At 41.9% G+C, this 47719-nt stretch carries 51 protein-coding genes and 1 pseudogene; 17 read left to right on the top strand and 35 right to left on the bottom strand.

The window, feature by feature from the left end; genetic code table 11:
• The first annotated feature begins 232 nt into the window (after window positions 1-232).
• Both ACN6OV_RS08760 and ACN6OV_RS08755 read left to right on the top strand, forming a co-directional pair.
• Window positions 233-1486 carry an MFS transporter gene (locus tag ACN6OV_RS08760; protein WP_427952055.1) on the top strand — a complete coding sequence of 418 codons (1254 nt, stop codon included), beginning with the start codon at window positions 233-235 and terminating at the stop codon, window positions 1484-1486.
• Between the two features lie 104 nt (window positions 1487-1590).
• Window positions 1591-2325: a TonB family protein gene (locus ACN6OV_RS08755; protein ID WP_427952053.1), complete on the top strand. Its 735-nt coding sequence runs from the start codon at window positions 1591-1593 to the stop codon at window positions 2323-2325.
• Between the two features lie 60 nt (window positions 2326-2385).
• Here ACN6OV_RS08755 and ACN6OV_RS08750 read toward each other — a convergent pair whose 3' ends face one another.
• Together ACN6OV_RS08750 and ACN6OV_RS08745 are read right to left on the bottom strand one after the other, a co-directional pair.
• Window positions 2386-2811, bottom strand: a complete 426-nt coding sequence (locus tag ACN6OV_RS08750; protein WP_427952051.1) for a YqaA family protein — start codon at window positions 2809-2811, stop codon at window positions 2386-2388.
• Between the two features lie 10 nt (window positions 2812-2821).
• Complete coding sequence (locus ACN6OV_RS08745; protein ID WP_180058209.1) at window positions 2822-3106, bottom strand: hypothetical protein; 285 nt, start codon at window positions 3104-3106, stop codon at window positions 2822-2824.
• A gap of 184 nt (window positions 3107-3290) precedes the next feature.
• On the opposite strand from ACN6OV_RS08745, the gene ACN6OV_RS08740 reads away from it, so the two are divergent.
• Window positions 3291-3704 carry an energy transducer TonB gene (locus tag ACN6OV_RS08740; protein ID WP_427952049.1) on the top strand — a complete coding sequence of 138 codons (414 nt, stop codon included), beginning with the start codon at window positions 3291-3293 and terminating at the stop codon, window positions 3702-3704.
• 27 nt (window positions 3705-3731) lie between these two features.
• Here the strand turns inward: ACN6OV_RS08740 and ACN6OV_RS08735 are convergent, their stop codons facing one another.
• The 5 genes from ACN6OV_RS08735 to ACN6OV_RS08715 all read right to left on the bottom strand — a co-directional run bounded on the left by ACN6OV_RS08735 (window position 3732) and on the right by ACN6OV_RS08715 (window position 9849).
• Window positions 3732-4349 carry a glutathione S-transferase N-terminal domain-containing protein gene (locus tag ACN6OV_RS08735; protein WP_427952047.1) on the bottom strand — a complete coding sequence of 206 codons (618 nt, stop codon included), beginning with the start codon at window positions 4347-4349 and terminating at the stop codon, window positions 3732-3734.
• Window positions 4350-4522: 173 nt separating this feature from the next.
• Window positions 4523-5074: a translation initiation factor IF-3 gene (gene infC / locus ACN6OV_RS08730; RefSeq protein ID WP_427952063.1), complete on the bottom strand. Its 552-nt coding sequence runs from the start codon at window positions 5072-5074 to the stop codon at window positions 4523-4525.
• Window positions 5075-5079: 5 nt separating this feature from the next.
• Window positions 5080-7002, bottom strand: a complete 1923-nt coding sequence (gene thrS / locus ACN6OV_RS08725; protein ID WP_427952045.1) for a threonine--tRNA ligase — start codon at window positions 7000-7002, stop codon at window positions 5080-5082.
• 310 nt (window positions 7003-7312) lie between these two features.
• Window positions 7313-8467, bottom strand: coding sequence for an alanine racemase (locus tag ACN6OV_RS08720; RefSeq protein ID WP_427952043.1), 1155 nt, complete (start codon window positions 8465-8467; stop codon window positions 7313-7315).
• Window positions 8468-8523: 56 nt separating this feature from the next.
• Window positions 8524-9849 carry a D-arabinono-1,4-lactone oxidase gene (locus tag ACN6OV_RS08715; protein ID WP_427952040.1) on the bottom strand — a complete coding sequence of 442 codons (1326 nt, stop codon included), beginning with the start codon at window positions 9847-9849 and terminating at the stop codon, window positions 8524-8526.
• A 529-nt stretch (window positions 9850-10378) separates the two neighbouring features.
• On the opposite strand from ACN6OV_RS08715, the gene ACN6OV_RS08710 reads away from it, so the two are divergent.
• Window positions 10379-12019 (top strand): acyl-CoA synthetase, encoded by a 1641-nt coding sequence (locus ACN6OV_RS08710; protein ID WP_427952038.1) that lies wholly within the window; start codon window positions 10379-10381, stop codon window positions 12017-12019.
• A gap of 106 nt (window positions 12020-12125) precedes the next feature.
• On the opposite strand, the gene yjgA is transcribed toward ACN6OV_RS08710, so the two are convergent.
• The 9 genes from yjgA to mazG all read right to left on the bottom strand — a co-directional run bounded on the left by yjgA (window position 12126) and on the right by mazG (window position 18794).
• The gene (yjgA, locus tag ACN6OV_RS08705) at window positions 12126-12659 is read right to left on the bottom strand and encodes a ribosome biogenesis factor YjgA (protein ID WP_427952034.1); all 534 of its coding nucleotides are present in this window, start codon (window positions 12657-12659) and stop codon (window positions 12126-12128) included.
• A gap of 2 nt (window positions 12660-12661) precedes the next feature.
• The gene (locus tag ACN6OV_RS08700; RefSeq protein ID WP_180105449.1) at window positions 12662-12931 is read right to left on the bottom strand and encodes an HPr family phosphocarrier protein; all 270 of its coding nucleotides are present in this window, start codon (window positions 12929-12931) and stop codon (window positions 12662-12664) included.
• A complete protein-coding gene (gene rapZ, locus ACN6OV_RS08695; protein ID WP_427952030.1) occupies window positions 12928-13779 on the bottom strand; it encodes an RNase adapter RapZ in 852 nt (283 codons plus the stop codon). The genes ACN6OV_RS08700 and rapZ overlap by 4 nt, the downstream gene beginning before the upstream one ends.
• A 24-nt stretch (window positions 13780-13803) precedes the next feature.
• A complete protein-coding gene (gene panC / locus ACN6OV_RS08690) occupies window positions 13804-14652 on the bottom strand; it encodes a pantoate--beta-alanine ligase (protein WP_427952027.1) in 849 nt (282 codons plus the stop codon).
• Between the two features lie 3 nt (window positions 14653-14655).
• Window positions 14656-15465 (bottom strand): 3-methyl-2-oxobutanoate hydroxymethyltransferase, encoded by an 810-nt coding sequence (gene panB / locus ACN6OV_RS08685; protein WP_427952025.1) that lies wholly within the window; start codon window positions 15463-15465, stop codon window positions 14656-14658.
• A gap of 45 nt (window positions 15466-15510) precedes the next feature.
• The gene (folK, locus tag ACN6OV_RS08680) at window positions 15511-15996 is read right to left on the bottom strand and encodes a 2-amino-4-hydroxy-6-hydroxymethyldihydropteridine diphosphokinase (RefSeq protein WP_427952022.1); all 486 of its coding nucleotides are present in this window, start codon (window positions 15994-15996) and stop codon (window positions 15511-15513) included.
• Window positions 15993-17459: a polynucleotide adenylyltransferase PcnB gene (gene pcnB, locus ACN6OV_RS08675; RefSeq protein WP_427952019.1), complete on the bottom strand. Its 1467-nt coding sequence runs from the start codon at window positions 17457-17459 to the stop codon at window positions 15993-15995. Before pcnB ends, folK begins: the two co-directional genes overlap by 4 nt.
• A 134-nt stretch (window positions 17460-17593) precedes the next feature.
• Entirely contained in the window at window positions 17594-18022 is a 429-nt protein-coding gene (locus ACN6OV_RS08670; protein WP_427952016.1) for a ComEA family DNA-binding protein, read from the bottom strand.
• Complete coding sequence (mazG, locus tag ACN6OV_RS08665; protein WP_427952060.1) at window positions 18000-18794, bottom strand: nucleoside triphosphate pyrophosphohydrolase; 795 nt, start codon at window positions 18792-18794, stop codon at window positions 18000-18002. Before mazG ends, ACN6OV_RS08670 begins: the two co-directional genes overlap by 23 nt.
• Window positions 18795-18896: 102 nt before the next feature.
• On the opposite strand from mazG, the gene ACN6OV_RS08660 reads away from it, so the two are divergent.
• On the top strand, window positions 18897-19673 hold the full coding sequence (locus tag ACN6OV_RS08660) for an SDR family oxidoreductase (protein ID WP_427952013.1): 777 nt from the start codon (window positions 18897-18899) through the stop codon (window positions 19671-19673).
• A 164-nt stretch (window positions 19674-19837) separates the two neighbouring features.
• On the top strand, window positions 19838-20257 hold the full coding sequence (locus tag ACN6OV_RS08655; RefSeq protein WP_427952010.1) for a hypothetical protein: 420 nt from the start codon (window positions 19838-19840) through the stop codon (window positions 20255-20257).
• Between the two features lie 118 nt (window positions 20258-20375).
• Here the strand turns inward: ACN6OV_RS08655 and ACN6OV_RS08650 are convergent, their stop codons facing one another.
• Window positions 20376-21023: a 4'-phosphopantetheinyl transferase family protein gene (locus tag ACN6OV_RS08650; RefSeq protein WP_427952007.1), complete on the bottom strand. Its 648-nt coding sequence runs from the start codon at window positions 21021-21023 to the stop codon at window positions 20376-20378.
• A 243-nt stretch (window positions 21024-21266) separates the two neighbouring features.
• Here ACN6OV_RS08650 and ACN6OV_RS08645 point away from each other — a divergent pair, with 243 nt between their 5' ends.
• Entirely contained in the window at window positions 21267-21836 is a 570-nt protein-coding gene (locus ACN6OV_RS08645; RefSeq protein WP_427952004.1) for a hypothetical protein, read from the top strand.
• A gap of 72 nt (window positions 21837-21908) precedes the next feature.
• On the opposite strand, the gene der is transcribed toward ACN6OV_RS08645, so the two are convergent.
• The 14 genes and pseudogenes from der to ACN6OV_RS08575 all read right to left on the bottom strand — a co-directional run bounded on the left by der (window position 21909) and on the right by ACN6OV_RS08575 (window position 34888).
• The gene (gene der, locus ACN6OV_RS08640; RefSeq protein ID WP_427952001.1) at window positions 21909-23318 is read right to left on the bottom strand and encodes a ribosome biogenesis GTPase Der; all 1410 of its coding nucleotides are present in this window, start codon (window positions 23316-23318) and stop codon (window positions 21909-21911) included.
• 174 nt (window positions 23319-23492) lie between these two features.
• Window positions 23493-24638 carry an outer membrane protein assembly factor BamB gene (gene bamB / locus ACN6OV_RS08635; RefSeq protein WP_427951998.1) on the bottom strand — a complete coding sequence of 382 codons (1146 nt, stop codon included), beginning with the start codon at window positions 24636-24638 and terminating at the stop codon, window positions 23493-23495.
• Complete coding sequence (locus ACN6OV_RS08630) at window positions 24635-25333, bottom strand: YfgM family protein (protein WP_427951995.1); 699 nt, start codon at window positions 25331-25333, stop codon at window positions 24635-24637. Before ACN6OV_RS08630 ends, bamB begins: the two co-directional genes overlap by 4 nt.
• A 30-nt stretch (window positions 25334-25363) precedes the next feature.
• On the bottom strand, window positions 25364-26659 hold the full coding sequence (hisS, locus tag ACN6OV_RS08625) for a histidine--tRNA ligase (RefSeq protein WP_427951992.1): 1296 nt from the start codon (window positions 26657-26659) through the stop codon (window positions 25364-25366).
• Window positions 26660-26662: 3 nt separating this feature from the next.
• Window positions 26663-27784, bottom strand: coding sequence for a flavodoxin-dependent (E)-4-hydroxy-3-methylbut-2-enyl-diphosphate synthase (ispG, locus tag ACN6OV_RS08620; protein WP_427951989.1), 1122 nt, complete (start codon window positions 27782-27784; stop codon window positions 26663-26665).
• Between the two features lie 23 nt (window positions 27785-27807).
• Window positions 27808-28602: a helix-turn-helix domain-containing protein gene (locus tag ACN6OV_RS08615; protein WP_427951986.1), complete on the bottom strand. Its 795-nt coding sequence runs from the start codon at window positions 28600-28602 to the stop codon at window positions 27808-27810.
• A complete protein-coding gene (gene pilW / locus ACN6OV_RS08610) occupies window positions 28593-29342 on the bottom strand; it encodes a type IV pilus biogenesis/stability protein PilW (protein ID WP_427952058.1) in 750 nt (249 codons plus the stop codon). The genes ACN6OV_RS08615 and pilW overlap by 10 nt, the downstream gene beginning before the upstream one ends.
• Window positions 29343-29411: 69 nt before the next feature.
• Entirely contained in the window at window positions 29412-30647 is a 1236-nt protein-coding gene (gene rlmN / locus ACN6OV_RS08605) for a 23S rRNA (adenine(2503)-C(2))-methyltransferase RlmN (protein WP_427951983.1), read from the bottom strand.
• A gap of 124 nt (window positions 30648-30771) precedes the next feature.
• Entirely contained in the window at window positions 30772-31203 is a 432-nt protein-coding gene (gene ndk, locus ACN6OV_RS08600; protein ID WP_004647460.1) for a nucleoside-diphosphate kinase, read from the bottom strand.
• A 108-nt stretch (window positions 31204-31311) separates the two neighbouring features.
• Window positions 31312-31512, bottom strand: a complete 201-nt coding sequence (iscX, locus tag ACN6OV_RS08595; RefSeq protein ID WP_078189615.1) for a Fe-S cluster assembly protein IscX — start codon at window positions 31510-31512, stop codon at window positions 31312-31314.
• A gap of 123 nt (window positions 31513-31635) precedes the next feature.
• On the bottom strand, window positions 31636-32187 hold the full coding sequence (locus tag ACN6OV_RS08590) for a phosphatase PAP2 family protein (RefSeq protein WP_427951979.1): 552 nt from the start codon (window positions 32185-32187) through the stop codon (window positions 31636-31638).
• Window positions 32188-32405: 218 nt separating this feature from the next.
• A complete protein-coding gene (locus tag ACN6OV_RS08585; RefSeq protein ID WP_427951976.1) occupies window positions 32406-32534 on the bottom strand; it encodes a hypothetical protein in 129 nt (42 codons plus the stop codon).
• A gap of 167 nt (window positions 32535-32701) precedes the next feature.
• A pseudogene (locus tag ACN6OV_RS08580) lies at window positions 32702-33284 on the bottom strand (transposase); the annotation flags it as partial.
• Window positions 33285-33490: 206 nt separating this feature from the next.
• Window positions 33491-34888: a methylenetetrahydrofolate reductase C-terminal domain-containing protein gene (locus ACN6OV_RS08575; RefSeq protein ID WP_427951974.1), complete on the bottom strand. Its 1398-nt coding sequence runs from the start codon at window positions 34886-34888 to the stop codon at window positions 33491-33493.
• A 286-nt stretch (window positions 34889-35174) separates the two neighbouring features.
• On the opposite strand from ACN6OV_RS08575, the gene dusA reads away from it, so the two are divergent.
• Window positions 35175-36206, top strand: coding sequence for a tRNA dihydrouridine(20/20a) synthase DusA (dusA, locus tag ACN6OV_RS08570; protein ID WP_427951971.1), 1032 nt, complete (start codon window positions 35175-35177; stop codon window positions 36204-36206).
• A 98-nt stretch (window positions 36207-36304) separates the two neighbouring features.
• Here dusA and ACN6OV_RS08565 read toward each other — a convergent pair whose 3' ends face one another.
• Both ACN6OV_RS08565 and coaBC read right to left on the bottom strand, forming a co-directional pair.
• Window positions 36305-36820: a hypothetical protein gene (locus tag ACN6OV_RS08565; RefSeq protein WP_427951968.1), complete on the bottom strand. Its 516-nt coding sequence runs from the start codon at window positions 36818-36820 to the stop codon at window positions 36305-36307.
• A gap of 382 nt (window positions 36821-37202) precedes the next feature.
• On the bottom strand, window positions 37203-38474 hold the full coding sequence (gene coaBC, locus ACN6OV_RS08560) for a bifunctional phosphopantothenoylcysteine decarboxylase/phosphopantothenate--cysteine ligase CoaBC (RefSeq protein ID WP_427951965.1): 1272 nt from the start codon (window positions 38472-38474) through the stop codon (window positions 37203-37205).
• A gap of 112 nt (window positions 38475-38586) precedes the next feature.
• Between coaBC and radC the strand changes: the two genes are divergently transcribed.
• The 3 genes from radC (at window position 38587) to ACN6OV_RS08545 (ending at window position 41409) form a co-directional block, all read left to right on the top strand.
• A complete protein-coding gene (gene radC, locus ACN6OV_RS08555; RefSeq protein ID WP_427951962.1) occupies window positions 38587-39300 on the top strand; it encodes a RadC family protein in 714 nt (237 codons plus the stop codon).
• Window positions 39301-39364: 64 nt separating this feature from the next.
• Window positions 39365-40276, top strand: coding sequence for a bestrophin family protein (locus ACN6OV_RS08550; RefSeq protein WP_427951960.1), 912 nt, complete (start codon window positions 39365-39367; stop codon window positions 40274-40276).
• A 92-nt stretch (window positions 40277-40368) separates the two neighbouring features.
• The gene (locus ACN6OV_RS08545) at window positions 40369-41409 is read left to right on the top strand and encodes a hypothetical protein (RefSeq protein ID WP_427951957.1); all 1041 of its coding nucleotides are present in this window, start codon (window positions 40369-40371) and stop codon (window positions 41407-41409) included.
• Here the strand turns inward: ACN6OV_RS08545 and ACN6OV_RS08540 are convergent.
• Complete coding sequence (locus ACN6OV_RS08540; RefSeq protein WP_427951954.1) at window positions 41387-42253, bottom strand: PHP domain-containing protein; 867 nt, start codon at window positions 42251-42253, stop codon at window positions 41387-41389. The genes ACN6OV_RS08545 and ACN6OV_RS08540 overlap by 23 nt on opposite strands.
• Before the next feature lie 42 nt (window positions 42254-42295).
• Between ACN6OV_RS08540 and ACN6OV_RS08535 the strand changes: the two genes are divergently transcribed.
• The 4 genes from ACN6OV_RS08535 to mnmC are packed head-to-tail and all read left to right on the top strand — an operon-like array spanning window position 42296 to window position 45700.
• On the top strand, window positions 42296-42907 hold the full coding sequence (locus tag ACN6OV_RS08535; protein ID WP_427951951.1) for a septation protein IspZ: 612 nt from the start codon (window positions 42296-42298) through the stop codon (window positions 42905-42907).
• A gap of 27 nt (window positions 42908-42934) precedes the next feature.
• Complete coding sequence (locus tag ACN6OV_RS08530; protein WP_427951949.1) at window positions 42935-43237, top strand: YciI family protein; 303 nt, start codon at window positions 42935-42937, stop codon at window positions 43235-43237.
• A gap of 5 nt (window positions 43238-43242) precedes the next feature.
• Window positions 43243-43755 (top strand): hypothetical protein, encoded by a 513-nt coding sequence (locus ACN6OV_RS08525; protein ID WP_427951946.1) that lies wholly within the window; start codon window positions 43243-43245, stop codon window positions 43753-43755.
• Window positions 43756-43795: 40 nt separating this feature from the next.
• Entirely contained in the window at window positions 43796-45700 is a 1905-nt protein-coding gene (gene mnmC / locus ACN6OV_RS08520; protein WP_427951944.1) for an FAD-dependent 5-carboxymethylaminomethyl-2-thiouridine(34) oxidoreductase MnmC, read from the top strand.
• 64 nt (window positions 45701-45764) lie between these two features.
• On the opposite strand, the gene ACN6OV_RS08515 is transcribed toward mnmC, so the two are convergent.
• Window positions 45765-46079 carry a rhodanese-like domain-containing protein gene (locus tag ACN6OV_RS08515; protein WP_427951940.1) on the bottom strand — a complete coding sequence of 105 codons (315 nt, stop codon included), beginning with the start codon at window positions 46077-46079 and terminating at the stop codon, window positions 45765-45767.
• A 92-nt stretch (window positions 46080-46171) separates the two neighbouring features.
• Here ACN6OV_RS08515 and ACN6OV_RS08510 point away from each other — a divergent pair, with 92 nt between their 5' ends.
• Window positions 46172-46660 (top strand): YajQ family cyclic di-GMP-binding protein, encoded by a 489-nt coding sequence (locus ACN6OV_RS08510; protein WP_427951938.1) that lies wholly within the window; start codon window positions 46172-46174, stop codon window positions 46658-46660.
• 27 nt (window positions 46661-46687) lie between these two features.
• The gene (locus ACN6OV_RS08505) at window positions 46688-47191 is read left to right on the top strand and encodes a DUF4442 domain-containing protein (RefSeq protein WP_427951935.1); all 504 of its coding nucleotides are present in this window, start codon (window positions 46688-46690) and stop codon (window positions 47189-47191) included.
• The last annotated feature ends 528 nt before the right edge of the window (window positions 47192-47719 follow it).

Genomic DNA, 47719 nt, shown 5'->3' with positions numbered 1-47719 from the left:
TTAGGCATAAGAACCTCTTTTGAACACCTGTTCGGCACGTCTGCACCATTGCAAAGACGCCCTGCAGGTAAGGGAGCAAGTATTCTAAAGCATCTCTGCTCAAAACAAAAGCGAATCTTTCTACTGAATAACGATCTTAATCAACTATCGGATCTAGATTTTTTGACGATTTTATAAGCACTGCTAAATAAGACTTATATAATGGCTGCACGTCAAACTCAAACTGCCCATTATGAAACCTGCACAGGATGCTTTTGCAGCCCTTCGCTATCGAGATTTTTCGATTGTTACGCTCAATCAATTTTGCCTCACTTTGGCTATTTTGATTCAGGAAATTATTGTTGCCTATTCGCTGTATCAAATTACCAAAGACCCGCTGACCCTCGGTCTGATCGGCTTAGCCGAAGCGATTCCTTTTATTTCGCTGTCCTTATGGGGTGGCTATTTTGCCGATCGCTTCAACAAACAAACCATCATGAAAATCTGTCTATTTTTCTCGATCCCGATGCCGCTGATTTTATGGGGGCTATTTCATAATTATGGATTAGAAAATATCTCAATCACTCAACTGTCTTGGAGCATTTATGCCGTAATTTTCGGGTTAGGCACAATTCGGGGTTTCTATAATCCGTCTGCGACCTCACTTAAACCTTTTTTGATTCCACGCGAACTGTATGCCAATGGCGCAACATGGACGACGATTGGCTGGCAAAGTGGGGTGATTATTGGGCCAATGCTCGGCGGATTTATGTTGGCATTTTTAGGTCGTGAAACCAGTTTACTTACCGTTGCCAGCTTACTGACGCTGTGTTTTGTGCTGATTAATCTTTTGAGTAAACGCAGCTTCCCTAAAATTGAATCGGATAATTTAAAAGACAGTTTAAGTGAAGGTTTTCGCTTTATTTGGAAAACTAAAATTGTTTTATGGGCAATTTCATTGGATTTAGTGTCTGTCTTATTTGGTGGCGTAATTGCCCTGCTGCCTATTTTCGCTGAAGATATTTTAAAAGTCGGACCTGAAGGTTTAGGCTATTTACGTGCTGCCCCTTCGATTGGTGCGTTGATTACCATGATTACTTTAACTAGGTTCCCACCGACACATCATGCATGGCGCAACATGCTGCTCGCGGTTGCAGGATTTGGCCTATTTACCATTCTCTTTGCCTTTTCCCAACATATGTGGCTTTCACTATTTGCGCTTGCCATGACCGGTGCTTGTGACAGTATTTCAGTAGTTGTCCGTCAGACAATTTTACAGCTCTATCCACCTGAAAATATGCGTGGTCGTGTTGCGGCGGTAAATGGCATGTTTGTCTCAAGCAGCAATGAGCTCGGCGCATTTGAATCTGGTCTGGCTGCAAAATATATGGGCACTATTATGGCAACCCTATTTGGTGGCTGCATGACCATGGCGGTGGTTGCCATCAGTTGGGCCAAAACTCGAGATTTATTTAGCGTAGATATAACCCACCAGTCGCAAAAATAACGGATTATTTTTCATTTAAACCTTGCCAGTATTTCCAATACAGGAAATACTGCGCAGCAATATCGACTCAAAATCACGCCATCACGTGCTGCAAGAATAGACTTATGAAACAAATCCTGTGCTTAACCCTTTTAGTCAGCGTTCCCTTCACCACGGCATTCAGCGCACCGACAAAAATCCATCAACTCCCTGCACAGAATATTGAAGTCGCTCCTGCACACTTAACGACACGACTTAATTGGGCTGTTTTCCCAAAACCAATCTATGCCAATGAAGATTTAAAACAACGTGACCGCGCTGCTATTCTGCGTATAAGCGCAAATACCAAAGGTAAAGTTACCGATGCCAGCGTAGAGGAAAGTACAGGAATCAATCAACTTGACCAAATTTTAATTGCCGCGGTCAAAAAAGCCGAAGTCAAACCACATCTTGAAAATGGTGATGCCAGAGCGATTATTGGTTATCAAGCCTTTAATTTACGCGTCAAAGATAATACGCCTGAATGCGATTATGCGTTTGATTCAAAAGTTTGGACAGCACAAAGTCAGCAGAAAAAAACTCCTTTTAAATATGTGACTCAGCCTAAATTGGATCTCAATAGTAGCGAGTTAAAACAGCACGATCGTAAAGTCAAATTTAGCTTCAAAGCCGACAAGTACGGCCAAATCAAAAAAGTTAAGATCAAGCAAGGTTCAGGCATTTATGCACTAGATCAAAAAGTCGTTCAAGCACTTCGAAATAGCCAGATCTCGGTCAAACGTACCGCAAGTACTTTATGGATTTATAAAAAATCGAGTTTTAAGGATGAAATTCAATTTAAGTTAAATGCTTGCCAATAAGCCTTTTCACTTAAATAACAAAACAGGGATCGAATCATTCAATTCCCTGTTTTTTTTGACTTAAAATAATCCAAGAAAAATGAAATAAACACAGAAATAACGCCCTACTTTTGCGAAACTGACGATCCATAGAAATCGCCAAAAGTTTTCTTTCATCAAGCCAGCAATTAAAGTAATTGGATCACCAATCACGGGTGTCCAACTCAGTAATAGAGACCAAAAACCATATTTTTGATAAATTTTCTCAGCTTGCAACATCTTGGCTTCAGAAACTGGAAACCACGACTTATTTTTATAATGTTCAATTTTAAGGCCGAGCCACCAGTTCACACATGAACCTAAAATATTTCCAACACTCGCCACACTAATAAGCGCCGCAGCACTCCATTGACCTTGCGCAAGTAAACCTAAGAGTACTGCTTCAGATTGAAGCGGTAATAACGTTGCAGCTCCAAACGCACTTAGAAATAAAGCAATGAGTGCCATATGTAGATGCTTAAAGCCCTAACTTTTTCTTCGACTTTAAATATTCAACGTTCGACCAAATTACTGCGGCAATAATAACCACGATTCTAGACCATTTATATTGCTGCGAAATCGGCTCAATTGCAGCCCGCATGATGCTTTGATCCTTGGTATGTAAATCTGCAAGAATATTTTGCACATGCACAATTTCAGCGACGAATAGAACCAAACAGCCTGCAATACCAAAAATAATACTCCAATAGATTCTTGGGTTATTTTCAACAATGCGGGTAAAATTTAAGAAAAAGTCTTTCATCACAAAACCATCCAACTAGACCGTCAACAAAGTGTTTATTTTGGCAGCGTCGCATTCTAACACAGCACGATAACTTTCTTTTGTTTCCAGCTTAAAACTCAACTTAAGCCTTTATGTACTTTACATTCAGGCAGGACACTTTGAATATGCAGCATATCTATTGATAAAACTTAAAACTAGATTTATGAAAAAAATTATTGCCTTGAGTATTTTAATAGTGTTGCAAAGTTTGACCGCTTTGTATGCGGAAATACCAACAAATAATGCCAAACAAGAAGTTCAAACACTTGGTGAAATTGTTTGGCTAAAAAGACCAGTGTTTGATTTTAATAATGCAGAACTTGGCAATCAAAATCGTGAGTTAGCGTTTAAATTATATGTCTTGACGACAGGCGAAATTAAAAAGGCAGAATTAGTCAAAAGCTCTGGGATCACCCAAATTGATCAACGTGTGGAACGTTCACTTTTACGAGCTAAATTTAAACCTTATATTGAAAATGGCGTTGTCTATCCATTTGTAGCAGTACAACCATTTTCTCTCACCACCACTCAAGAAACAGAAAGACCTTGGTGGAAAAAGCTACTCTTTATTCAATAAAAAAGGGCATGTTTCCATGCCCTTTTTTTAAACTTGAATGGCCAATGCTTTTTGCACGGCTGGGCGAGCCGTAAGCCGATCAACATACTCTTTGACGTATGGATAATCTTCTAACTGAATCTGCTGCCATTCATGGCGTAAAGCCCACGGTAAAATCGCCATATCAGCAATCGAATATTCACCTGCAACATACTTCTGCCCAATCAATTGATGATTGAGGACTTTATATAAGCGCTTGGTTTCATTCACATAACGCTCGGTTGCATAAGGAATACGCTCAGGCGCAAAACGACTAAAATGGTGATTTTGCCCCAGCATTGGGCCAAATCCACCCATTTGCCACATCAACCATTGCTCGACTTCTACACGTTCAAATTCATCTTCTGGGTAATACAGTCCGGTTTTACGACCGAGATACTGCAAAATCGCACCCGATTCAAATACTGAAATAGATTCACCACATGGGCCATTTTGATCGACAATGGCAGGAATTTTATTGTTGGGTGAAATTCTTAAAAAATCTGGTTGAAATTGATCATTTTCCAAAATATTGATGGGGAAAATTTGATATTCCAAACCCATTTCTTCGAGGGCAATGGTAATTTTATGGCCATTGGGTGTACCCCAATAGTACAAATCAATCATATATATTTCCTATAAAAATTCTCGTTTCTTGTTCACATTGTCAAATTTTATTAGTCTTTTATAACACGATTTTATGGCAAAAAACTGAAGTCATTTAAGGTGATTTATAGTTCTTTAAAATCTAAAGTATAAAAAAGCCCTGCATGTGCAGGGCTTTTTTCATCCAGAGATGCTTACTTTTTCTTTTTAGGACCAAGTAGCATACCCATTTGACGACCTTCCATTTTCGGGTTTTGTTCAACAACACCATATTCAACTACGTCAGCTTCAATTTTTTGTAATTGAGCCAAACCAAGTTGTTGATGTGCCATTTCACGACCACGGAAACGAAGCGTAATTTTTACCTTGTTGCCTTCTTCAAGGAACTTGATAATTGCACGTAGCTTAACGTTATAGTCACCAACATCAGTACCAGGGCGTAGCTTGATTTCTTTCACCTGTACTTGATGTTGTTTTTTCTTCGCTTCTTTTTGCTTTTGCTTTAGATCAAACAAATGCTTGTTGAAGTCCATAATTTTACAAACGGGTGGCTCAGCGTTCGCTACAATCTCAACAAGATCAAGCTCAACACTTTCTGCTGCACGTAAAGCATCGGTTAAGCTTACGATACCTTTTTGCTCGCCATTTTCGTCTACAAGACGGACTTCTTTCGCACGAATTTCATCATTCAAGGCAGGACGGTTTGATTTGTTACCGCCCTGTTGATTACGGTCAGGCTGTTTAATCGCTGTTACTCCACAATGTACCGGCCGCGTTCGGCTACGGCTGCTTTTACTAGGTCAACGAATGCATCGATTGACATAGTACCCAAATTTTTTCCAGAGCGAGTACGGACATTCACTGTCCCTTCCTCTACTTCACGATCGCCAAGAACGAGTAAGTAAGGAATACGCTCTAAAGTACGTTCACGAATCTTAAAGCCGATTTTCTCATTTCTCAAGTCTGAAATCGCGCGGATACCACTTTCTTTAAGTTTAGCGACGACTGATCCACATGCTTCCGCTTGAGAATCAGTAATATTCATTACACATGCTTGAATTGGTGACAACCATGGTGGCATGAAACCAGCATAGTGTTCAATTAGTATACCAATAAAACGTTCAAAACTGCCAAGAATTGCACGGTGCAACATTACGGGTTGATCACGGTCGTTATCTTCAGTTACATAAGACGCATCAAGGCGCTCTGGTAAGTTGAAGTCACATTGGATTGTACCGCATTGCCATACACGACCTAAGCAGTCTTTCAATGAAAATTCAATTTTTGGACCGTAGAATGCACCTTCACCCGGTTGAAGCTCCCATTCAAGACCCGCAGCATCTAAAGCATCCGCCAAAGATTTTTCTGCCATGTCCCAAAGTTTATCATCGCCCACACGTTTTTCTGGACGTGTCGACAATTTCATTTGCACTTCTTCAAAGCCAAAGTCTTTATACACATCTAAAGTCAGTTTAATAAAGTCTGCAACTTCAGTTCCGATTTGTTCTTTGGTACAGAAAATGTGCGCATCATCTTGAGTAAAACCACGTACACGCATAATACCATGCAATGAACCTGATGGCTCGTTACGGTGACATGAACCAAATTCTGCAAGACGTACAGGAAGATCACGGTAAGATTTTAAACCTTGGTTGAAAACTTGCACGTGACATGGGCAGTTCATTGGCTTCACCGCATAGTTGCGGTTTTCTGAGTGTGTCGTAAACATGTTGTCTGCATAGTTTGCAGCATGCCCAGATTTTTCCCAAAGCGTAAAATCCACTACTTGTGGGGTGCGGATTTCTTCATAACCATTGTCTTGCTGCACTTTACGCATGTACTGTTCAAGCACTTGGTAAATCGTCCAGCCATTTGGATGCCAGAACACCATACCTGGTGCTTCTTCTTGCATATGGAACAAGTCTAAAGCTTTACCGATTTTACGGTGATCGCGCTTTTCAGCTTCTTCAATACGTTTGATATACGCAGCCAGCTGTTTTTTGTCTGACCAAGCTGTACCGTAGATACGTTGTAACTGTTCGTTTTTCGCATCACCGCGCCAGTAAGCACCCGAGATTTTAGTCAACTTGAACGATTTTAAGAATTTGGTATTTGGAACGTGCGGACCACGGCACATATCCAAATAGTCTTGATGGTAGTACAAGCCCATTTCAGTTTCGTCAGGCATGTCTTCAATCAGACGTAGTTTGTATTCTTCGCCGCGTGCAGTGAACTCTTTAATCACTTCATCACGTGGCGTCATTTTTTTGATGACGTCATAATCTTGGTCGATGAGCTTTTTCATACGCTCTTCGATCGCTGCCATGTCATCTAAAGTGAATGGACGTGGCATCCAGATGTCATAGTAGAAACCTTCTTCAATGACCGGGCCAATTACCATTTTTGCTTCTGGGAACAATTGCTTAACTGCATGACCCACTAAGTGTGCGCAAGAGTGACGAATGATGTGAATACCATCTTCATCTTTCGGCGTGATAATTTGCAGGCTGGCATCTGCTGTAATTAAATCAGACGCATCAACTAAACGATCGTTTACACGACCCGCAACTGTATTTTTTGCAAGACCAGGACCGATGCTTTGAGCAACTTCCATCACAGATACGGCATGATCAAATTGTTTTTGATCACCATTTGGCAAAGTGATAATTGGCATAAAAAATCCTTAAGGAGTGATGCCCCGTACAATAGAGCATATCACCGCGAGATTATGATCGAGGGAAACCCTCAAAAGATAAAAACGGTGGATAAATAAAATTCGACCTAAATTTTACACGTCTTGACCCGTTTAATAAACCGTTAATGCGACTTAATCCGCACATATACCCAATACTGGGGAGATCTACGTGAAAAAATGAGTCGATTACAGCGCTACACTCCTACCGACTTTTAAATCAAATCTCTTCATCCCAAAGATTTTTCAACAAACTTAAATGGGTATAATTCGAAGTAATACATTCAGTGAGCTATTCACGAAAATTCTCCCAGGCCAATAAACGGCCATTTTCATAGGCATGCAATGCAGCAAATTGTGGAATAATGCTTTCACTTTGTGTCGGTCTTAAAAACACATAATCATCAACTTGGACTTGAGCTGCTTTCGGAATCTGCACCAACTCTTGATTAGTACTGCGTCCATACAGCAGATGTGGTTTACTCCCCTTAGGATAAACATAGTTTGCACGCCAATATCCGCCATAGATAAATGCAGCCTGATTTCCTTTAGAGCATCGATCCAGCCATTCCAATTGCGGCAAACTAGCATGCGGTAGCAATTTTAAAATCGGTGCGGCAATCCATAGGGCAGATTGAAAGGGCTCTAAACTGGCTAAATCAAAATCTTGCGGTTTGAGCAACATCGAGCCAAAAGACACGTCATTACAGACACTTTGCTGACAATGAAAACGAAAACTTGGACTGCCACCACCATTCCAGCATAAATTGTCATGGTACAAATCTGGAAAATCGCTGCGGATAAACTCCTTAAGTTGTTGATAACTTTGCTGCGATTGTTGATAAGTTCTATCTGCCAATTGAATGATTACAGGAATTTTCGAAACATGGGCATCGTAACCCATTAAACCGGAAAATTTTAACCGCACAGGATGCTGTTGAATCAAAGTTAATAACTCAGCGAGTTCTTCTGTCGTTTTCACCCCACCACGATGCAAACCGACATCAATTTCAACATTAATGTTCAAGCGTAGTTGATGCTGCACAGCAAAATCCAAATACTGCTGTAACCGCGCTACGCTATCAATCAGCCATTGCACTTGTGATTGCGTCCGCTTTAACTCTAATACTTCAACATTTTTCAGCGCCTGAATCGGCATCGGCTTACCGAATAAAATGTCTGCCTCAGGGAAAACACTGAACAGTGTATTTAAATGTGGCAAATGAAATAGCATAAAACGCTGCGTATTCAACTGCATACTGCAATGCTTTAATAAAGCCAAACACGCCAATGATTTCACCACAAGTCTTGCATTTAAACTTGATGGTAGCTGTTGCTGCACAAGCTGTAAATTTTGATTGAGCGCCTGAATATCCACAATCAACTGTGGCATTCCTGTGCCGGCTTGCTGCAGCACACGATTCAATTGCTGAAAATATGCATCCATATCTATGTCCTAATATACTGGCCTCATCCCTTTTCTAGCTTAAAAATTCTAAGCGTCTAAAAATGTGATGCCTGTAAAAACAGCTGCTGCAAATAAGAATTGAGCCATTTTTGCTGTGGATCGAGTTCCTGTCGGATCCGCATAAAACTATCCCATTTCGGATACAGCTCACGCAGCTGTGCCGCTTTCAAACTATGCAATTTCCCCCAATGCGGGCGGCCGCCATATTTGAGCAATATGGGCTCCACCAGCTTGAATACCGCGTGATAGTCTTGTTTATAAAATTGGTGAATCGACAAAGAAACCGAATCTTGTTGATAAAAAGGACTTAACCAAATGTCATCGCCCTTGACCAGTCGATATTCAATGGGAAAGAACATTGGAACTTTATGCTTTCTTAGTGTGTATAACACTTCCTCAAAACACGCCATCCCTTGCTGCAAAGGAATCTGATATTCCATTTCATTAAATTTGGTACTCCGCACAGAAGGAAAAATGCGGTTCGACCAACCCACCACCGTCACCGGTTTAACAAAAATTCCAAGCAACTTTTGCAACCATGGATTGAACATTGGGCACAATCGGGTCAATTCGGCACAAAAACTGAGGATCAGGTCTTCACCCAACCAGTCTTTAGGACGGTTAATACAGACTTCATCAGTTTCATCCAAGGTTTTTAAAATCACTTGATTGGCATGGCTAAAAGCCCAAAACTCAATATGACGATGCTGATGTTGCCACTGCTGCATGTTTTGCATCACATCACTGAGTGCGCATAAACGGGTATGTTCCTTAAGTTTATACATGGGACGGTTTTGCAATTGGATTTGCGTTAAAACGCCCAAACAGCCAAGTGCAACACGCCCTGCCTGAAATATCTCAGGATTTTGCTGTGCATTGCATTGAATCAGATCGCCATGCGCCGTCAGCAATTCAAAACCCTTCACTAAGGCAGATAGACATGGCAATCCTAAACCGGTTCCATGCGTTCCCGTTGCTATCGCACCTGCGAGACTTTGCCGATCAATATCTCCCTGATTGATCAGCGCCTGATTAGACTCGGCAAGCTGTTGCCCTAAGTCAAATAGGCGCGTTCCACCTTGCACCGTACTCTGACAACCATCGACATCAATCTCCGTCACACCGGTGAAATGGTCCAAATTGAGGAGTACATTATCGGTTTTAGCCAAAGCGCTAAAGGAATGACCTGCCCCGACCACCCGAAGTTTGTCATGTGATTGGACCAAGTGAATTAATTGGTCTAAGTCTTGCGGCTGCTCAAATTGTGGAGCCGACTGCTGTGAACCTGACCAGTTTTGCCATGGCTTGGTTTGCGGATTGATTGCCTGTTGATTGGTGATCTGTTGATTTGCCATGCTCATCCTTGTAAACATTCTTTTTGTTGTATTCATGCCTTGTCATATTGTTTTTAGCACGTACTGCGGCCTAAATTTAGGCGCCATATCAGTGCCGTTTTGCCGCATTTATCCTAGAGTATCGCAATCGCTCCATCTTCTCAAATCAGCTAAAACCCCTTTAAAAGCGCTCAATACACAATTATTTGTAGGTAAAGTTTAGTTTTACTTTAAAGCTGCTTTGCATAATTTCATCTGAGATCAACCAGCTTATTCAGGTTTAACCCAATGATTCAAGTTACACATTCAGTATCGAAAACGGATAAATAACACTCGAAAACGGTCTGATTTTCAGCTAATTTATTTAAGTAAATAAAGCAATCTCTAGAACCACCGCGTTCATTTTTATCGACTTAGTTGTTTTTATTAAGTTAATTATCAATGGTTTATATTTTTAGTATAAATACTCGACTAAAGCATAAATGCAGAATATAGCCGTACTGAATTATTGTTAAGCCAGATTGAAAACAAATATACATGGACTTGGAGTATCACAATGGTTAGCGCATACGATGAATTGCCACGGACCCCGGCGAATTTTGTTGCACTTTCACCTCTACGTTATTTAGAGCGTGCAGCTTATATTTATCCAAATCAGGATGCCATTATCCATGGTGAACGTCATATTTCATGGCGCCAAACTTACAACCGTTGCCGCCAGTTTGCCCATCAATTACAACAATTGGGCATTGGTAAAAATGATACGGTCTCAGTCCTTTTACCGAACGTGCCAGCCATGGTTGAAGCGCACTTTGCTGTACCAATGGCGGGCGCCGTGCTCAACACCTTAAATACACGTCTGGATGCAAAAACCATTGCATTCATGCTGGAGCATGCAGAAACCAAAGTCCTGTTAGTCGATCCAGAATTTACCCAAGTTGCAACTGAAGCTTTGGCTTTAATCGATCAAGAGATTTATGTGATTGATGTCGCAGATGCTGAGTTTGAAGGCACAGCAAACCCAATTGGTCAGATTGAATTTGAAGATTGGATTGCACAAGGTGATGCCGACTTTGAATGGCAATTACCATCGGACGAATGGGATGCGATCAGTTTAAGCTATACCTCTGGTACCACAGGCAACCCGAAAGGCGTGGTCTATCATCACCGTGGTGCTTACATCAATGCAGCCAGTAACATCATTGCCTGTGGTATGACGCCACGCGCAACTTACCTTTGGACACTCCCCCTGTTCCACTGCAATGGTTGGTGTTTTGCATGGACCATGGCAGCCAATGGCGGTACCAACGTCTGTCTGCGTAAGATTGACCCTGAACTGATTTTCAAACTCATTGCAGAGCATAAAGTTGATTACTTCTGTGGTGCGCCAATTGTCTTGTCGATGCTAATCAACACACCGGAAGAGAAAAAAACGCCGTTCGATCACCGTGTTGAAGTGATGGTAGCCGGTGCTGCGCCACCTGCGGCAATTATTGAAGGCATGCGTAATATTGGCATTAACGTCACGCATGTCTATGGTTTGACCGAAACCTATGGTCCTTCTGCGCTGTGTGCTTCACAAGCAGGTTGGTCAGACCTTTCAATTCAAGAACAAGCACAGTTGCACTCACGCCAAGGTGTGCCATACCCGCTACAAGACGGCATGAAAGTGATTGACCCTGAAACCATGCAACCTGTTCCGCATGACGGCCAGACCATGGGCGAAATCATGTTCCGCGGCAACATTGTGATGAAAGGCTATCTAAAAAACCCTGAAGCAACGGCTGAAGCTTTTGCCGGTGGTTGGTTCCATACCGGCGATCTGGCAGTGTGCCAACCCGATGGTTATGCCAAGATTACTGACCGCTCTAAAGACGTGATCATTTCCGGCGGTGAAAATATTTCGTCACTGGAAGTCGAAGAAATTCTATATCAACATCCTGCGGTACTCACTGCGGCTGTGGTCGCAAAACCTGATCCACGTTGGCAGGAAGTGCCTTGTGCCTTTATCGAGCTTAAAACCGGTAAGACGGCAACACCCGAAGAGCTGATTGAATTTTGTAAACAACATCTTGCGCGTTTTAAAGTACCAAAAGATGTGGTGATTACTGAGATTCCAAAAACATCGACAGGTAAACTTCAGAAGTTTGTACTGCGTGAATGGGCAAAAGAACGTGCGGTGGGTGAGTTTGGTTAATCATTCTAATACCCACATAATAAAAAAAGCGACTTTCATAGTCGCTTTTTTTATGCTCTTCAATCATTCAGCATTGGAGTATTCTGAAGATTAAAATATCAAAGACTTAGTTATCAGAAAGCAGCGCCACTTGCTGAATATAGTTAAATAATTTTAACTTCGATGCTGCAATTTCTTCTTCAGTCGCATTTTGAGCGATATCACGTTGAATACGTAATACATGCTGACGAATAGGATGATGTTCCGCCGCATTATGTGCTTTCATAAACTCTTTGATCACTGAGTCTCCTTGCGCCACCATACGTTCAGTCCAACGTTGTAACTGAGCCGTTTTCTTCGCACCTTGCTTCGGTGTTAGATAAGACAAGATCATGGTTTCATCTTCATTACGCAGCAACTTACCTACACGCTGAAACTGGCGACGGCGAGCTTCATGTGAAGTAATAGTTTGTGCGTCGAGTAGTGCTTCGATCAGACGCTCTTCCACAGGAAGATTTTCAATCTGTTTTGGACTCAATTTTGCAAGTTCTTCACCCAAAGCTGCCATACGTTGTACGGCTTTTTTTTGCTCGGTTTTACTCGCACGTCCTTCTAAGGATTCAAAGTCTTCTTCAGTATAGCGGTTCGGTCGACGTGCCACGTTTAATCTGCCTCGTAAAATTTTGCTGCAAATAGTGCTTGAATTTCAGACAAAGCGTTTTCTTCATCTGCACCTTCAATCACTAAGCGTAAAGTTGTGCCCTTGCCTGCGCCAAGCATCAGCAAAGACATAATATTTTTGGCATCGACTAATTTCCCACCCTTACCAATCTGTATCGACGAACGAAACTTGGTAGTGACTTCAATTAGTTTGCCAGATGCACGCGCATGTAAACCCAGTTTATTTATTACGTCAACAGTTGTGTCGATCATGACCAGTGCTTCATTTCTCTATGTAGAACCTGAATAGACCATTTTGCCTCAAGTGCTTTTTTTAGTCTATCTACGATATATACCGAACGGTGTTGCCCACCTGTGCAACCGATCGACACCGTCATGTAATGACGATGCCCTTCGGCAAATGCCGGCAGCCATTTATCCAAGAAATGATAAATATCTTGGAACATTTCATTTGTTTGCTCACTCTGTTGCAAAAACTCGCGAACCGGCTGATCCAATCCTGAATATTTACGTAGTTCCATATCCCAATGTGGATTAGGTAAATGACGCACATCAAATACATAATCAGCATCGAGTGGAATCCCATGCTTATAGCCAAAGGATTGTAAAATCACAATTAAATTATCAGCCTGCCCCAGTCTAGACAACAAGGTATGCTTTAAATCATGCACGTTCTTGTCAGTGGTATCAATATGCACCGTAGAACGCATCTGAATTGGCAACAATAAAGATTTCTCTTCCTGTATACACTCATTCAAACTTTTGAAACGACTTGCCAGTGGATGAGGACGTCGTGAAGAACCAAAACGTGCAATCAATTCCTGATCACGCGTGGTTAAATAAATAATATCAACTGAGCCATGGCGCTGCAGTTGCTGAAAAACCTGATCAAACTCTTGTAGGTCTGCACGGGTGCTTCGAACATCTACCCCCAACGCCAACTGTTCAAGATTATTTTCTGAATCCAGTTTTTCAACAATTTCGGGTAATAAAGCTAAGGGCAAATTATCAATACAGTAATATCCCAAATCTTCGAGTATCTGCAAAGCAGAGGATTTTCCCGACCCGGACTGACCTGTAACAATTAAAATGCGCTTCATCGCAATGCAACCTCATTACCATTTTTAAGCCGCAGTATATTTAACCTGCATATTATCAATTAGACGTGTTGCGCCCAGTTTTGCTGCAACAAACAATACGACATCTTGATCAAATTCTTCAACTTTTTGCAATTCAGGTGTACGTACTTCTACATAGTCCACAACAAAACCAGCAGTTGTCAATGTTGCTTTAATATTCGCTAACACATCTGCCAATTTTGTCCCTGCCTGTAATTCCGCTTCGGCAGTTTGCAGGCTCTGGTAAATGGTTGGGGCAATTGCGCGGTTTTCTGCGCTTAAATAACCATTTCTTGAACTGAGTGCCAAACCATCTTCCGCACGGGTAATGGGTACGCCAATCACTTCAAGTGGAATATTTAAGTCACGTACAAACTGACGAATCACAGCCAACTGCTGATAATCTTTTTGACCAAAGAATGCGTAGTTCGGCTGCACAATATTGAACAGTTTCGTTACCACCACAGCAACGCCATCAAAATGCCCCGGACGCTGTAAACCACATAAATCGTTAGTAATCTCACTCACCGAGATATTGGTTAAACGCGGTTTATTGCCATACATTTGTTCGACAGTCGGTGCAAAAACGATGTCACAGCCCACTTCAGCCAATAAGTGTTGGTCTTGTTCTAAAGTACGTGGGTAACTATCAAAGTCTTCATTTGGACCAAATTGAATTGGATTGACAAAAATACTGACCACCACCACATCGCATATTTTACGTGCTTCGCGCACTAAATTGAGGTGACCTTCATGTAAGTTCCCCATAGTCGGCACAAAACCGATAATTTTGCGTGCGGTACGTGCTGGGTTAAGCGATGCACTTAAACCTTGGATCGTAGTTTCAGTTTTCATCTATTACAACTCAATTTGGAAGGTATGTTCTAAAGCAGGGAATGAACCATCGAGCACTGCGGCATGATAGGCTTTAAATGCATCGACAATCGCCGTTTCCCCTGCTTGTTCTTTCATAAAATTACGCACAAATTTTGCCACGTGACTAAAAGTTAAGCCCAACATGTCTTGTTGAACCAACACTTGTGCATCAGTTTGCGCCCCTGCACCAATACCAATCACGGGCACAGCTGGGAACAGTTCGCTAATTTCCTGACCTACTTGAGCAGGCACACATTCAAGCAATAGTACTGCTGCGCCTGCATCCACGACTGCTTTACAATCCGCAATCAATTGATCGGCTGTTTCACGGGTACGTGCTTGAACTTTATAACCACCAAACACATGCACCGACTGTGGTGTTAAACCTAAATGCACACAAACAGGAATACCGTTACGAGTCAACACTTGAACCGTTTCATCCAACCATGCACCACCTTCTAGCTTGACCATCTGCGCACCAGATTGCATCACGATTTTTGAATTGATTAATGCATCATTCAATGTGGCATAGCTCATGAAAGGCAGGTCTGTCAAAATAAATGCATGTTTATTACCACGACGTACTGCCGCAGTGTGATATGCCATATCTTCAACAGTCACAGGCAAGGTCGAATCATGACCTTGAATGGTCATTCCCAATGAATCACCAATAAGAATACTATCTACTTCAGCAATTTCCATTGCCTTCGCCATGCTTGCATCGTAGCAAGTCAGGCAGGAAAATTTGCGGCCTTCCGCTTTAAATTTCTTTAAATCACTTAGACTAATCATTTCAATATTCCTCTGATGACGACTTTCTCAAGTAGCCATACAAAACTAAAGACTGGCCCAATTGCCTGCATCCAGCACAGTTAAATCTGGATTGTGCAAAATAGGTAAATCTTTTAATCGTTGTCCTTTAACGTGTAGATTTTCATCTAAATCCAACAAGGGTCTGAGCACAAAATCACGCTCTAACACGCCCACATGCGGTACGGTTAAACGTTCATTTTGAATCTGCTCTTCCCCATAGATCAGTAAATCTAAATCCAGCGTGCGCTCACCCCAATGACGTAAACGCACCCGGCCTGACTCTTTTTCAAAGCGTTGTAATTCATCCAACAAAGCCAAAGGCGCAAGATCTGTGATCAATTGCACTGCGGCATTTAAATAATTCGGTTGATCCTGCGGCCCCATCGGGGGGCTTTGGTACAGCTTAGATACTTGAACTACACCTAAACTCGCCAACTTATGCACAGCCTCAGTCAAAATCTGCTGAGAATCACCTAAATTGCTGCCCAGACCAATATATGTGATGGTCATTGTGTCGGCCCAAAAACAACCTGACTCAAGTCACGTTTCACCCGTTTCCGTTTTAAAATCGGATGGTCTGAACCTATTTCCCCACGCGCGGATGCCGCAACAATTGACACCGCTGGAATAGCTGAATGACTTTTAGGCTTACGTTGACGACGCCCACGAGGCTCAGGCTCGTTGACTAAAGGTTCAATTTCCACCTGTTGAGTCGTTGAAGCTTTTGGCTCAGTCTCATTGTGTCCCGCTTTACGACGACCTTTTGCACGTTGGCGGTTGTATTGGCTAATGGCGCGTTCTTTTTCATCAGCGCTCATTTGCTGATATTCATCCCACCACAGCCCCATGCCTTGTGTGCTGGTATCGCCTGATTTTTCACGCAACAATAAGAAGTCAAAACCGGCACGGAAACGTGCATGGCCTGACAGTGCCTCAATTTGTTGCGGTTTTGGGCTCAACAAACGGGTTTGCATTTCCCAAACTTCACGAATAAAAGTTTCGGCAAAACGCGGGATAATGGTCCGTGTCGCTTGACGTTTCAGTACGTCCAGACCAGCTTGAGCACGTGCTTCTGCAGGAGTAACCCCTTTATTTAGATAGAAGGCACAACGTTCTTGGAATGGAATCCAGAGCAGTACCGCATAGAAAAAGGCAGGGTTAATGGTTTTACCAACCGCAATACGCTGATCAGTATTTTTTGCAGCCAATTCAATAAATGGCGTCACGACAGGTTTTATATCAGCAAATAACTGATACCAAATACCGAAATCAATCAACATTGGGAGCACACGATTGAGATGCCCCATGGTAAATAATTTCTGCGACTCATCGTACAAACGGTGTGGAGAAACATCACGCAGTAATTGCGTTAATTCAGGTGTAAACACATCCAGAATTTTTTCATCAATATGAAAGTTTAACTTCGCAGCAAAACGTAATGTGCGCAGCATCCGGACAGGATCTTCTTCAAAGCGGAGTTGCGGATCACCGAGCAGACGTAAAGTTTTATGTTTAATATCATCAACTGCATGACAAAAATCCAGCACTTCGTCTTTGCGCGGTTGGTAATACATGGCATTAATTGAAAAGTCACGACGAGCAAAATCTTGCTGAATCGTCCCCCAATTATTATCACGTAAAATCATACCTGCTGCTGAGGTCACCGCCTTTTTCGGTGGTGCACGGAAGGTCGCAACTTCGATCAGCTCACGTCCTGAATAGACATGAGCCAGCTCAAAACGACGACCGATAATACGGCAACGTCGTCCGAAGACTTCTTTCACCTGAGATGGTGTCGCATTAGTAACGGCATCAAAATCTTTCGGTGTATGGCCTAACATCAGGTCGCGAACACCGCCGCCGACGATATAAGCTTCATAGCCTGCCTTTGTTAAAGCATCAATCACATCTAAAATGGAAGAAGGTAATTGTGCGGTTGATAAACCACATTTGGACGCGCGCAAAGTTTGCAAAAGACGCTGTCTCCTACGTCTGGACGTAAAATTCTTAAGATGTCGCTAATGATATCTCTAACACAATCAAAGGGCAATTTGATTCTCCCAATGCTGAACATGAGCTTAAGCTATTTCTCTGGTCTTGCCTTAACCTATAATGCCAATCTTGCCTTATTTTTTGCAAACAATGCAGGCCCCACGCCTTTCACCAATTGAATATCTTCGATGCTTTTAAACAGACCATTTTTTTGACGATAGGCCACTATGGCTTCGGCTTTTTTCTGTCCAATACCGCTTAACACTTGCAATTGTTCAACCGTTGCTGAATTTAAGCGTACACGATCTTGGCTACTTTTCGAGTCAGTTGTCGGCCTCGATAAATAGTAATTTGCTGAATTAGGTGTTTGCACATTTTGTTTTTTCGCATTTTTTGCTGTTTTCAGTTGCTGATCCTGCGCTTGTTGCATGGCTTTCCATTCAGCGTAGCCCGAAGGGCTTTGAGCATAGGTCAAATCTGCCATTAAACTCAAAACCAAGACAAGAAGTTGCGTAAAGTATTTATTCTTTAGGGTGTGGTTCATACAGCGCCTGTGGTTTTAATTGTTGTTTGGCTTGCTCCCACAACTGATCCATTTCAGCCAAGGACAAGTCTGCTATATTTTTTTGTTGTAAGTCTGCCTGTTGCTCAATATAGGCAAAACGGCTTCGAAACTTATGAATGGTACTTAAAAGTGCCATTTCACTTGAAAGGCCTATCTTACGGCCAACATTGACCAGAGAAAATAAACAATCACCAAATTCGTCAAATATTTCGTCGGAATTTTGCCCTGCAACTGCTGCACGGAACTCGGCTAACTCTTCTTCTAATTTGCCATACGCCCCTTGTACATCTGGAAAATCAAAACCGATTTTCGCCACATTTTTTTGAATTTCATCGGCTTGCGCTAAAGCAGGTGCATGCTTAATATCCGCTAAGCGCGACTGTGGCTTACCTTGTTTTTCTTGCTGCTTAATTTGCTGCCATAATTCGGCTACTTCCTCTGCATTTAAAGCAGCAAATTGATCTGCTTGAAACACATGTGGATGACGGCGAATCAATTTATCGGTAATCGCTTGAACCACATCAGAGAAATCAAAAGCACCTTGTTCACTGTACATTTGCGCTTGAAACACCACTTGCAAAAGCAAGTCACCCAATTCATCACGCACTTCATCAGTATTGCCTGAACGTACCGCCGCTTCAACCTCATAGGCTTCTTCAATCGCATAGCGCGTTAAGCTTTGTGGTGTCTGCTTTTGATCCCATGGACATTTGTTGCGAAGTTCTTGCATCACCGCCAATAATTGTTCCATGTTGACACCTTTACTCATGAGTAATTTATTCCATCAAATAAAAATAATTTGCTATGCTCAGAGGACTCAAGGATAGAGCATAAAAATAAAAGGAAGCATAACATGCAAAGTATTTTTATCAGTGGCGCTGCTCAGGGAATTGGTGCAGCAATTGCGCGTTTGTTTATTCAACACGGCTATAAAGTCGGGTTGTATGACATTAACCATGCTCAAGTAGAAAATTTGGCAGTACAATTGGGTGAAAATGCCAAAACTGGACTGTTAGATGTCACTGATCCGGCACAATGGCAGACCGCATTGCAAGATTTTTCTGCGTGGGCTGGGCAATTGAATATTTTAGTGAATAATGCGGGAATTTTATATTCTGGTCCTTTTGAACATACCGATTTAGCTGCGCATCATCGAACGATCGATATTAATATCAAAGGCGTGATCAATGGTTGTTATGCTGCGCTTCCCTATTTAAAACAAGCTGATTTTGCGCGCGTCATTAATTTGTCTTCCGCTTCCGCTATCTATGGGCAAGCCGATTTAGCCACCTATTCCACTTCAAAATTTGCAGTTCGTGGCTTGACTGAAAGCCTCGACATTGAATGGCAAAAATATGGCATTCGCGTTTTAGATGTCATGCCTTTATTTGTACAAACGGCGATGGTCAAAGACATGAATGCACAAAGTATCAAAAAAATGGGCGTCAATCTTCAGCCTGAAGATGTTGCTCAACAAATCCTCAAATTAGCTCAAATCAAAGATCATCCATGGATACCGACTCATACACTTGTCGGGATAAAAGCGAAATTTTTATTTAATGTATCGAAACTCAGCCCACAGTTTGTGAACCGTTTAAGCAATTTATTCATTGCACACAAACCGCAATAACACGAATGACTTTTCACTTAATATTGCAATAACGCCGATACTTAAATTACATAACTTTACACAAAAGTTACATTTTGACAGGACAAAATACATTTTTTTGCATAATATTCACCCGCCCACAACATTCGGGTTTTTATTTTCTAACAATAAAAGTGAAATTATTCATGAAAAAATTACTTGTTCTTGCAACTGCTACAACGATTTCTATTTCTGCTTTTGCAACCACTCAATTTGCAACGTCTGAATTAAAAGCGATGGACTGTGCAACACTTGCAGTAGAAAAAGCAAACGCTAAGCGCTCGCTTGAAGCTGCTGACAAAAACCTTGCAAACATCCAAGCTTCTGCTCAAGCACCAGGTAAATCTTTAAGTAAATTTGCTGGTTTAGCGGGTGGCGCACTTTCTGCTTTCGGTGGTAACTCTGAAAAAGCGGCTCGTGCAAGCAACATCGCAAACAGCCTAGCAGGTGAGCAAGATACTTCTGACGCAAACAACTTAGAAGTTCAACAAGCAAACAAAACTGCTGCTCAAGCAAACATTGACAACATTGGTATCTACCAAGGTTCTAAAAAATGCAAAATCTAATCTAAATTTGCTTTAGATCTGATTCAAAAAAACCTTGTTCAGCCAGAGCAAGGTTTTTTTATGTTGAAAACAAATCAATTCGCTCAGCTACACCCCTGTCCACACACGTTGAACATCATCACGCATATTGCTTTAATTCAACTTGAGGAAAGTTAAATCCTTTACAGGATTGTTCACTCTGCCAAGCCACAGTCAACATCACATGCGGCAGTTGAATATTTTGATAAGCCAATACACCTAACTTGGGATGTTCACACATTCCCCCATTTTGATCGGCCAAACACTGGGTATTTAAGTCTTTTAAATCCAGCCGAATACCTAAACCAGAGGCCTTTAATACCGCTTCTTTGGTGGTCCAAATCTTAAACCAATAAGCAGAATCTTGATTTTCTAACTGCCAATTTTTCAACTCTTCCGGATGAAAGGCATGTAATGCCAATGACTCAAATCGAACTCGACGTTGCAAATCCTCAATATCCACCCCCAAATGGGCAATTTTTTCACTCGTTGCCAATACATAATGTTGTTGACTATGACTATGATTAAAATGAAAATTAGGATAATCAATTAAATACGGTTTCCCATACTCTGTTTTGGCAAAATCGGTATTTTGTAGATTTACCTTTAACTGCTGCCCAAGCAACTGATTCCGAAATTGATAGATCAAGGCCCTTTTTTCTGCAACCTGCGCTGTGCGACTTAAAGTCGTGGATGGCTCAGGGATAATTTTAGACAATGCCGCCAATTCTAGTTGTATCTTTGCCATCGTTGGCCATCTCCGCACTGTTTACGACATCTATATATTTACATTTGAGTTTACTACAGCGCATCTTAATTTGTTTTTATCGCACTTAATTTGTCGTTAAATTCAAGTTGAGGATTATGCACCATTATTTAGAATTATTTAATATTTAATTAATTTTCAAATAGTTATTTTTAAAATAATAAATTTTAGATAAAATACTCTAATTGTTTTTTGCTTGTTTAATTTATATAGGGGAATTTTTCAATGTTTAAGAAAACGGCTACAGCTTGCGCCATTTGTATGATTTCACTCAGCTCACAAGCAGGCTTGCTAGATGCTGCAGTCGCGGTCATGGGTGCAAAAAATGGTGCCATTATGGATCAAGCTGAAGCGCGCATGAATCAAAGTCGTGAAGAAGCAGCTTATGCTGTAGCTCAAGCAGATCGTGCTTATGCTGCAAATGCCAATCCAGCCAGCAACACAAATAACAGTGTGTATAGCACAGGTTATTTAAAAACCTTGGATTGCACTGACCTTGCGGTAGAACGTAAGACTTTCGAACGTACACTTGAAGCCTCAAATGCAGTAGCCACTCAAGTAAGCGTTCAACAAAATAACCAAATGTCAAAATGGGCAGGCTTAGCGGGTAATGCTCTTTCTGCTTTCGCAGGCCAATCTGAAACTGCTGGACGCATGGGACAATTCGTAAATGCTTTTGCAGGCACGAATAACACCCAAACCAATACAGCCAGCGCACAACAGGCGGCTGAAGTTGCACAAGCCAACATCGACAATATTAAAATTTATCAAAGTGCGAAAAAATGTAAAATCTAAGTCTGGCTTGACTAAGAAAATAAAAAAGCCCATCTTCTGATGGGCCTCTTTATTGAAATAGGTATTTAAAACTTAACGCTTAAATTTTTTCTCAGCTTTCTTGAATTTCTGCACATAACGGCGTTTACGTGCTGCAGTACGTTCATCAATTTGCGATTTACGCCCTTCAAATGGGTTATCTGAAGTTTTAAATTCAATTTTGACGGGTGTACCTTCAAGCTTATAGACTTTACGGAACACGTTTTCTAAATAACGACGATAATCCGCTGGCGTTTTATCCACTTTGTTACCATGAATCACAATAGTTGGTGGATTTTGTCCGCCCATGTGTGCATAACGCATTTTAATACGACGACCTTGCACCATTGGCGGTTGATGTGCATCTGTTGCATCATTCAGAATTTGAGTGATTTTCGCAGGAGACACTTTCAAATGTGATGAGTCATACGCACGGTGAATCGAAGGATAAAGATCACCAACACCTGTTCCATGCAATGCAGAAATCAGATGAATTTTCGCCCAAGGAATAAAGTCAAAGCGACGATCCACATCCAATTTACATTGTTTGCGATCATACTCAGACATGTTATCCCATTTGTTGATCGCAATCACCATGGCACGGCCTGCTTCAAGTGCATAGCCGATTAAATGTAAATCTTGCTCAACAATACCATCACGGGCATCGACCACAATCACCACCACGTGTGCATCTTTCATCGCTTGTAAAGTTTTCACAATTGAGAATTTCTCAATCATTTCATCAACTTTACCTTTACGACGAACACCGGCTGTATCAATTAAAGTGTATTTACGACCATCACGTTCAAACGGAATATAAATCGAGTCACGTGTAGTCCCCGGTTGGTCAAATGCCACAACACGGTCTTCACCGAGCAAACGGTTGACCAAAGTTGATTTACCCACGTTTGGACGACCAATAATCGCAAGACGTAAACCGGTGTCTTTATCATGCTGTTCAGCACTTTCGTCTTCTGGTACATCTGCCAACACGTCTTCAAGCATTTGCTGAACACCGCGGCCGTGACTCGCTGCAACTTGTAGCGGCTCACCCATACCCAACTTGAAAAATTCAACCAATGCCGCTTCGGCGTGTACACCATCGACTTTGTTGGCAACAAGGAAGACTTTTTTACCTAAGGTACGTAAGTCACGTGCAATTTGCTCATCCGATGCTAACAAACCAGCGCGCGCATCAACCACAAAGACAATAATATCTGCTTCATGAATGGCAGTTTTTGATTGCTCTGCCATGTAAGAGTCAATACCACCTTCTGTTTCGCCAATACCACCAGTATCAACAACAATAAAGGATTTATTTTGATAGGTCGCATCACCGTATTTACGGTCACGAGTCAGACCAGCAAAGTCAGCAACGAGAGCATCACGGCTCTTGGTAATCTGGTTAAACAACGTTGATTTTCCGACGTTCGGACGACCAATGAGCGCAATTACGGGTTTCATAGATTAACCTTTATTCAAGATCAGCCAGTTTGGTCTGGTCTGAACATCAGAAAGCACAGGAAGAAGGGAAATAGGATAAATACCTAAAATAAATAAAAACACGGGGCATTGAATATTCAATCCCCCGCGTTCAAAAATACGGTTTGGCTTATTTTAACATAAGCCGCAGAAAATTTAACGGTTCTGCCAAATACTTAAAGCGCCCTTACGAGTCGAGACATACAGCTGGTTGTCAATGACACGTAATGAGCGAACTTCGCCACTGGTTTTTGAACGACCAACAAGCTCACCTGTGGCTGGATTAATGAGGTGTAATACACCATCTAAATCACCCACCACAAGCTCTTGACCGAGCATGACAGGATTACTCAACTGGCGATTGAGTAACTGATCATTTTCCCACAGTTTTTGACCTGTGGTAATTTCATAAGCCACGATTTTACCATCTGTTTGCGCAACAAACACACCATTACCCACAACTTCAGGGCGTTGAATGCTACTCGCATCATTGCTCCAAATCACTTGCTGACTGGCTAAATCCAGTGCAGTGACCTGACCTTGATAGCTGGTAGTAATTAAGAATTGACCTGCAACCGTTGGTTCGCCATCAATATCAATCAGACGTTGAATATCAGAGCGACCATCCGACACCGCAACGCGGCGCTGCATTTTCGGAATACCACTAAGCGCATCAATGACATAAATATAGGCATTTGATGAAGCAATCAGCACATGACGCGCATCGAGTGCCACAGGTGCAGCCATACCACGTAAGCTGAATTGTACATTCGGCAAACTATAAGTCCACGTTTGCTGGCCTGTTGCAACATCGTTCGCATAGACCGTGCCATCATTGGTCACAGAAATCACACGACCGGCTTGAATCAGTGATGGTGAAAGTAGCGCACCAGATAATTGCACCACCCATTTTTGCTCACCAGTTGCTTGATCTAAAGCAAAAAGCTGACCTTTGGCATTACCAACAACCACAATCCCATCTGCTGCTTCAACACCGGCACTTAAGCCCTGCTTTGAAACTTTAGTTTGCCACAAGCGGTCTTTACCTTTGTACGCTTGCACTTCACCATTCGGATTGATGGTAAAAATCACACCATTATCGACATCCATACGTAAACGTAATGGATCGGCTTCTTCAGTTGAAGCAACACTGCTTGAAAATACAGCCGCCAATGTTTTTGCCTGTGATAATTTAGGCAATGGATTTGGTTTTACTTTTTCTACTTTTCCTTTGCTGGCACAACCCGTCAAAGCAAGTGTTAAAACTGTCAGCGCACAGGTAATTTTGTATTTTCTATTCATTCAGCTGCTTCCACTTGTGTATCTATAATTGGACGTTCAATTTCAGGATCATCAACTAAAACGCCGACACTTTCGAGTTTAATTTGTAAAATTTGACGTTCTTCTTGTCGCTCAACCAAGTTATTCCATGCACTTTGATAAGCTTTTTTTGCATTTTCAGTATCATTTTTTGCAACATAGATGTCGCCACGTGCTTCATCCGCAGTTGCTTTAAATGCAGGATCTCTCACTGCATCTAGAGTTTTCAGGGCTTCATCAAATTTCTTCTGAGCCAATTGTGAATAAGCCAAACGTAATTTCACCAGTTGCAGCAAGCCTGTGTCGTCTACTTTTGAGTTTTCAACTTTCTTTAAAGCTTTTTCTGCACTAGCATAATCCGCTTTATCATACGCCAATTTTGCCATGAGCAACTGAGTTTGAATGGCTTGTGGCGAATCAGGTGCTTCTTTCATAATTTTATCTGCAGTTGCAGAAAGTTGTGTGAAAGCATCTCCTGTAACCGATTGTGCATCATCCATCAATTGCTGAACTTTGGCTGTTTCCATTTGAGATTCAGCCAAAGTTTTCTTCTGCCAGTATTCCCATCCGAAAAAGGCAATTAACGCAATTAAAATGCCGCTAACGATGGCAGAGCCATATTTTTTAGCAAACGATTTTAAATTATCAAGTTGTTCTTCATCACTCAATGCGCTCATGAAACTACCCTTTTCCTTATGTTATATGACTTATTTTGAAGAAATTTTATCAATAATGAAATGAACAAAGTCTGCAACATTCACTTCATGTTGTTCAGCAATTGCAAGTTCTTTCACCAATACTTGAGCTACTGCTTGCTCACGCTCGCCATAAATGACTGCAAACAAAGCACCTGCTTGATCGGCCTTTTTCATTTGTGACTTCATTGAACCTTGTGAACCTACTTTCAAGCGTATACGGCTACCCGCAGCTTCAAGTTGATCACGGATTTGCTCAGCAAGCACCAAGGCTTTGCCTTGAGTTGCAGGATCTGAGACCAAGAACAGTTCACAATCACGTACAGGTGTATTGTCTTCCACTTGTTCAAGCAAAAGAAGTAAACGCTCCATCCCCATGGCAAAACCAACAGCCGGTACAGATTGATCAGCTTTGCCTTTCAATTGCCCCACGAGACCGTCATAGCGACCACCGGCACACACTGTACCTTGTGAGCCCAAATGAGTAGTAGTCCATTCAAATACGGTCTTGTTGTAGTAATCCAGACCTCGAACCAGTTTTTGGTTAATCACAAAACCAATACCGGCTTCAGTTAGGTACTGCTGTAACTGTGCAAAATGTGCCAAAGTTTCTTCACCCATAAAATCGTGAAGTTTTGGCGCATTTTCCAAAATTGCTTGGGTTTTTTCGTCTTTAGAATCTAAAATACGCAGTGGATTGGTCGTTAAACGGCGCTGTGAATCTTCATCCAAATCAGCTTTATGTGATTCCAAAAAATCAACCAATGCAGCACGATAAGCGGCACGTTCTTCCGACTCACCCAAAGTGTTCAGTTCAAGTTGAACTTTATCTGCAACACCCATGCGTTTCCACAGACGCGCAGTCATCAAAATCAGTTCAGCATCTTGATCTGGTGTCGCCACACCAAAGGTTTCCACACCAAATTGGTGGAACTGACGATAACGGCCTTTTTGCGGTTTTTCATAACGGAACATCGGTCCGATATACCATACGCGCGGTGTTGCACCACGTAGCAAGTTATGCTCAAGCATGGCACGTACACAGCCTGCAGTTCCTTCCGGACGCAAAGTCAAAGACTCCGGTGGATTACCTTTGTCTAAGAAGGTGTACATTTCTTTTTCAACAATATCTGTAGCATCACCAATAGAGCGTTTGAACAGATGTGTCTGCTCCACAATCGGCAAGCGGATTTGTTGATAGCCGTAAGCATCCATCAAACTCGATAGATGCTGTTCTAGACGTCTCCATGCAGGGGTTTGCGTAGGAAGAATGTCATTAAAACCTTTGATTGCGACGATTGAACTCATGATCTACTCAGAAAAACCTGTGCGAATAATCTCTTTAGATTTAGCTTTTTCAAGCTCTTTAACACGTTGACGAACCATTGTTTCGATTTCATCAACCAATTGATTTGTGTCAATTAAATGACTTTTATCACCATTACGATATACCAGTGAACGTGGACTTGCACCCACAACACCGATATCGGCTTCTTTGGCTTCACCCGGACCATTCACTTTACAACCAATGACTGAAACATCCATGGGTACACGAACATCTTCCAGACGCTCTTCCAAGGTTTGCATCACTTTAATCACGTTAAACTCTTGACGTGAACAACTTGGGCAGGCAATAAAGTTAATGCCATTCGAACGGAGACCAAGTGATTTTAAAATATCAAAACCGATCTTCACTTCTTCTTCTGGCTCAGCTGCCAATGAAATACGCATGGTGTCACCAATGCCTTCCATCAACAAACCACCCAAAGCAATTGCAGATTTGACTGAACCTGTGCGGTAAACACCGGCTTCGGTCACACCCAAATGTAATGGATTATCAATTTGTGCAGACAGCAAACGGTACGCATCCATGGTTAAAAACACATTCGATGCTTTAACGGATACTTTAAATTCGTGAAAATCCAAACGGTCCAAGATATCAATATGACGCATTGCCGATTCAAGCAAAGCTTGACCCGTCGGCTCGCCATATTTTTTCTGAATATCTTTTTCCAGTGAGCCAGCATTGACCCCAATACGCATGGAAATATCATTATGACGTGCTGCTGCCACCACTTCACGAATTTTGGCTTCAGAACCAATATTTCCCGGGTTAATACGCAAGCAATCTGCACCCAAATCTGCAACACGCAGCGCAATTTTATAGTCGAAGTGAATATCAGCAACTAATGGCACTTGCACACGTTTACGAATTTCACCAAATGCTTCAGCCGCTTCCATCGTTGGCACAGAAACACGCATAATGTCTGCGCCAACATCTGCACAGCGTTGAATCTGTGCAACGGTTGCATCCACATCACAGGTTTCTGTATTGGTCATACTTTGGATGCTAATCGGCGCATCACCACCGACATAAACCGAACCTACTTTAATTTTGCGAGTTGGACGGCGCTTAATTGGATTTTCAATCATGATTCAGTCGACTCTGTTGTCCCTTAACGTGATAAGCGGAAATCAGCTTTGCCGTTTACGGTATATGGTGACAATGAAATATTTTCATTATTTAAGCTGAGTGACACGGCTTCAGCATCATCCAAACGAATTTGGAAAGGTGTTTCACCATTTAGATTTAATGTAGATGCCTGACGACCTGTTGCCAACACTTTTCCAGTTGAATCCACAATATGCACCGAAGTCGGACGATTAAAAGTCAATGTCAGTTGATCACCGCTGATCGCAGCATTACCACCATTCATATCCAGTACCTGAACTTCTGCACTAGAATCGGTAGTGACTGTTTCATCATTACTACTACTCGACGACAGACCTTGTACCAATGCAACAAGCAAACCAATGACAATAATTACAGCCAATGCAATCAGACCGCGCTTCATCCATTTACGATTACGGTCACGGTTTGAACCCGGCAATTTACCCATAATTTTAATGGGTGAATTATTTAAGGCGTGATTCGGCAATAGACCTGTGTCATTGGCATAAATATCATCAAAACGTTGAATAATATTGGTGGCATCGACCTTGAGAAATTTCGCATAGGTACGATAGTAGCCTTTAATAAAGGTGGCTTCAGGCAAAGATTTGTAGTCATCTTGCTCAAGTGCGGTCAGCGTTTTTACTGGAATTTTCAGTTCCGCTGCGACAGCTTCAAGTTCCAGTTTTTGAGTAATACGTACTTGACGTAAATACTCACCTGGGCGTTGTACATTTCCTAATGCATTTGGAGCTACGCTCGAACCATTCGATTGCGGTGAATTAGGATTTACTTCCATACGGCCTCAGTACTGTACTGTAATTGCAAATAACGTTGGTATTCAGGACTTTCCGGGAACAACGCACGCATCTGGTTCACCAGTACCTGCATACCCAAATTGTCGCCATTGGCACGCGCTATTCGAATGCCAATCCAAAGTGCGCGCGCACCCTGATTTTTTTGACCTACTGATCGAACAAATTGTTCATACATTTGTGTCGCAGCAGGGAGTTGCTGATTCAAATAAAAAATTTCAGACAACTCTAACATTGAAACATAGGAATCACGATTGGCCTGAAGGGCTTGTTTGAATGATTTTTCAGCATTCGCAACATCACCAACTTTCAAGTAAATTCGACCTAAGTTTTCCAATGCTCTTGAACGTTGGTCATAACCCAGGGTAGAACCTGCAATGCTCAACTGTTCAATGGCGTCATTATAGCGCTCAACTTGGTATAAATACGTACCGTAGTTGTTACGCGCTTGAGAATTTTTTGGATCTGCAGAAATCGCTCGTTTAAAATAACTATCTGCTTTTTCCATATTTTCTTTACTGCCTTCTTGTTGCAGTAATACGCCCATCATCATATTGGCTTGTGAATCGCGTGAATTCACCTCAAGCGCCTGATCTAATGCACGTTTTGCAGCATCTAAATCCCCTGACTTTAAATGTTCAACAGCCAATTGTGTCCGAATCTTTACGGCTTTTTCTGGGTCTTTCTTGCCTACATCTGGTGTTTGACACGCAGTTAATGCCAAAACTGATGCACATAAAGATGAAACGAAAGCGAACTTTAACGTTAACTTTTTCAATTGGCTGCCTCTTTATTATCCCTGTGAGCGCAGAATCTCATTTTGCTGCGCTACTTTCTTTTTCCATTGCTCCGCACGACGAGTACGGTCAGCAACTTGCCCCACGAGTTGACCACACGCAGCATCAATATCATCGCCACGTGTTTGACGAATCGTACACACAAAACCGGCATCAGACAAAGTTTTTTGGAAAGAAATAATGCGGTTACGGCTAGAACGGCCATATGGCGCATGCGGAAATGGGTTAAATGGAATTAAATTAATTTTGCTTGGCAAGTTTTTCAACAACTTTAACATTTGCTGTGCATGTTCAGGGTGGTCGTTCACACCATCCAACATCACATATTCAATCGTCACATGTTTACGCGAACTTTCATTACCATCTTTGGCAATATAACGTTGGCACGCAGCAATGAGTTGTTCCAATGGATATTTTTTATTGATCGGCACCAACTCGTTGCGTAACTCATCATTTGGCGCATGCAGTGAAATTGCCAAAGCGACATCAATATCTTGGGCCAATTGGTCAATTTTCGGCACCACGCCTGACGTTGACAGCGTCACGCGGCGTTTAGACATACCATAGGCAAAGTCATCAAGCATGATACGCATGGAATTCAATACTGCATCGTAGTTGAGTAATGGCTCGCCCATACCCATCATCACCACGTTGGTCACTGAACGCTCACGCTCCGCCACTGGCACATCTTCCATATAAGAGAAGTTTGCCATCCAAAGCTGTCCAATGATTTCAGCTTGGCTTAAGTCACGTTGAAAACCTTGTTTCCCTGTCGAGCAGAATGAACAGTCGAGAGCACAGCCCACTTGTGAGGAAATACACAAGGTCTTACGTGCACCCGTTTTGTCTTCAGCCGGAATCAGCACCGTTTCAACCAATGAACCCGCACCATCACCAACACGGAACACCCACTTACGCGTGCCGTCTTTAGAATAGTTTTTATGCACCACTTCTGGCGCTTTAATTTCACAAATCTTTTCCAATTTTTCGCGCAATTTGCCTGAGATATTAGTCATCTCAGCAAAATCTGTCACAAAGAACTGGTGAATCCATTTCATCACCTGCCCTGCACGGAATTTCTTCTCACCCATATCTTCGAAGAATTTTTCCATTTGCGGACGTGACATGCCCAGTAAATTCACTTTTTCTACAGTACTGTGCTGTGTCGGAGCGGATGGAGATGGTTGCTGCGCATCAGATACAGCTGATGTAGCGACGACTTCAGTACTCATGTGTAATTACCTAAACCATGTCTAAAGATAAAAGGAGATGCTCAGTATTTGAGCTGAAAAATTATTCAGAGAATAAAAAAACCAGACAAGCAGTATACCACTTATCTGGTTTGAATACTTCGTATTAACGAGTACGTGGTGCGATCTCAGTTTGAGCGAAGAAGTAGTTAACTTCACGATCAGCAGACGCTACAGAGTCAGAACCGTGAGCAGCGTTTTCGTCGATGCTTACAGCGAAGTCTGCACGGATTGTACCAGGAGCAGCTTCTTTAGGATTCGTTGCGCCAAGGATATCACGGTGAGCAAGAACTGCGTTTTCACCTTCAAGTACTGAAACAACAACTGGACCAGAAGTCATGAATGCAACGAGGTCAGCAAAGAAACCACGTTCTTTGTGCTCAGCGTAGAAGCCTTCAGCTTCAGCTTGAGTCAAGTGTTTCATTTTAGTTGCAACAATTTGAAGACCCGCTTTTTCGAAACGAGCAAAGATGTCGCCGATGTGGTTTTTAGCAACTGCGTCTGGTTTAACGATAGATAAAGTACGTTCAATAGCCATGATTGGCTCCTTAAGTCAATTTGACGTGAAATTTTGCCGCATTATACCGAATAATGCGCTATTTTCTGCTTTTGCAATGTAAAAAAGTTGCTTTTTTTGATCGAAGGATCAACTTGCCTCGTCAATCCAAGCCATCTGGATTCCTTCAAGCAGACCTTCAGTCGACTTTTCAGGATCATCGGTGAAATTAGGCAATGCACAAACCCATGCATGTAGGTCGGTAAAACGAATCCATTGCGGATCAACATCAGGATGAGCTTCATAGAGCTCAATTGCGATATCGATAGTATCTGTCCAGCGTAAACCCATGGGTCTTCCTAACATCGAATAAAAAATGATGCGTTACTTTAACAAATTTTGTGAATTCAACGTCAAAACAGTTTTTTATTTTTTATGACCAGATTTATCTAACGCCTATGAAACTTTTGCTCTTTATAAAACCATACCAAGCATGGGGGCGCATGCAATAATCCCACAGCCCACACTTGCACCAATGACTGCTCCGACCGCAACATCACTCGGATAATGTAAACCCAAAATCATTCGAGACAGTGCCACCAACAAAGTGAATGGCAACATTAAAACTAATAATACAGGTTGGATAAAGCCCAGTACCGTTGTTGCCATCACGGCATGTAAAGTATGACCTGAAGGAAAACTAAAATGATCCAAAGGTCGCTCCCCCAAATGAATCACTTGATGCACTTGATAGGGTCGTGGTCGTACCGTTTTCTTTTTCAGTATTTTATATAAAGTTGTGCCGACTGAACCACCTAGCAAGACATAAACAATCTGAAAACTATAGGCAATTCCTTGCAAAAACCATACTGCTGCCAGCATCACACACCAAAAGACCCCATCACCTAATCGACTGATCATTTTAAAAAACTGGGCAATAGCCTGCTGGCGAGAAAAATGATTCAGGTAAATACAGCCTCTTAAATCTAAATGAAGTATTCTTGTTTTTGCATTTTTAAAACTCATCGCTCATCTCCTGTCTACAATCGCAAACTGACTGTGGTGGGGTTTAGCTCATTTTTAACGTTATTATGTTTACCGCCACTATTTTCACCTTTTTTATCTAAATCTAAGTGTAGAAATTGTTTCTGACAGCAAGATGATGTTGTGATGACAGTTATGTGAATATATCTCAAAAGGATGAATCAAAACCACACATTGAATTTCAGTTAGGCCAATATGGCTTAATCCACAACAGCATAAAGTGCTTGCTCAAACTGCTGCACAGGATGTTGCCAACCTATTTTTACTGCATCCAATGCTGCTTCACGTCCCATTTCACGTAAACGCACACGCGATGGTAATTGCTGCATGTGGAGAATCAGTAGGTCAGTACACCCAATTGGATTCAGCCAACCGGATATCCATCACGCACATGCTGACCTGCGCAAACAGCATCATAGGCGATAACAGGCAAATCACTGACCATGGCTTCTAATACAACATTACCAAAGGTTTCTACCTAACTTGCAAAGACCAATTTTTCAAAGGATACCTTGCGGTGACTGTCGATACCCAACATAAATCCAATACCATGATTTCTTACGGTTTTTAGATTTTCAGTTGATGAGTACCCACTATCTCCAGTAATAAATCGGATGTCTGCCCCCATTGAAGAACCTCATTTAACATATCTATAAAGTAATCATTCTTGGTTTTATTTTCAGATTTGTCATAAATTCTGAAATTTATAGGCACATTTTTACCCTGCAGATCTATCGCATAAAGTGTAATGAGATTGATGTCTTTCACTGAACGAGGGTGTTTACTAGACCAGAAAGACCGATTAAATCTATATGTTGACTATAAGGTTTACCTAATACAGCATCATCTAAAATAATAATAACAAGTTTATTATTATCAATGCATTGTATAGCATTATTATATAAACTTTGTGGACAGTAATTTTCACGTTCTAAGAAATGATTCTCGCTGTCGTGAGAGATTTGATAGGTATCTGCAAGTTGCGTACCACTTATAGAATGTGGTTCCGTCATGAGAAATCCCATATAGATGGGTAAATTACATTGGGCTGTTGAAACATGTTTAGTTTTTCTGATCACTTAGATGTTAGACAGCTTATTTATTGTTTTTTAATACTGTCAATGCGTAAGTCCTATGATATTAGGTGCTTATCGGATTTTTTGCATTTATTTATACGATTATTCGTCTAACTTATAGGGTTATTTATTGATTAATTTTCAGACCTGACTTATTTCATCAACCGATACTCAAATGATGATATGGGCAAAAATTTAGCTCAAAAGCTTTAAGATTTTGAGCTAAACCAATTTTTCCATGAACTGGTTTGACGTGTTTCGATAGCCACTGTCGGAATGAGCTCGTGTTTTAGCACGTTGACCTGCCCCACACTTTTCGCCAATCGAGCTTTCACCGAATGTATACATTCGCGATCACCAAATTCGCAACGGTCTAGACTTGAACCACCACATGGGCCATTGGCCAAACCTTTGGGACAAGTTTCAGGGCAAATATACAAGGTTTCCCCCAAGCGACATTGTCCACAACTTTCACAGCCAACAATCCCGTGTTTGGTGATAAATTCGGTTGAAAGTAAGGCTTGATCAGCTTTGGGGCGATTCCAGATTTTGGATGAAAAAACCAAGCCACCTACACCTTTGGCCACTTTTGAGCTAAAAAATAGTTCATGCATCATATGCATACTTTTATATTTCAGTACCTGCTCACGAGGCGCTGCGTGGTCGTTTGCACCTTCTGGTTGAAAATCTAGCGTAGATATTGTTTGCCAAAGTTCATCACAACGCAAACGGCATTCAGCCAGACTTAAGCCTGCATATTTTACAATCGCCTGTTGTAGCTTTTCCTGCTCTTCAGGTTTATGACATGCTGACAGATGAATCCCAGCATAACCTAAATGACGACAAATTAAAATTTGTAAGGCACAGCGTGCGTAAACATTTTGTTCTGCTTGCACGGCATTGAACTGTTGTTCATTTTCTAGAAAATTCAACATCGAGGAAGTAAGCACAATACCTGCAACTTTTTGTTTTTTCATAAAACGTGCGCGGGCAAAAGTCAGCGGCATAACACAGACCATCACTGGAATCCGAGGATAATGCAGTTGCATGAATTGCTGAGAGCGACTAAGTGCCTCTACATCAAAACCCAATTGGGTAATGACAAAATTAGCCCCTGCTTGAATTTTTTTCTGTAATTTGTAGTACTGTGCATCACGCTCCGCTTCAGCATATTTAAAGGGGTTAAACGCCACCCCAAGATAAAAACCACCATGTTGTTTCGCGGCAATCACCTGATTCACCGATTCTAAATAGCGACTGCGCAAGGCTAGATTTTCTGCACCATCGTTATGCTGTTTCAGCTTATCGCCTGAAAGTAACAATAAATTTTGTATGCCCTGTTGCTGTGCCGTTACTAAAAACCGTTCAAAATCGGCAATATCTCGTCCTTTACCTGAATAATGCAGGATTTTTTCTGCTTGCTCAGGATATGTTGACATCATGTCTATCGGTGCAGGATCGGTATCCGTTTGCACACGATCTGCTAAAGTCATACAAGTTGGAAAACCTGCAAATGTCGTGGGCACAGGCTGAGGCTTTGCAGTTGTAAGGTACTCAAAAGAGATACAAAACTGGCGTTGGATTAAATATTGAGAAAATAGAGACATAGCAAAATCGGGAGAGATAAGAGGTGCAAACTGCACTAAAGTTTATAAAATTATAAATTATTCATAGCAAAAGATAAATTGTATGTGTTACACGCCAGACATTTTTGTCATGCACAAACGCTGTCGTCGTTGCGTTGTATCGAAATGTACCCAACAGCAAATTATGCTACTATTGCGCCCGTTCTGAAATGCAGCTTTTTTCAGCATACTTTGTCATCTTTCCAAATGACCTTTAAGCTCCATTTTGATCGTCTCTCCTCTTGTTCATTTAAGGCGTAATTTTTTAATGACTGATCTCAATACCATTGAAAATAAACTTCAACCACGAATCAGTGTTGCGCCGATGATGGATTGGACTACCAAGGATTATCGATTCTTTGCCCGTCTGTTTAACCCGAATGTGATTCTCTATACCGAGATGGTCACCACAGGTGCTATTTTATTTGGTGGGGCAAATCGTCATTTGGACTATAACCATGAAGAACATCCGATTGTTTTACAACTCGGCGGCTCAAATCCTAAAGATTTAGCAATCTGTACGAAGATGGCACAAGACTGGGGCTATGACGAAGTCAACCTCAATGTTGGTTGCCCAAGTGACCGCGTACAAAACAATAAAATTGGCGCCTGCCTCATGGCAGAACCAGACCTCGTGGCAGAATGCATAGCTGAAATGCGTCATGCGGTAGATATTCCTGTAACGGTGAAACACCGTATCGGAATTGATGACATGCAGTCTTATGAAGAAATGCTGCATTTTGTCGATACCGTAGCGAAAACCGGTTGTGACAACTTCATCGTACATGCGCGTATTGCGCTGCTGCAAGGCCTTTCGCCAAAAGAAAACCGTGATGTGCCACCGCTGCGCTATGAAGATGTTTACCGCCTAAAACAAGATCGTCCAAATTTACTCATTGAGATTAATGGCGGTATTAAAACTTTTGCTGAAACCCAAGAACATTTAAAACATGTGGATGGTGTGATGATTGGTCGTGAGGCTTATCACAATCCGTACCTTTTAGCGGAGCTCGGCCAATTGTGGAATCTAGAGCAGCCAAACCGTTTTGATCTGATGGAACAAATGCTGCCGTACATTGCAAAACGCATGGAAGAAGGTGCACCGCTTTCCATTATTACACGTCATATTTTGGGCCTGTTCCAAAACTTGCCGGGTGCACGTAAATGGCGTCAGGCTTTAAGTGGTGGCAATGCCAAAACTTTTGCCGATGTTGAAAATGCCATTCGCAATATTAAAGAAGCCATGCAACGTACCGAAGATTATTTACGTGAGCATCCCAAAGCGATGATGGAAGAATAAGTCCATTATAAAAATACCCTACAAGTTGTGTCCAACTTATAGGGGTTAGTTCAAATATAGAGGGATTTTTAATAAGAAGCATTTTTCAATCAATTCAGCTACTGACTATTCACCGTAATATTACCCTTCGGAAATGGCTCATCATCGTCCGTCCATTGGTAATCTGAGTTATCAGATTCTTCGCGCAGCCCCACATAACTTTCTGGTACTTTTTCAAGAATCACGTCTTCAGTTGCCTGATCTAAATCAGCACTAATCTTCTTTAATTCTTGATCGAGTTGCGCCTGATATTTTGCCAGTTCCACTTCATCAATAAATGCAAATTCTGTTTCATCAATACACCAAGAATAGCCTTTCACATCTTTGAAAATATGTACTTTGACCGTATAAGGCTGGTTTTCAAATTGCAGCGATGCCTGCCCATTAAAGTTAAGACCTTGGCGTTCGATGATTTTGAGGTCTTTCACTTTTAAATGATAGGACTGATATTGCGTATTGGTATCAAACTCATGTTGTATTTGTTGTTCAATTTGACGTGACAATTCATCGGTCGAAATAAAGTAACTGCAACCGACCAAACTCAACAGCACTATGATCGTGAGAATTCGAAACATACTGCATCCCCCATGATGCATTTTTTCTTATGTGAGCAATAAACTGAACCGTTTTTCAGGCTAATTATTCTCCACGTTTTTGCTCATCTTAACGAATAGGCCACAGAGTACAAGAAAAAATTTAGTTATTTCTCTATTTTTTATTTAATTTTGATATCAATCACTTAAATATTATTTATCACCAACTAGCACACTGACACAAGTCGTCTAAAGCTGACCAATAGTTGTGGAGAGTGACACTTTTTCACCTCCTTATTTTTGAATAAAAGAACAATTTTTCAAGCCCATCAATTGACGTATTTTTTAATTCTTAGATTAGCACTGAAGTCTACTCAGCTTGAGTTTTTATCGAACAAGCCCCTCAAATTGAGGGGCTTGTTCATTATTCTTCATCCATTTCAGGTTCATGGTGCAGGGCATCATGTATCGCTTCCACCAATTGCTGGGCGATTTCTTGCTTCGAGGCTTTTTCCAAATCACGCTTTTCCATCTGATATTGGTCTGCAAAGAACACTGTCATGGCATTTTCATCTGAAGCAAAGCCAATGTCCTGACGCGAAACATCATTACAGGCAATCATATCGAGCTTTTTCGCCACCAATTTACCCGCTGCATATTTTTCGACATTACGGGTTTCTGCCGCAAATCCGACCATAAATGGACGTTTCGACTGCTGTGCAATGGTGGCGACAATATCTGGATTTTTAATCAAGGCAATATTGAGTTCGTCACCTGATTTTTTGATTTTATGCTCTGCAACTTCGGCCACACGGTAATCCGCAACAGCCGCTGTGGCGATAAAAATATCACAACCTTCTTCCAGCATGTGCAAACTGGTATCCAACATTTTTATAGCAGATTGCACATTAATTCGGCGCACGCCATTTGGTGTATCCAAGCTGACAGGCCCTGCAATCAAGGTCACTTTCGCCCCCGCAGCATAACACGCTGCGGCCAAAGCAAAGCCCATTTTCCCTGTACTGTGGTTGGAAATATAACGTACAGGATCTATCGACTCTCGCGTTGGTCCAGCCGTAATGGCTACATGCTTACCAGCTAACATGCCAAATTTTTCTGCAATAGCACGCTGTGCTTGATGGAAATAAGCGGTGACTTGATCGGCCAGATCTTCAGGTTCAGGCATACGCCCAAGTCCCACATCACCACAGGCTTGTGAGCCTGCATCCGGCATAATCATATGCACGCCATCTTCTACCAAAGTGTTGAGATTGCGCTGTGTAGCTTTGGCCGCCCACATTTGTTGATTCATCGCAGGAGCAACCCAAACCGGTGCTTTGGTCGCCAAATATAAAGTCGATAGCAAATCATCTGCCAGACCTGCAGCAAACTTCGCGAGCGTGTCACAACTTGCGGGGGCAACCAAAACAAGATCTGCCCATCGTGCAAGCTCAATATGCCCCATCCCTGCTTCTGCTTCAGGATTGAGTAGTTCGGTATGCACCGGATTGCCTGAAAGGGCTTGAAAAGTTAGTGGCGTAATAAAGGCTTGTGCACCTTCGGTCATCACAACACGTACTTCAAAGCCGGCGTCTTTTAAACGACGAACAAGAATGGCACTTTTATATGCGGCGATACCGCCAGTGACAGCTAAAAGAATATTTTTAGTGGGCATTACACTTAAATCAAAGCTCACGAACAGCCTACCTATCTGTTGCAGTGGCGCTCACAATAGCATTAAATATTCACTGACCCAAGATTGTGCTTAGAAAAAGCCGATCGATTCATAATAAAAAAGTCTAACAACCATGAATAATTCAATCAAAAATTGGCCTGAACAGGAACGTCCACGTGAACGCCTGATTCAACAAGGCGCACAAAGTTTATCCGATGCAGAGCTGTTGGCTATTTTCCTCCGCACCGGTTCAAAGCAACATTCAGCCGTTGAGCTTGCACGATTGCTCATTCAACATTTTGGCCCCTTACATCGGGTCATGGATGCATCGATTGAGGATTTAAGCCAGTTTCACGGCATTGGACAGACTAAATTTGCACAACTCATGGCAGTGAAGGAGTTAGGAAAACGCTATGTCAGCCAGCATTTTCAAAATCAAGCCTTACCTTTACAGCATTCAGAACAATTGAAAAATTATCTACGTTTTGAATTTTTATCCGAGCAACGCGAAGTATTTGGTGTGCTGTGTTTAGATGCACATCTAAGAAAAATAAACTTTAAAAAATTGTTCTATGGCAGCTTAAATAGCTGTGAAATTTCCATTAATCAATTGCTGCGTTTTGCCATTTCACAGCATGCCAGTAGTATCGTAATTGTGCATAACCATCCTTTTGGCCGACCTGAACCCTCCAGTGCCGATTTAGAAATCACCCAACAGATTTTCCAAGCCTGTCTCTTGGTTGAAATCAAATTAATTGACCACTGCATTATTGCCGCAGAAGGCAGTTTTTCATTTGCGGAACATGGACTCATACCAAAACCACCCACAATGGCAAACAGTTATTGACAAGTGCTTGAGCAAGCATGAAGATCATCATAATTTTTTAAATGACAGAATCCCTCCTCAGCACATGATTGTTCGTGACCAACCGAGTGTTTTTAAGCTGCTATTTTCTTGGCGTGGAACGATTTTACCGAAGGTTTTACCTCCTTTAGGCATCGTGATGCTACTGTCCGCCATTGTCGGCGGGATGTCTTATGTGGATATTTTTCATTTTTCTGAATTTCCCTTGGTCGGTTTCACCCTGATTGGGGTCGTGCTCTCAATCTTCTTGGGTTTTAAAAACTCTGCTTGTTATGACCGTTGGTGGGAAGCACGTCGTTTGTGGGGAATTTTAATTGCCAATTCACGACACTTTGACCGTGATTGTCGCTTACTCAGCCAAGGTCGTCGTGAACGTGTCATTCAACATGTCATTGTCTTTGCCAATGTGTTACGTGACCGTCTGCGCCATCAAACAGCAAATCCGACGGCATTGGTCGAAACCAGCGGGATGAGCGCCAATGCCATTACCCAGTTATATCAACAGGCCAATGCGCCACAGTACACTTTAAGCTTGATTCAATGGGAACTGATGCAAGCGCTAAAAGATGGTGAAATTTCGGACATCATCTATACTCAAATGAATCAACATGTGATGGAGCTCAGCACCGTACAGACGGGCTGTGACCGAATTGCGACCACACCCTTACCTTTTGCCTATTCTGTCCTGCTCAATCGTACCGTGTATTTTTTCTGTTTCGTCTTACCTTTTAGCTTAGGCTCGACTTTGGGTTTGGCGACACCGCTATTGGTCGGAATTTTAGCCTATACCTTCTTGGGTTTAGATGCCTTAAGTTCTGAAATTGAAGAACCTTTTGGTACACAAAGCAATGACTTACCGCTTGATTCTCTAGTCCGTACCATCGAAATTGAACTCCTCGGTACTTTAGGTAAACCGACCCCACCCCCTATTCAAGCCAAAGATCACAACTTATTATAAAAAGATGAACCAATCGACATTATAGGCACAGGGAACCTGTGCCTATATAAAGCTCACACCAACTCATCCAATAATAAAAAATGAGTGATGCTATGAACATAAAAAAAAGGATTTTTAACTATACACCGCAACCGATTATTCGCCCTATGCAGGCGTTATTGGTGCTCTTTGCTGTGGCGATGCTGATTTTTGTCTTGCTGTATGCACTAACACATTTTCAAGTTGTGATCCCTCAGCAGAATATGCCGCACACTCCACTCTTAGTGACCATCAGTGCGGTTTGCGCCCTCATCTTATTTATCGACGCTGAGCAACGACTGAAGTTTCCATTTTTTATTCAACGCTATTTGATCCATCCCAAACTGGCTCATGATTTAACACAATTGGCTTTGCGCAGTAGTGATGCCGTAATTGTCAGCCATCGCAAGATCCGTGCACATTGGTGGCAACGGCCACAACAACAATTGCAATTAAAGCTGCACCATTCACAACAAGCTGAGTGGTTTAGCTGTGCCTTACATCAGGTATTTAATACACGGCATTTTTCACGCCTTAAGGTTCATGCTACGGACGAATTGATTGGACAAGAGGTATTTATCTATTATTTGGCCCAATCCCGCCATATCGTACAAATTGTCAGTGCTGCACGTGATGATGATTTTGAATATATTCAACGCTATATCAACACACCCTATGCACAGAGTGTTTATCTACATCGAATTCCGACCCGTTTAATGCAAGACATCAATCAAATTACAAAGATTGAAGCAGTGCGTAAGCCAGATGAACATGGCTTTCATCTCAATATCACAACCTTACATGGCAACCGCTATGACATTCTATCCAAGGCCAAACGTTTCGACCTCTTGGAACAGGCCTTATCTCCGATGATTGATTTTGTAGCTTATCGACAATTTAAACATAATCCGCAAATGCGGCAACAAATTATTAGTACCGCGCGCCCGCAACGTTATCGCCGCGTATGGTCCTATTGGGTTTATGGCATTGTGCTGTTGGTGGCTTTTCAATTACATGGCTTGGTGGGCATTGTTGTACTCTGTCTGATCTGTTATTTGTACCGTACCAAGCACCAGCGCCATGATGCACCCTTTATTGTGGAGAGCGTGAAATAAAGCGCTCCCAAATTCCCACTTGTCCGTCTTTGACTCGTGGGATATTGCCAAGCTTAATCCACGGCATATTGTCGCCATGAAAATCACTGCCGACTGAAACTTTTAAATCAAAAGTAGCAATCATCCGATCAACCATTTGCCGTGTCGATAAAGGCTCAATCGCAGGTGGAAGCTCCACCGCGTCACCACCTGCTTTGGCAAATATTTCAATCAAATAGCGAATATTGGTGGCCGAGAGGTCGTAACGGGTTGGATGTGCCAGTACAGCAAAACCACCACTTTGGTGAATGATATCAATGGTCTCTGCAAGGCTAGGCCCTTCAAACCTGACGTAAGCTTTTTTGCCTTCTTTAATATATTTATCAAAAGCCTGCTGTGGACGAGAGACAAAACCTTTCTCGACTAAGGTTTTGGCAATATGAGTTCGAGTGACGCGATCTGGCACATTGTCCACTTTTGCAATCACATCGGCATAAATATCCTGCCCGATTAAAGGAATCAGCAGATCACAAACTTGACGTGCTCGTTCGGCACGTATCTGTTTTTGCAAACTCAATAAGGCTTGCAGCGGTGCAAGGTTTTGCATATTCAACGCCACAATATGTACGCCATAGCTTTTTTTGGTGGCAGGACGTGACCATTGACTGGAAATTTCCACACCCGAAATAATCTGCACCTCCAAGTCCGCTGCCGCCTGTTCAGCGAGATCCAGACCATCCATGGTATCGTGATCTGTCAGCGCAAGAGTATGAATCCCAATATGATGGGCCGCACGCACCAATTCCGCTGGAGACAAAGTCCCATCAGAAATATTACTGTGTGTATGTAAATCTACGCCTTGCATCTCTATAATGTCATTTATTTCATCAGATTTAGATACTCTAACATGAAAGCACTTTTAGACTTTGTGCCCCTCATTATTTTCTTTTATTTATATAAAACTGTAGATCCCAAAGATACACAGCATCCTTTACTACAATTGTTGGGTTCTACAGGTGGTGTGGATAACAATAATATTCTGGTCGCAACCAGTGGTCTGATGATTTCAATGTTAGTGGTCTATGGCGCCTTGTTTGTGATGCAAAAATTCCGTTTGGATAAACAACAATGGATTGTGTTGTTTATGACGGTGATTTTTGGTGGCATCACCCTGATGCTTAGCGATGATTTCTATATTCGACTCAAAGCGGTTTTATTGAATTTGGTCTTTGCAGGTGCATTCTTACTTTCACCCTTATTTAGTAAAGATAAAAAACCGTTAATTGAACGTTTATTTGGCCCTGTACTGAATTTAACTTCAGTGGGCTGGAAAAGATTAAATTACGTTTGGGCAGCCATGTTCGTGCTGATGTCATGCCTACACACCTTCTTTGCTTATTTATTTGCCAACGGAAAATATTGGGGTGAATTCACTGCATTTGGTGACATGATTGTGATGTTTTCCTTTATCATTATTCAGTTTATTGTATTGCGTAAATACTTTAAGACCTCTGAATAACCATTCAGTCAAAAATCAGGAAAAATTATGCCATTCTTCGTCGTCACCTGTACCGATAATGAAGGTACAGTAGAAAAACGCCTTGCAGTCCGTCCTCAACATCTTGAACGTCTCCAAAAACTAGATGATGAAGGTCGTCTAATTGTTGCTGGCGCAATGCCGAAAGATCCGAGCAATCCTCAAGCTGGTTTTTATGGCAGCACCATCATTGTTGATTTTGACAGCCGTGAAGCCTTGGATAGCTGGTTGGCAGAAGAGCCATTTTTAAAAGAAGGCGTTTACAGTCATATTGACGTAAAACCATTTAACAAAGCATTTCCTCAAGGATAAGGTTCATGCGCGTCGTTGTTTCCAGTTTACTGGGCCTGTCTTTACTTTGTTCCACCGCATGGGCTGTTGAAACAGCTCCTGTACCTGCTGTAGCCCCTGCTGCTCAAGCAACGACTGCAACACCTCCGCCACCTGCACCGCATACCATTCTAGCCAATAAACCGGGGATTGTACGCGTATCTGCAACTGTGAATCCAAATGGTCAGCCGCAAGAGGCGAATCCCTTAACGATTGAACAATTGGCGAAAAACAAAGCCTTGCAAGATGCCAAAGTAAAAGCCATGGTCAAAGACCAGTCTGTACGCTTACAGCAACTTGAAAAAGCCAACCTGGAAGCCTTGGCGCAAAACCAAGAACTGCAACTGAAAAATGACAGTTTAGGCGTTCAAGTCCAAGTGCTACAAAGTGAGCGTAGTGCACAGATGTTCTTATACGGTGGTACGACGCTCGGTGTTGGCGTGATTCTCGGTTTCTTGTTGGCGAGCTACGTCTATACCAAACGTCGTCGTCAGTGGTAAATCCCCCTCATTTAAAATTTAGTTAAAGGTTGTTGCAACGTTGTCGAGTGCAATTCAAACTGCCGATCTTGATTGGCAAATGATTGATGGCATTGATATTCCAGTGTCGAAACAATTTGGTGATGTTTATTTTTCCAAAGATAATGGTCTGCTTGAAACACGTCATGTGTTTTTACAAGGCAATGATCTGGATATCCGCCTCGCTGCGCTACATGATTTTGAATATTTCAGTGTCGGTGAAACAGGCTTTGGTACAGGCTTAAACATCCTTGCACTTTGGCAACTCTGGCAACAAGTTCGTCCAGATAATCACAGTCATTTACATGCGATTTCAGTGGAAAAATTTCCACTGTCAAAGCCGGATTTGATTCGGGCTTTAAATGTGTGGCCTGAACTGCAACCTTTAGCTGCACAACTGATTGCACAATATCCTGAGCCGATTGCCGGTTGTCACCGCCTGAATTTCCCAGAAGAACGCTTTTCTATTGATCTTTGGCTCGGTGATGCACACGACGTTTTTCCTATGATGGCAAAAACCGCCACAGTCAATGCATGGTTCCTCGATGGTTTTGCCCCCTCATGTAATCCAGACATGTGGGAAGAAAATGTCCTAAAAAATATTGTGCGTTTATCTGATATTGGTACGACTTTTTCTTCATTTAGTGTAGCGGGCGTGTTGAAACGTGGTTTACGAGAATATGGCATAACCATTACCCGACCACGTGGCTTTGCCCATAAACGTGAAATGTTGAAAGCCTTTTGGTTAGCGCCTGAATCTAACGAACAGAACGAAAAAAAAAATCCTGTAACTCAAGCAGTCAATAAACAACGTCAAATCGCCATCATTGGCGCTGGAATTGCAGGATTAAGTACTGCATGGGCATTTGCTCAACGTGGACATCAAGTGCATATTTACGAGAAATCAGCGCCACTCTGTGGGGGATCGGGTAATCCCCTTGCGCTCCTCAATCCAAAACTTAGTCCGATTGAACAAAGCTCTGAGCATCTCATGACACTCAGTTGGTTATATGCGCTGAATCATTATCAGAATTTTACTGCATTTCGTCCTTTACAGATTCATCAAGCGATCTTAAAAAATGCCAAAGAGCATCTTTCCCTAGCAGAAGGTTATCCTGCTCAGGTCTTAGCGGCAGAACAAATAACTGATCTGCAACTGGATTCTGCCTATCCGAGTTTATTGCTAAAACAAGCCGGTGCAGTCAGTCCACATCAACTCCGCGATCAAATCTTAGCGCATCCCCATATTGAATTGATCCACGCCGATATTCAACGCATTGAAGCTACGGATGATTCGATTACGTTATGTGTGGATAATCAATACTTCACTACAGCCGATCATGTGGTGATTTGTGCTGCACGTGACAGCATGCAACTGCAAAAAGATTATCCAGACTTACGCGCGATTCGTGGTCAGGTCAGCTGGTTGAAAAATCCAGTTCAGAAAATGGATCTGGATACTGCTTATAGTTATGGGGGCTATTGCATGCAGCTTGATGCCGAACAGATGATTATGGGCGCATCGTTCTATCCGGGGCGTGATGATACGGACGTTCTCGCAGAAGACCATGTGCATAACTATGAACTTATCCACAGCGTGTTCCCGGATTTTGCTAAAACATTGCCACCCGTGACCGAATGGCAAGGTCGGGCAGCCATTCGTGCGCAGACCAAAGACTTTTTTCCTGTGATTGGTGTGGTACATGAAGATCAGGAAATTTATAGTTGTACCGGACTTGGTTCCAAAGGCTTTCTGTATGCTCCACTGTGTAGTGAAATCATTGCTGCAATGGTGCTGAAAGAAGCATGCCCTATTCCTTCTAACTTATTGGATAAAATCCATGCGGCACGTTTTATTCGTCGTGCCAAAGCCAAGCAAAAACCGAAGAAACCTTATTATCAAGCCCAACCGGCCCAAACATCTTAAAAGTTTTTCTCCCTAAAATTTTAAGCCATAAAAAAGCGCCTTTCGGCGCTTTTTTGATTCGGTCTTATTTCCCTTGTTCCAAAGGAAGACCTGCATCACGAGCTGCACGCGTGCCGCCCATTAAAATGACATATTCACGTGAGCTATCAAAACCCTCTAATAATTCCGCTGCACGTGGAGCTTTACTTCCTCCACCACATAAAATGTAAATGGGTTGATCCGTTGACACTTGAGTCAGTACCTCTGATGACAAAGCCGTGATCGGTTGGTTCACCGCACCTTTCACATGTGCCTCAGCATAAGCACTTGCATCACGAACATCCCAGATAATCGAGTCTTCTGGGAACTCAAATGTTGTAATTTCCTGTTTACGGATCATTGCGTACTCCTTTTGATGTAAACAACACTTGGCAAATGAAGAAAACATCCCTAGCATCTCAGATATTCTTTCCCTTTGTAAAGGTCTAATCCATGCCTTCTTTTGATATTGTCTCTGAATTAGAAGTTTTTGAAGTAAATCATGCAGTTCAAAACACGCAAAAAGAAATTGCAACACGTTTTGACTTTCGCGGTCAGGATGTTTCTATTGAATTGAATGAAAAAAATAAGGAAATCAAAATTTCAACCGAAAGTGATTTCCAATGTGAACAAGTTTATACCATGCTTGAAAACCATTTCTTTAAGCGTAAAGTGGACATTCAGGCACTTGACCCACAAAAAATGACGGCTTCAGGTAAAAATGTCATTCAAGTGATTAAACTGAAAGATGGTCTTGACTCAGATACCGCAAAAAAAATTAACAAAGCCATTAAAGACAGCGGTATTAAAGTGCAATCTTCTATTCAAGGCGACAAAATTCGCGTCACCGATAAAAAACGCGATACTTTGCAACAAATTATGGCATTCCTTAAGGAACAACAATTTGGTCTGCCACTTCAATTCAATAACTTTAAAGATTAAGGCAGTACATTTGCCATAGAGGACAACATGACCCGACCAAACCGACTTCATAAACTTGTGAATGCAACGTCTAAATTACCGAAAGGTCTACAAAGCCGTTTACTCAGTCAGGCCTTTGGTCGTGTCGTTCCTATGGTAGGCACCGCTAAAATTCACTATCAACAAGTTAGCCCTGCATGTGTAGAAGTCAGTATTGCGAACCATAAAGCCATGCAAAATCATATTGGACAATTACATGCCTGTGCCATGGCACTCCTTGCGGAAACAGCAACGGGTTTTGTCACAGCAATGAATGTCCCTGACAGCGCAATCGTGCTGATTAAAACCTTAAATATCAATTTTAAGCGTCCAAGCAAAGGCGCAATGACTGCCATTGCCACATTAACCGCAGAGCAACAACAACTGATGCGTACTACCGATAAAGGTGAAACCTTAGTACAGGTTAGCGTGACCGACGAATCTGCTGAAGAACCGATTCAATGTGAAATGCTGTGGGCGTGGGTCGCGAAATCAACGCTTAAAAATAAATAAGACAATTTCTCAACTCACAAGTGCGACATATTTTTAATTAGTTGAAAAAGTTAGGTGTATTCATAAAATCATTAGACTTTTTCAATTCGCAATTGGAAAGCACACAATGAAGAAATACACCCAACTTCCTCAAGATGAAAGATACGAAATTCATGCACACATCAAAATCTGCGGTGTCCCGACTTGGTCGGTAATTCCCCCCAAAAAAATGGAATAATAGGTCTTTTTTCTATTCTTAATAAACTAGAAAAATAGACTTAAAAATAATTCCAACATAATTAATTTCCAAATTTAATAGATGATAATTTTTTTCTTAATCATTTTGATGCAATAGAGCCATCTTGGTGGTAACCCAATTGCGTCAAAATATTCGGCTGACGAATTTGGAACAGTTGTCAATTGTTATTGTGCTGTAATTCCTCACAATCAATGGTTTAAATTCGCCTTGGTTTATAGCTAAATACCAAATAAATCATTACAGTAATCTTTAAATAATTTATCAATATCTTTAACTCTAAACTTAGTTCG

It is taken from the genome of Acinetobacter sp. (genome assembly GCF_050285345.1).
Lineage (GTDB): Bacteria > Pseudomonadota > Gammaproteobacteria > Pseudomonadales > Moraxellaceae > Acinetobacter.
This window is presented reverse-complemented; position numbering and strand designations above follow the sequence as displayed.

What these genes read in the sequence shown, in the direction of transcription:
- ACN6OV_RS08545 (WP_427951957.1), top strand. Translation starts at nt 40,369, where the DNA reads ATGAACATAAAAAAAAGGATTTTTAACTATACACCGCAACCGATTATT.
- ACN6OV_RS08565 (WP_427951968.1), bottom strand. Translation starts at nt 36,820, where the DNA reads ATGTTTCGAATTCTCACGATCATAGTGCTGTTGAGTTTGGTCGGTTGC.
- ACN6OV_RS08660 (WP_427952013.1), top strand. Translation starts at nt 18,897, where the DNA reads ATGCAAAGTATTTTTATCAGTGGCGCTGCTCAGGGAATTGGTGCAGCA.
- ACN6OV_RS08535 (WP_427951951.1), top strand. Translation starts at nt 42,296, where the DNA reads ATGAAAGCACTTTTAGACTTTGTGCCCCTCATTATTTTCTTTTATTTA.
- ACN6OV_RS08540 (WP_427951954.1), bottom strand. Translation starts at nt 42,253, where the DNA reads ATGCAAGGCGTAGATTTACATACACACAGTAATATTTCTGATGGGACT.
- ACN6OV_RS08515 (WP_427951940.1), bottom strand. Translation starts at nt 46,079, where the DNA reads ATGATCCGTAAACAGGAAATTACAACATTTGAGTTCCCAGAAGACTCG.
- panC (WP_427952027.1), bottom strand. Translation starts at nt 14,652, where the DNA reads ATGAAAACTGAAACTACGATCCAAGGTTTAAGTGCATCGCTTAACCCA.
- ACN6OV_RS08755 (WP_427952053.1), top strand. Translation starts at nt 1,591, where the DNA reads ATGAAACAAATCCTGTGCTTAACCCTTTTAGTCAGCGTTCCCTTCACC.
- ACN6OV_RS08740 (WP_427952049.1), top strand. Translation starts at nt 3,291, where the DNA reads ATGAAAAAAATTATTGCCTTGAGTATTTTAATAGTGTTGCAAAGTTTG.
- der (WP_427952001.1), bottom strand. Translation starts at nt 23,318, where the DNA reads ATGAAACCCGTAATTGCGCTCATTGGTCGTCCGAACGTCGGAAAATCA.
- radC (WP_427951962.1), top strand. Translation starts at nt 38,587, where the DNA reads ATGAATAATTCAATCAAAAATTGGCCTGAACAGGAACGTCCACGTGAA.
- ndk (WP_004647460.1), bottom strand. Translation starts at nt 31,203, where the DNA reads ATGGCTATTGAACGTACTTTATCTATCGTTAAACCAGACGCAGTTGCT.
- ACN6OV_RS08650 (WP_427952007.1), bottom strand. Translation starts at nt 21,023, where the DNA reads ATGGCAAAGATACAACTAGAATTGGCGGCATTGTCTAAAATTATCCCT.
- iscX (WP_078189615.1), bottom strand. Translation starts at nt 31,512, where the DNA reads ATGGGTTTACGCTGGACAGATACTATCGATATCGCAATTGAGCTCTAT.
- ACN6OV_RS08715 (WP_427952040.1), bottom strand. Translation starts at nt 9,849, where the DNA reads ATGAGCATGGCAAATCAACAGATCACCAATCAACAGGCAATCAATCCG.
- ACN6OV_RS08735 (WP_427952047.1), bottom strand. Translation starts at nt 4,349, where the DNA reads ATGATTGATTTGTACTATTGGGGTACACCCAATGGCCATAAAATTACC.
- ACN6OV_RS08670 (WP_427952016.1), bottom strand. Translation starts at nt 18,022, where the DNA reads ATGAACCACACCCTAAAGAATAAATACTTTACGCAACTTCTTGTCTTG.
- ispG (WP_427951989.1), bottom strand. Translation starts at nt 27,784, where the DNA reads ATGATTGAAAATCCAATTAAGCGCCGTCCAACTCGCAAAATTAAAGTA.
- ACN6OV_RS08590 (WP_427951979.1), bottom strand. Translation starts at nt 32,187, where the DNA reads ATGAGTTTTAAAAATGCAAAAACAAGAATACTTCATTTAGATTTAAGA.
- ACN6OV_RS08525 (WP_427951946.1), top strand. Translation starts at nt 43,243, where the DNA reads ATGCGCGTCGTTGTTTCCAGTTTACTGGGCCTGTCTTTACTTTGTTCC.
- hisS (WP_427951992.1), bottom strand. Translation starts at nt 26,659, where the DNA reads ATGAGTTCAATCGTCGCAATCAAAGGTTTTAATGACATTCTTCCTACG.
- ACN6OV_RS08655 (WP_427952010.1), top strand. Translation starts at nt 19,838, where the DNA reads ATGAAAAAATTACTTGTTCTTGCAACTGCTACAACGATTTCTATTTCT.
- thrS (WP_427952045.1), bottom strand. Translation starts at nt 7,002, where the DNA reads ATGCCAATTATCACTTTGCCAAATGGTGATCAAAAACAATTTGATCAT.
- ACN6OV_RS08575 (WP_427951974.1), bottom strand. Translation starts at nt 34,888, where the DNA reads ATGTCTCTATTTTCTCAATATTTAATCCAACGCCAGTTTTGTATCTCT.
- rapZ (WP_427952030.1), bottom strand. Translation starts at nt 13,779, where the DNA reads ATGAAGCGCATTTTAATTGTTACAGGTCAGTCCGGGTCGGGAAAATCC.
- ACN6OV_RS08720 (WP_427952043.1), bottom strand. Translation starts at nt 8,467, where the DNA reads ATGGATGCATATTTTCAGCAATTGAATCGTGTGCTGCAGCAAGCCGGC.
- folK (WP_427952022.1), bottom strand. Translation starts at nt 15,996, where the DNA reads ATGACCATCACATATATTGGTCTGGGCAGCAATTTAGGTGATTCTCAG.
- ACN6OV_RS08710 (WP_427952038.1), top strand. Translation starts at nt 10,379, where the DNA reads ATGGTTAGCGCATACGATGAATTGCCACGGACCCCGGCGAATTTTGTT.
- ACN6OV_RS08760 (WP_427952055.1), top strand. Translation starts at nt 233, where the DNA reads ATGAAACCTGCACAGGATGCTTTTGCAGCCCTTCGCTATCGAGATTTT.
- ACN6OV_RS08745 (WP_180058209.1), bottom strand. Translation starts at nt 3,106, where the DNA reads ATGAAAGACTTTTTCTTAAATTTTACCCGCATTGTTGAAAATAACCCA.
- ACN6OV_RS08615 (WP_427951986.1), bottom strand. Translation starts at nt 28,602, where the DNA reads ATGGAAGTAAATCCTAATTCACCGCAATCGAATGGTTCGAGCGTAGCT.
- ACN6OV_RS08750 (WP_427952051.1), bottom strand. Translation starts at nt 2,811, where the DNA reads ATGGCACTCATTGCTTTATTTCTAAGTGCGTTTGGAGCTGCAACGTTA.
- panB (WP_427952025.1), bottom strand. Translation starts at nt 15,465, where the DNA reads ATGATTAGTCTAAGTGATTTAAAGAAATTTAAAGCGGAAGGCCGCAAA.
- mazG (WP_427952060.1), bottom strand. Translation starts at nt 18,794, where the DNA reads ATGGAACAATTATTGGCGGTGATGCAAGAACTTCGCAACAAATGTCCA.
- ACN6OV_RS08630 (WP_427951995.1), bottom strand. Translation starts at nt 25,333, where the DNA reads ATGAGCGCATTGAGTGATGAAGAACAACTTGATAATTTAAAATCGTTT.
- ACN6OV_RS08585 (WP_427951976.1), bottom strand. Translation starts at nt 32,534, where the DNA reads ATGCAGCAATTACCATCGCGTGTGCGTTTACGTGAAATGGGACGTGAA.
- ACN6OV_RS08645 (WP_427952004.1), top strand. Translation starts at nt 21,267, where the DNA reads ATGTTTAAGAAAACGGCTACAGCTTGCGCCATTTGTATGATTTCACTC.
- ACN6OV_RS08550 (WP_427951960.1), top strand. Translation starts at nt 39,365, where the DNA reads ATGATTGTTCGTGACCAACCGAGTGTTTTTAAGCTGCTATTTTCTTGG.
- ACN6OV_RS08505 (WP_427951935.1), top strand. Translation starts at nt 46,688, where the DNA reads ATGACCCGACCAAACCGACTTCATAAACTTGTGAATGCAACGTCTAAA.
- ACN6OV_RS08510 (WP_427951938.1), top strand. Translation starts at nt 46,172, where the DNA reads ATGCCTTCTTTTGATATTGTCTCTGAATTAGAAGTTTTTGAAGTAAAT.
- ACN6OV_RS08700 (WP_180105449.1), bottom strand. Translation starts at nt 12,931, where the DNA reads ATGATCGACACAACTGTTGACGTAATAAATAAACTGGGTTTACATGCG.
- ACN6OV_RS08530 (WP_427951949.1), top strand. Translation starts at nt 42,935, where the DNA reads ATGCCATTCTTCGTCGTCACCTGTACCGATAATGAAGGTACAGTAGAA.
- bamB (WP_427951998.1), bottom strand. Translation starts at nt 24,638, where the DNA reads ATGAATAGAAAATACAAAATTACCTGTGCGCTGACAGTTTTAACACTT.
- dusA (WP_427951971.1), top strand. Translation starts at nt 35,175, where the DNA reads ATGACTGATCTCAATACCATTGAAAATAAACTTCAACCACGAATCAGT.
- rlmN (WP_427951983.1), bottom strand. Translation starts at nt 30,647, where the DNA reads ATGAGTACTGAAGTCGTCGCTACATCAGCTGTATCTGATGCGCAGCAA.